30 protein-coding genes and 3 pseudogenes are annotated in these 45,726 nt (G+C 69.3%); 18 read left to right on the top strand and 15 right to left on the bottom strand.

The features are described 5' to 3' along the window. Together ABT112_RS27840 and ABT112_RS27835 are read left to right on the top strand one after the other, a co-directional pair. The coding region (locus tag ABT112_RS27840) for a hypothetical protein (RefSeq protein ID WP_351514147.1) at positions 1-250 on the top strand (250 nt) is incomplete at its 5' end. An 890-nt stretch (positions 251-1,140) separates the two neighbouring features. Beyond that, positions 1,141-1,815 carry a restriction endonuclease gene (locus ABT112_RS27835; protein ID WP_502975470.1) on the top strand — a complete coding sequence of 225 codons (675 nt, stop codon included), beginning with the start codon at positions 1,141-1,143 and terminating at the stop codon, positions 1,813-1,815. A 993-nt stretch (positions 1,816-2,808) separates the two neighbouring features. Here the strand turns inward: ABT112_RS27835 and ABT112_RS27830 are convergent. The 4 genes from ABT112_RS27830 to ABT112_RS27815 all read right to left on the bottom strand — a co-directional run bounded on the left by ABT112_RS27830 (position 2,809) and on the right by ABT112_RS27815 (position 11,664). After that, a complete protein-coding gene (locus ABT112_RS27830; RefSeq protein WP_351514143.1) occupies positions 2,809-4,185 on the bottom strand; it encodes a hypothetical protein in 1,377 nt (458 codons plus the stop codon). A 34-nt stretch (positions 4,186-4,219) separates the two neighbouring features. Continuing rightward, on the bottom strand, positions 4,220-5,059 hold the full coding sequence (locus tag ABT112_RS27825) for a DUF4145 domain-containing protein (protein WP_351514141.1): 840 nt from the start codon (positions 5,057-5,059) through the stop codon (positions 4,220-4,222). Next, positions 5,056-9,705 (bottom strand): PDDEXK-like endonuclease domain-containing protein, encoded by a 4,650-nt coding sequence (locus tag ABT112_RS27820; RefSeq protein WP_351514139.1) that lies wholly within the window; start codon positions 9,703-9,705, stop codon positions 5,056-5,058. Before ABT112_RS27820 ends, ABT112_RS27825 begins: the two co-directional genes overlap by 4 nt. A gap of 429 nt (positions 9,706-10,134) precedes the next feature. Further along, a complete protein-coding gene (locus ABT112_RS27815; protein WP_351514137.1) occupies positions 10,135-11,664 on the bottom strand; it encodes a helix-turn-helix domain-containing protein in 1,530 nt (509 codons plus the stop codon). 530 nt (positions 11,665-12,194) lie between these two features. Between ABT112_RS27815 and ABT112_RS27810 the strand changes: the two genes are divergently transcribed. Both ABT112_RS27810 and ABT112_RS27805 read left to right on the top strand, forming a co-directional pair. Continuing rightward, entirely contained in the window at positions 12,195-12,593 is a 399-nt protein-coding gene (locus tag ABT112_RS27810) for a PH domain-containing protein (RefSeq protein WP_351514135.1), read from the top strand. 331 nt (positions 12,594-12,924) lie between these two features. Further along, positions 12,925-13,824 (top strand): bifunctional helix-turn-helix transcriptional regulator/GNAT family N-acetyltransferase, encoded by a 900-nt coding sequence (locus tag ABT112_RS27805; RefSeq protein ID WP_351514153.1) that lies wholly within the window; start codon positions 12,925-12,927, stop codon positions 13,822-13,824. Positions 13,825-14,099: 275 nt separating this feature from the next. Here ABT112_RS27805 and ABT112_RS27800 read toward each other — a convergent pair whose 3' ends face one another. Continuing rightward, complete coding sequence (locus ABT112_RS27800) at positions 14,100-14,450, bottom strand: hypothetical protein (RefSeq protein ID WP_351514134.1); 351 nt, start codon at positions 14,448-14,450, stop codon at positions 14,100-14,102. 566 nt (positions 14,451-15,016) lie between these two features. On the opposite strand from ABT112_RS27800, the gene acnA reads away from it, so the two are divergent. Then, positions 15,017-17,737, top strand: a complete 2,721-nt coding sequence (acnA, locus tag ABT112_RS27795; RefSeq protein ID WP_351514132.1) for an aconitate hydratase AcnA — start codon at positions 15,017-15,019, stop codon at positions 17,735-17,737. Positions 17,738-17,864: 127 nt separating this feature from the next. On the opposite strand, the pseudogene ABT112_RS27790 reads toward acnA, so the two are convergent. Together ABT112_RS27790 and ABT112_RS27785 are read right to left on the bottom strand one after the other, a co-directional pair. After that, positions 17,865-18,038 (bottom strand): annotated as a pseudogene (locus ABT112_RS27790) (DUF397 domain-containing protein); the annotation flags it as partial. Positions 18,039-18,076: 38 nt separating this feature from the next. After that, positions 18,077-18,368 (bottom strand): annotated as a pseudogene (locus ABT112_RS27785) (Scr1 family TA system antitoxin-like transcriptional regulator); the annotation flags it as partial. A 535-nt stretch (positions 18,369-18,903) separates the two neighbouring features. On the opposite strand from ABT112_RS27785, the gene ABT112_RS27780 reads away from it, so the two are divergent. After that, positions 18,904-19,254 (top strand): SH3 domain-containing protein, encoded by a 351-nt coding sequence (locus tag ABT112_RS27780; RefSeq protein ID WP_351514128.1) that lies wholly within the window; start codon positions 18,904-18,906, stop codon positions 19,252-19,254. A gap of 134 nt (positions 19,255-19,388) precedes the next feature. Here ABT112_RS27780 and ABT112_RS27775 read toward each other — a convergent pair whose 3' ends face one another. Beyond that, entirely contained in the window at positions 19,389-19,739 is a 351-nt protein-coding gene (locus ABT112_RS27775) for a DoxX family protein (RefSeq protein ID WP_351514126.1), read from the bottom strand. A gap of 118 nt (positions 19,740-19,857) precedes the next feature. On the opposite strand from ABT112_RS27775, the gene ABT112_RS27770 reads away from it, so the two are divergent. Both ABT112_RS27770 and ABT112_RS27765 read left to right on the top strand, forming a co-directional pair. Next, positions 19,858-20,769: a LysR family transcriptional regulator gene (locus ABT112_RS27770; protein ID WP_351514124.1), complete on the top strand. Its 912-nt coding sequence runs from the start codon at positions 19,858-19,860 to the stop codon at positions 20,767-20,769. Between the two features lie 100 nt (positions 20,770-20,869). Continuing rightward, a complete protein-coding gene (locus ABT112_RS27765) occupies positions 20,870-21,421 on the top strand; it encodes a GNAT family N-acetyltransferase (RefSeq protein ID WP_351514122.1) in 552 nt (183 codons plus the stop codon). Positions 21,422-21,439: 18 nt separating this feature from the next. On the opposite strand, the gene ABT112_RS27760 is transcribed toward ABT112_RS27765, so the two are convergent. From ABT112_RS27760 to ABT112_RS27750, 3 genes and pseudogenes are all read right to left on the bottom strand, one after another. Continuing rightward, complete coding sequence (locus tag ABT112_RS27760; RefSeq protein ID WP_351514120.1) at positions 21,440-21,958, bottom strand: DUF6879 family protein; 519 nt, start codon at positions 21,956-21,958, stop codon at positions 21,440-21,442. Further along, positions 21,939-22,130, bottom strand: a pseudogene (locus ABT112_RS27755) (hypothetical protein); the annotation flags it as partial. The pseudogene ABT112_RS27755 and the gene ABT112_RS27760, both read right to left, overlap by 20 nt. Before the next feature lie 54 nt (positions 22,131-22,184). Further along, the gene (locus tag ABT112_RS27750; RefSeq protein ID WP_351514118.1) at positions 22,185-26,036 is read right to left on the bottom strand and encodes a GH92 family glycosyl hydrolase; all 3,852 of its coding nucleotides are present in this window, start codon (positions 26,034-26,036) and stop codon (positions 22,185-22,187) included. A gap of 466 nt (positions 26,037-26,502) precedes the next feature. On the opposite strand from ABT112_RS27750, the gene ngcE reads away from it, so the two are divergent. The 10 genes from ngcE to ABT112_RS27700 all read left to right on the top strand — a co-directional run bounded on the left by ngcE (position 26,503) and on the right by ABT112_RS27700 (position 39,746). Continuing rightward, positions 26,503-27,930, top strand: a complete 1,428-nt coding sequence (gene ngcE, locus ABT112_RS27745; protein ID WP_351514116.1) for an N-acetylglucosamine/diacetylchitobiose ABC transporter substrate-binding protein — start codon at positions 26,503-26,505, stop codon at positions 27,928-27,930. 62 nt (positions 27,931-27,992) lie between these two features. Next, the gene (locus tag ABT112_RS27740) at positions 27,993-28,916 is read left to right on the top strand and encodes a carbohydrate ABC transporter permease (protein WP_351514114.1); all 924 of its coding nucleotides are present in this window, start codon (positions 27,993-27,995) and stop codon (positions 28,914-28,916) included. A gap of 250 nt (positions 28,917-29,166) precedes the next feature. After that, the gene (locus ABT112_RS27735) at positions 29,167-30,138 is read left to right on the top strand and encodes a carbohydrate ABC transporter permease (protein WP_502975469.1); all 972 of its coding nucleotides are present in this window, start codon (positions 29,167-29,169) and stop codon (positions 30,136-30,138) included. A 110-nt stretch (positions 30,139-30,248) separates the two neighbouring features. After that, a complete protein-coding gene (locus ABT112_RS27730) occupies positions 30,249-30,851 on the top strand; it encodes a GNAT family N-acetyltransferase (RefSeq protein WP_351514112.1) in 603 nt (200 codons plus the stop codon). A 295-nt stretch (positions 30,852-31,146) separates the two neighbouring features. Further along, the gene (locus tag ABT112_RS27725) at positions 31,147-32,346 is read left to right on the top strand and encodes an ROK family transcriptional regulator (protein WP_351514110.1); all 1,200 of its coding nucleotides are present in this window, start codon (positions 31,147-31,149) and stop codon (positions 32,344-32,346) included. A gap of 120 nt (positions 32,347-32,466) precedes the next feature. Next, positions 32,467-33,552, top strand: a complete 1,086-nt coding sequence (locus ABT112_RS27720; RefSeq protein ID WP_351514108.1) for a sugar ABC transporter substrate-binding protein — start codon at positions 32,467-32,469, stop codon at positions 33,550-33,552. Between the two features lie 288 nt (positions 33,553-33,840). Then, positions 33,841-34,629: an ATP-binding cassette domain-containing protein gene (locus ABT112_RS27715; protein ID WP_351514106.1), complete on the top strand. Its 789-nt coding sequence runs from the start codon at positions 33,841-33,843 to the stop codon at positions 34,627-34,629. Then, positions 34,626-35,939 (top strand): sugar ABC transporter permease, encoded by a 1,314-nt coding sequence (locus tag ABT112_RS27710; protein ID WP_351514104.1) that lies wholly within the window; start codon positions 34,626-34,628, stop codon positions 35,937-35,939. Before ABT112_RS27715 ends, ABT112_RS27710 begins: the two co-directional genes overlap by 4 nt. A 185-nt stretch (positions 35,940-36,124) precedes the next feature. Further along, positions 36,125-38,041, top strand: a complete 1,917-nt coding sequence (dxs, locus tag ABT112_RS27705; protein ID WP_351514102.1) for a 1-deoxy-D-xylulose-5-phosphate synthase — start codon at positions 36,125-36,127, stop codon at positions 38,039-38,041. Between the two features lie 193 nt (positions 38,042-38,234). After that, positions 38,235-39,746, top strand: a complete 1,512-nt coding sequence (locus tag ABT112_RS27700; RefSeq protein ID WP_351514149.1) for an amino acid permease — start codon at positions 38,235-38,237, stop codon at positions 39,744-39,746. Positions 39,747-39,915: 169 nt separating this feature from the next. Here the strand turns inward: ABT112_RS27700 and ABT112_RS27695 are convergent, their stop codons facing one another. The 4 genes from ABT112_RS27695 to ABT112_RS27680 form a co-directional block, all read right to left on the bottom strand. Continuing rightward, positions 39,916-40,338, bottom strand: a complete 423-nt coding sequence (locus tag ABT112_RS27695; RefSeq protein WP_351514100.1) for a PIN domain-containing protein — start codon at positions 40,336-40,338, stop codon at positions 39,916-39,918. A gap of 200 nt (positions 40,339-40,538) precedes the next feature. After that, complete coding sequence (locus tag ABT112_RS27690) at positions 40,539-42,665, bottom strand: 3-hydroxyacyl-CoA dehydrogenase NAD-binding domain-containing protein (RefSeq protein ID WP_351514098.1); 2,127 nt, start codon at positions 42,663-42,665, stop codon at positions 40,539-40,541. Beyond that, complete coding sequence (locus tag ABT112_RS27685) at positions 42,662-43,882, bottom strand: thiolase family protein (RefSeq protein WP_351514096.1); 1,221 nt, start codon at positions 43,880-43,882, stop codon at positions 42,662-42,664. The genes ABT112_RS27690 and ABT112_RS27685 overlap by 4 nt, the downstream gene beginning before the upstream one ends. 416 nt (positions 43,883-44,298) lie before the next feature. Then, entirely contained in the window at positions 44,299-45,594 is a 1,296-nt protein-coding gene (locus ABT112_RS27680) for an HRDC domain-containing protein (RefSeq protein WP_351514094.1), read from the bottom strand. Between the last annotated feature and the right edge of the window lie 132 nt (positions 45,595-45,726).

The raw sequence follows: 45,726 nt of genomic DNA, 5'->3' as shown, positions 1-45,726 counted from the left end.
GTTCCGGGCGTCGTACGTCGCCTGCGGGGTCAGCGCGTTGACCCCCGCGGTCTCCAGCCAGGCCCGCGACCAGGCGGCCATGTCCCGGCCCGAGGCGGGGGACGCACAGCGGCAGCGGGGAGCCGGTCATGCCCGGGAGGGCTCCAGCGAGCCCCGTGGCCCACCGGGGACGGCGGCGGAGACCGAACTGCACCCGGCCTGCAGGCGTTTCACGCTCGTGCCCGGCGATGCGGCCGTGAACTCGGAGTAATGCATGAGTGCGTCCTCGTCAATCGAGAAGCCTAATACGCACATGGGTGCATTAATGCGATGGTACAGGTCCACGAGCACGCCGGGCAATGCCTTCGGGGCCGATGACGGATCAGGCGTCCGCCGGCTGCACGGCCGCAGCAGGGCCCGTCGGATCCGGGCCCGCTGCGGCCGTGCGGGTCGCGGCCTACGGGCGGTGCGTTGCCGAGACCGTTGCCGGGTGCGATGGTGTTGTGTCGACCGGTGTCTTGCTGCCTGTTCCCGGCCCGTTGGCCAGGGCCAGCAGTAACAGGAGCAGCAGGAGACCGCCTCCTCCAGTGCCTGCTGCCACGGCGACGGTGCGAGGTTCGATGGACCGGTGATGTCCGCGTACGCGGGTGCCGTCCGAGCGGTGGTAGGGACGGACGCGGGTCGTCGGGCCGGTGTGGACCGGCCGCGGCCGTGACATGGGAGCGGGACGCGGGGTGGCAGGTCGGGGCGCTGAATAGGGCTGCGCGGCGCGGGGGCGGGTGCGGCGGTTGTGGCCTCTGACGTAGGTGCCGTCACGGCGGTAGTGCGGGCGTACGTAGGTCACGGGCGGTCCTCGGCGATGAAGCGGGGAGTGCCCCGCAGTCGGGGCCGGGTGGTCCTCGGCTCGACATTCGACGCTAGCGACCGGCACTGACAATTCAGGGCGGCCAACTCCACGACTGTGCGGACCCGGTGGGCGGCACGGCGATTTTCGGACGGGTGATCGCGACGCCGGGCCCGCTGTCAGTGCCGGGTGCTGTCATAAGAAGTCGGGGAACTGCGGAAGAGGGGGACCATGCCGGGGAGCAGGGAATACGACGACATCTATCGCACCGACCAGGGCGTGCGAAGGGCGCCGCGCCCCAGGGCGGCGGTGCATTGGTGAGCCCCCGCCGCCGACGGCGCAAGAGCGATGAGAGCTTGCTCGCCGCCCTGGGCGCGCTGGTTCTCGTCGTAGTGGTGCTGGTCAAAGTCGGACAGTGGGTGTGGGTGCACTGGTGGATCCTGCTCGTGCTGGGCCTGCTCGCGCTGTTCGTGTTCGTGGGCTGGGTATACAGGCAGGTTGACCGGATGCGGTCCGCGCAGATACGGGTCGAGGGCCTCACCTACTCGCTCGGCCAGCTGGATGCCATGCACCACAGCACCTTCGAGGTCGCTGTGCGCGACCTGCTCGCCCGGGACGGCTCACGCGACGCGCTGCGTTGCGGCGGTCGGGGCGACCTCGGCGCCGACGTGAAGGGTCACGATCCCGTCGGCCGGTTCTGGGTGATCCAGTGCAAGCATCGCAGGAAGGGGCTGGACGGTTCTGCCATCGGGACTCCGGAGCTGCAGACCCTCAACGGCACCGGCCGGCCGGTGCACGGTGGTGACGTCGTCGTGATGGTGACGAACGGGAAGATCTCCCGGCCCGCTCGCGAGTTCGCCCGGCAGCAGCGCTTACACCTGGTTGACCGGCACCTGCTGGAACAGTGGGCCCGGGGCGGGCGACCGCTGTGGGAGATCCTTCCCGCTGTTCCACCGCCGAGGAAGCCTCCGCGTCTTCGCCGAGCCCCCTGACGCTCATGAACGGTGCAAGCCGACAACGAGGCAGGCGCCCGCAGCCGACTCGAGCGGATACGGGCGTCTGCGGGTCCTCCTCGTGCTGCCGCACCTTCCAGCCGGTAGTTGCTACCCCATGCAATCGACCTGGTGGCCCGGGAGCCGACTGAGGGCGACGGGCCCGATCGCGAGCTACTTCCTGCGATTCCGGAAGTTCTCCCACCGGGCAGGTTGAGCGACTGTCGTTGCGGGTGGCGATTTGACGTTGGTCCCGTTTCTCAGATGTCCCGGAAGAGACCAGGCGGTCCCGTGAGCTGCTGTGATGGGTGGCTGTGGGGTACTGACCTGCGCAGATAGTCGTTCCGCTGTTTCACGGTCATGCTCGTTGATGTGGCCGGAAGTCCCAGAAAAGTCCCAGAGGACTCCCACCGCCGACGGCCACTCTTTCAGCTCTATGCAGGGAAAGGGGGTGGGGTGTGGGCTAGGGCTCGTGCATCGGTGGTCGGCCGTGACTGAACAACAGCGCACGCTTCTGCAGCGGCTCGCAACTGGTGAGAGATCTGGAGCGCCTGGATGCCGGGAGAATGGCGCTCGGCCTATGCCCTGCGGGACCGCGGCCTGTTGACTATCTGCAGGAGTGCTGGGGGTGCCCACGTGGAGGTCACTGAGGCCGGCCCCGTTCCTCCATGCGGCATGGTCGTCATCCCGACGATCCGGCGTTTACAATGAGATTTCGGGAAGGTCCTCGCCAGAACAGACTTGAGTAGAGACCCCTGTCGGATTCGAACCGACGACCTTCGCTTTACAAGTGGGATTGGACCTTTCCGGGTGGTGCCCGCCTTGCTGAGCGGTGACATTCTTGCTGGTCAGCGTCGGGAGGGGTGAGCCGTGGTCCTTGTGTGTGCGGCTCGCGCCGCCCTGTCCGCTCACGCATTGCTCACGCAAGGTTTGGCAGGTCGACTGGTTTGTCTGTGGGCTGTGATGCTGAAGGGCCTTGAGGAGCCAGGCAGCTCAGGAGGTCAGCACCCTCATGGCAAGCACAGATCCGTCAGGATTCACCGAGACTGGCCCGCGCCACCTGCCGTCCCATGTATCAAGGGGCCAGGTATCTCGTCGGGCGTAGACCTCGCGGCGATAGCGCTCCACCCTGCCTCCTTCAAGATGGCGGAAGAGGTCTTCCGCGACGCCGGAGAACGCCTCAACGCGTGTTCTGTTCAGCCGGAAAACGTGGTCTGTGCCGACGAACTGAATGCCGAGGAGCTGCTCACGGGCATCTTGCACGCTGCCTGTGGCTGCGTGCGCGAAGCCGGTGAAGTGACGCCTGCCCTGCCGCCTGGTCAGGTACTGGACAGTTGCCTGACCGTCACCGGCGAAGGCGGTTAGCCCGGCGGCTTCCGTTCGCGCGAGCACGTGCCTGAACCATTCGCGGCGCTCCGGGGTGATGTGGAATCCGGGCTCTTTCTCCGGAGTTCTGTCGCCTTCCGTCGGCCGCTGGATGCCCGGGAAGAAGTTTTCGTCCTCGACGAAATGGTCTACGTTCCTCGTGGTACTTCCCGTTGAGTGGTTCAATCGGCCGTCTCTTCCGGCAGCATGCAGGGCGTGGACGGTGAGGGGGCCGTCCACGGGGAGCTCTGTGCTGAATACCAGGCTCGGCGTCTCGTTCCACGATCCGATGTGCACTGCTTCCACGTGGGCTGAAGCAGAGGCGAGTTGGTCGTGAGACGCCGAGGCGTTGCTGTGATTGCCCTTGGACTCGATCGGGAAGACCCGTGACGGCTCACCGGGCTTCCAGACCTCGGCGAAGAACCGTGGACGGTATCGATAGCCGGCTCGGGGCCCCTTGTCCCTGCTGGTCAGAGCCCAGCCCGCCCGCAGGGCTGTGTCGGCTGGAACGATCGAAATGACGTGCTGCGGGTAGCGACGATTTAAGATCTGCTTGGCCAACGAGAGAGCGAAGCCGATCCCGAGTTCGTCCGACTGGAGCGCCTTGTAGTAGTCCGCTGTCTCCCGGCCCTCGGCCGAGAGCCTCATGTACGCGCCAGAATCCCCGGTCAGGGCTTGATTGTACTTGAGGCTTCCCCAGTGCTCGGCGAGGCCCCGACCTGCTCCCCGCCGGGCGAGAGTGACTGCTCGGGCCAGAGTATGGAGCGCAGTCCAAGGGGCTAGTCGGAAGGAGCTGACTTCCTTCGTGGCTAGGGCCTGGAGCATCGGCTTGCGTCGTAGGGCGTCGAGTTCCTTCTCCTTCCTCTTTCCGTCCTCTTCGGCGCCCGCTGCGTCGACGCTGCCGACGAGCGCGATGCTGGAGTGAGTCGCGACGTTCGACGGCTGCGACAGATCTGTCAGTACGGCTGCTGCGTTCTTCAACTTGCTCCCCCTGATGGATCGCACCAGTGCTACAGGACAAAGTCACAGCTCAGTACGGCTAAGGTGCTTCGGGCTGTGATCCGGCAAGGTCGTTCAGGACCGCGTTCACCACGGGCCAGCACATGTTCAGCGTGTCCCGGTCGGGAGCGTGAGCTTCGCGGATTTCAGCGCGAGGATGAACGAAGTTGCGGTACTTGCGTAGCTCGTGGCAGAAGCGCTCGACGTCGGCGCCGATCCAGCCTGCGTCGTGACAGGTCTTGATCAGGGTATCCAGACTTACCCTGTCCGGAGACATCCGGCCGAGCAGTGAGGCGTCGCGCTCCTGGACCACATGAACGAGGACGCCTTCGAGAAGGCTGCCGAGCATGATGATGGCGGCCACGTGAGCACCGTTGGCGTAGCAGGTCCGGGCCTCGTCCAAGCGGTGCTGGAGGAGACTCGCCATGTCCTTGTCGTTGATGAGATCGGTCATGGCTGCTTTGAGTTCGACCGGCCCTTGGCTACCTGGGTAGTTGAGAGAGGGGTCGCAAGCGACGAGACGGGGCCGGCCACCGGGGTTCTCCAGGCGGGCTCCCTCGTGTACGAGGAAGGCGTTGACGGCGGCGACGACGGCAGGGAGCTGCTCGGGCTCGTCGAAATATTCGCGTGGGTCGGCGAGGCGAAGCAGAACCTTTTCCAGGTCGGACGGGTCCTCCCGACGCTCGGAGAGCCGCGCGAGCGTCCACTCCTTGCGGTACTCGCCGTCGTACTCCGGAACCCTCTGCCAGCCGGCGTGCTCCAGGAAGCGGGCGATCTCGAAGCCCTTCCGGTAATAGAGGTGCTCGTCGCCGCAGATGACGCGGGCCAGTTCCTCCAGGGTGTTGCCGTCCAGGATGCCGATGGGGGACTGCGGGCTCATGCTGCGCCTTCCGTGCTGTCGTTGGTCGCTTCGACTTCTGTCGTTTCGAGGGCGGCGATCGGAGCGGTCGCGTCGTGATGGTCGGGGGATTCCGCGGGGTCCTCAGCCAGCCCTTCGTCGGAGGAGAGGTCGAGCGGAGTCCATTGCATGTCGGAGGAAGCAGGACCCGACGGCGGCTCGTCATCGGCGGTGCGGAAAGCGGCCGGATGAATGCCCAGTCGATTCAGCTTCTCCCACAGGCCGGACAGGGCATGGTCGGGGTCGAAGCGGAACTCGCTCTCTGGAAGACGCCAGAACGTCCACCCCACCCGCTGAAGTTCACGGTCACGCTGCTCGTCGTGCCGGATCTGCTCAGGTGTCGTGTGGTACCGGTCACCGTCACACTCCACGGCCAGACGCCCGCGAGCGCCTACGACCACGAGGTCGATGCGTTTACTTCCAGCCGGGCACTGCGGGATGACGTGATATCCGCGAGCCTTCAGGCGCAAGTAGACGTGCTGCTCGAAGAGCGACTCGAACGGCTTCTGCGGGACCTCGGCGGATACCTCCCCGATGTCGTCGGAGGCGGCAAGTGCGGCCGGAGGGTTTTCCATGTAGGCAAGGAGGTTGAGGCGCAAGTCCCCCTGCTTGAGGCGATCCGGTGGAACTGAGTAGAAGAGTCGCATCTGGTCCTGGGCTCGGGACGCAGCGACGTTATAAGCCTGTCGCTCGCTGCGCGCACCGCCCGCGACGCGTGGCGGATCGCTGGCGACCATCGACAGCAGAATGACGTGCCGCTCCTCTCCCTGGAACGACGCCGGGTTGCCTACACGGATCTTGTGGCGCTCGCGTACTGGGGCCGGAATGCGCGTGTTGATCAGCTGTTCCAGGAGCTTGACCTGCCCGATCGGTCCCTGGAGGGTGATGACCCCCATGGTCTTGTCCCGGTAGGCAGGGTCTTCCACGAGCTGGGCCAGACACTCGACGACGGCCTCGGCTTCCTTCGGGTTGCGGAGCCGGCTGTCGCGCCCCTGGGCTATGGCTCCATCGACGAAGTGGGTCACGAGAGGGTTGAGACGCTCACCGCCGTACTGGCGCAACGGCTGAAGTTTGTCGTTGTAGAAGGTCTGCGACGACCAGCCGATGATCTCGGGCATGCACCGGAAGTGCTCCTCCAGTCGGATCACCTTCGGGAAGAAGGTGGACAGCAACTGGTAGAGGTTGGTCGCGGGGCCGTAGAGCGTGCGCAGCATCGGCGGCATATCCGGCAGGTGGGAGACGAGCCGATCGTGGATCGCCTGTGTGCGGCCCATGCCGCTGACCGGGGGCGCGCACTGCTTGTCGTCCCCGACAACGATCACGCGCGGAGCGAGCCACAGCAGGAACAGGGCGTCCATTCCTGCCTGACTGGCCTCGTCGACGATGACCACGTCGAACGCGTCCCGCTGGGGAAGTACCGTCTCGGCGACTTGTGAGATGGGCATGACCCACGCGGGTACCGCCCCCTGCGCCGTCTTCATGGCGTCGTGGGCTGCAGCACGGTAGCGGCCCGCGTTGCGGCCCTTTCCCTTACCGTACGAGGCCATGTGGTTGCGGTACGCCTGAAGGGCGGACCGCTGCTCCTGAGTCATACGCTCAAGGCAATGCAACCGGCCCCAAGTGGCGGCAAGTTCGCCGGTCAGCGACTCCAGGTTCCCTTCACACTGGGACAGCTCGCCTTCAAGGTGACGTTCGCGCCCATGTGATCGCTGACGACGCACGAAGGCAGAAGCGGCTCCCCAGGCCCACGCCTCGGCCAGTGAGTCCAGCCGAACTTCCCACTCAGGGTTGTCGGGGTTCTGCGCCAGATCGTCGGCGAGCAGAGGGTGCGCCGCACGAACGCTGCCCAGAAGCACATCACATCGGCGCCGGCGATGCTCACGCCGATGCGCTTCCCGCAATGCGTCGAGTTCCTTGGCGTAGCGGTCGGTGTCTCGCTCCCGGACTGCCTGGGCTGCGGCCAGTGCTTCCGCGGCCGGGCGAGAGCCTTCAACCGGGGTGCGGAGTTGCTCTTCCCACCCAGCAAGCCGGGCGGTGGCCTCGTCTGCGGTCCGGCGGCTGGAGAGAGCGGATAGTGCGTTGATGAACTCCTGCCACGCCGTACGTGATGTGAGAGGGATGTGCAGACCGTGACGCACGAGCAGTCCGTCGATGTGTTCACGGGACGCTCCGAACGCGTCGATGTGCGTCAGGCGGGCGTGGGCCTCAGACAGTGCGGCCACACGGAGTTCAGTCCGTCCTTCGGGAATCGGGGCTCCGGCTTGGGCCCAGCGTTCGGCGAGTGTGGCAACCGTGGAGTGGGCGCTCAGGTGGGCGAGGACAGCCTCGACGTCCTCCAGCGTTTCGGGTGAGTGGCCGCTGACGGTGCACGTGTCCAGAAGATCCTGAGCGGCCTTCTGCGCCTTCGCAACGCGGAAGCTGCCGCGAGCGCGCAGCTTGCCGCCCAAGACGAGATGCTCACGCAAGGCGATTCCTCTTGCAAGCATCTCATCGGCTCGGTTGGCGGGGAGCCTCTCAGGCAGGTGGACGCGCTTCATGCCTTGCCCGTCCACCTGCCGCCTGATGGCGTCGAGCTGAGCTTCCGCGTCGGAAACCAGCTGCCATAGCGTGAGGCCGTCGCGGGAGAGCCTGTCGGATAGGGCCTTGGTGATCCACTTGTCCGTATCCCACTGCCTGGCCGACGGTGGCACGCCGAGATGATGAAGAGCCGTGCGGCAGTCACCCGCGAGCGAGGCGAGTTCGTCGGTGACGGAGGCGTCGAGCTGGGCGAGTTCATCGCGGATGGCAGCCTCCTCGGCGGACAGACCGTCATTGGTGACGCAACTGGCCGCGAGTGCATTGGCCAGGTCTTCCGGGGAGGGGAGAGAGGCCGGATCAGGCAGAGTGCCCTCTGCGCGTAGCTCGGCGGCACCGTCGCGTAGCAGACTGAGCAGTTCCACGGCCTGCGCGGGAGACAGTGGCGGAGCAGAGGCGGCCTGCCCTTGGTCCGGAACCAGGCCGATCCAGGAGTAGCGCTCGGTGCCATCGACGACGCGCTGGACGATCGCGGCCAGGGTGCCGGCGTATCCGGGAGCGATTTCCGAGTGCCGATAGACCTCGGCCTCCCGCACCGCAATCACTTGCTCCGTGAGCGCGCTGATCCTGCCCCGCACCTCTTCCCGCCGTGCCGAAAGCCGACGGATCTCGTCTCGTAGCTGTTCGGGGTCGCTCGTGGCAACCTGGTCGGTCAGGGAGTTGATCGTGCGTTCCAGCTCGTCCGCCCCGTCTTGGCGCACCGAGCTGAGCAAGAGCACGCACAGGTCACGCACAGCGGGAGGGAGTTTGTCCCGTAGCACTGTTAGAGCTTGGTCGCGGGCGCTGGTCACCAGAACTCTCTGACCTTGGGCAAGCAAGGCGGAGACCAAATTCGCGATCGTGTGCGTCTTGCCGGTGCCCGGCGGCCCCTGCACCACCACGCCCGTGTCGTGTTCCAGCCGTCGCAGCACACTGCGTTGCCGCTCGTTCGTCTTTCCGGGAAAGAGCGGGTCGTCGCCGAAAAGCGGCGGGATCTCGCGGTCGTTCCAGCTCGCACGTTCCTCGGAGTTCAGGGGCAGCACCAGCTGTGCCAGCCCCAAGGGTGCGTGCCCTTCGGAAGCTACGCTGTCCGCGATCCGGTCGTAGAAGCTCAACAGGGCGTTGCGGTCCCGTGGACGTAGTACGAGGGCGGGAGCGTAGGTGAGGCGCGCGCCTGGCTCGGGCTCGCGTGGCGGCTGCCATTCTGCGCTGAACGAAACTGGACGCTGTAGCGCCCGGTCCTGCCACTGAGTCAGCTGCTCCAGGACCTCCTGACCGAGCAGATGCAGTGACTGGGCGGCGATATCCTCCGCGAGCGCAGCCGAACGCTCGGAGGCCCAACCGTCATCGGTGTCTAGGAACGCTTGGTCCTCAAGCCGCACGGCTCCTTCGGACGTCAACCGGACCACGAGCCGGGCAGTCTTACGGTCTACAGATGTCTCCACCCGGTGGGTGAGTACGTGGCGATGCACGGCGTCACCGCGCGGGTCTCTCCAAGTCAAGAGGCCAGCAGCCAAAACAAGTTCGAGTTGATCGTCCTGCTGGGTCAACTTCTGGTGCCAGTGGTAGACCAGCTCGTAGAGCTCCCGAAGAGCCCGTTCCGCACGCTCCCGATCCGCCCAACGTCGCCACCGTGTGAGCCAAGGACCGTAGGCCCGCAACACTTCAGCCGCTTCCTCCCGGCGGACGGTGCGATCCCCCGCTTCTTCCTCCCGCTGCTGCGGGCTATCGCCGGTGCGCGCGAGCTCCTGCCCCGGACCCTCGATGGCGAGCGCCGGATCACCGCCGTCCGCGTCCTGGCACTGCTCAGCGGACACCCACCCCTCCAATACTTCAGGTGGGGGCGGTGGTGCGGATTGCGGTACGTGGTCGAGGGTGAGCAACAGCCCATCGGCCCGGTCCGACGGACGGTGCACGGAGGCCGGCAGGTCGGCCAGCCACAGGCGCTCCCGTGAACGGCGGTCATCACGTAGGCGGTTATGGCTGCTTTGTACGACCTCTTTGAGGAAACCGATCAGACCAGTGGTCTGTCCAATGACGTCAGGATCGTTAGCGGCACGGCGCGGCACGTTCACCTGTCCCCCTTTGGTGCTGGTGGCGAACGCTCCAGAATGGGGGTGCCGGCCAGGAGGGGCAACGCATTCCGGGAGAATGGCGAGATATACGCGTAGTGCAGGCTTGATGTACACGGTGTAACAGCTTCGGTCCATCAAGCGGCTTCCCAGTGAGTAAGCCGCGGGCCGCTGACCTGGGGCTCCTGCGCGATGCGGGTGACAGGAATCGAACCCGCGCTCTGAGCTTGGGAAGCATCGGTGCTGCCCTCGCGCACTTCCTGCCCCGCGCCGGTGCGCGCGGCGGCCGTCGACGCGGTCTTCGCATGGCCGCAAGTCGACCGGCAGAAGCTCGGTCCTGGTGCAAAGTCCCAGAGAAGTCCCAGACATGCCGCCGCACCCCTCCTGGCCCGTATTCACGCAGGCCGGAAAGGGTGCGGCGGCATCCGTAGTTCAGATGTCCCGGAAGATCTCGATCTGCGCCCCCACCGAGTTCAGCCGCTCCGCCAGGTCCTCGTAACCGCGGTTGATGACATAGACGTTGCGCAGGACCGAGGTGCCCTCCGCCGCCATCATCGCCAGGAGCACCACCACCGCGGGGCGCAGCGCCGGCGGGCACATCATCTCCGAGGCCCGCCAGCGTGTCGGCCCCTCGACCAGCAGCCGGTGCGGGTCGAGGAGTTTGACGCCGGCGCCCAGGCGGTTGAGGTCGGTCAGGTAGATCGCGCGGTTGTCGTAGACCCAGTCGTGGACGAGGGACGAGCCCTGGGCCGTCGCGGCGATGGCCGCGAAGAACGGGACGTTGTCGATGTTGAGTCCCGGGAACGGCATGGGGTGGATCTTGTCGATCGGCGCCCGCAGCTTCGACGGGCGCACGGTCAGGTCGACCAGCCGGGTGCGGCCGTTGTTGGCCGGGTACTCCGGGCTCCGGTCGTGGTCGAGGCCCATCTCCTCCAGGACGGCCAGTTCGATCTCCAGGAACTCCACCGGCACCCGGCGGACCGTCAGCTCCGACTCCGTTATCACCGCCGCGGCGAGCAGGCTCATCGCCTCCACCGGGTCCTCGGAGGGGGCGTAGTCCACATCGCGGTCGATGTGCGCGACGCCGTGCACGGTCAGCGTCGTCGTGCCGACCCCCTCGACCGTGACGCCCAGTTGCTCCAGGAAGAAGCACAGGTCCTGGACCATGTAGTTGGAGCTGGCGTTCCGGATGACGGTGACGCCGTCGTGCCGCGCCGCGGCCAGCAGTGCGTTCTCGGTCACGGTGTCGCCGCGCTCGGTCAGCACGATCGGGCGGCCCGGGGTGACGTTCCGGTCGACCTGTGCGTGGTACGTGCCGTCCGTCGCCGCGACCTCCAGACCGAAGTGGCGCAGCGCGGTCATGTGCGGCTGCACGGTCCGGGTGCCGAGGTCGCAGCCGCCCGCGTAGGGGATCCGGAAGTGGTCCAGCCGGTGCAGCAGCGGTCCCAGGAACATGATCACGCTACGGGTCCGGCGGGCCGCCGCCGTGTCCATGCTCTCCATGTCGAGCTGTGCGGGCGGGACGATCTCCAGGTCGCTGCCGCCGTTGACCCAGCGCGCCCGGACGCCGATGCTCCCCAGCACCTCCAGGATCCGGTAGACCTCCTCGATCCGGGCCACCCGCCGCAGGGTCGTCCGCCCCGAGGTGAGCAGCGAGGCGCAGAGCAGTGCCACACAGGCGTTCTTGCTCGTCTTCACGTCGATGCTGCCGGACAGCGGCCGGCCGCCGACGACGCGGAGGTGCATGGGGCCCGCGTATCCGAGCGAGACGATCTCGCTGTCCAGTGCCTCGCCGATGCGTGCGATCATCTCAAGGCTGATGTTCTGGTTGCCGCGCTCGATACGGTTCACGGCGCTCTGACTCGTCCCGAGAGCCTCGGCCAGCTCGGCTTGAGTCCAGCCTCTGTGCTGGCGGGCGTCTCGGATGAGCTTGCCGATGCGTACGAGGTAATCGTCTGCCATGCGAGTGAGGATATCTCGGATATGAGATGAGGCTCGGGTGGCGAACCGGGCGCGCCACCTGCCGACACCCGCACCAGAAGTGGTGCGGGACGGGATGAACGCGCACCTTCCCACCCACATACTGCACCGGGGTGTGATTCCGGGCCTGTTGGGCGGCGCGGACGGTGGAACGGCCCGGTCCGGCCGGGTGTGCGCGGTTCCCCGGCGCCCTCGCCGTCGTCCCGCGAAAAGCCGGCGGGGGCGGTGCGGCCGATCGGGTGACGCCCCTACGATCTTCAACATCTGTCGTGATCCGTCGCGCGCACGGCCGTCCGGGGGAGGAATCGAGATGTCCACAGCTGCCGCCGCCACACCTGCCGAGCCCGGCGCGGGCGGCACGCTGGTGCTGCCGCCCGAGCGGGGGCGGCGCGTTCTGGGGGTATGTGCCGTCGCCGTCGGTCTGATGGCGGCCCTCCTGCTGCTGGAAACGGTGTCGATCCTGGGGGGCAGCGGTTCTCTCGAAGAGTCGTGCGGTCGGCTTCGCGGAGATCATGGCCGCTCCGGGTGCGGTCGGTTACGCCGCCCTGCCGATGGTGACCGGGGTGCTCGCGCTGCTGGTCTCGCTGGTCCCGGCGTGGCGGCAGCCGGAGCTGCGGATAGACGCCGCCGGCCTCACCACGGTGCGCGGCCGCCGCGCCGCGACCGTCCCCTGGGCCGACGTCGAGGCGACCGGCTTCACCCGGAGCGGCGGCGTCCTGGTGCTCGTTCTCCGCGCGCACGCAACCCTTCCGGGCGGGCGGGAGCTCGGCCGGTCCCGGCCCGTGCCCTACTACGCGCTCGGGGTCGCCGTGCGCGGCGGTCCGCGGCGTGAGCGGCAGTGCCGGATCCGCGCCGCGATCGACCGCTTCGCTCCCGGCCGCCATGCCGAGGGGCCGGTGCGGGCCTCCTGAACGCTCCCGGCCGCCCGCCCCGCACTCCCCGGCATGCGCCCTCCGTATCCGCCTCCGACCGCCGTGGGGCCGCGGCCGTGAGCCACCCGGTCATCGCGCCGTGCCGCCGCCCCGCGCCACGTCATCCCGCGGCGCACCTCCTCAAGGTGGTCGCCTGCCCGGGCTGTCCCTGCAGTGATTCTCTGACTATGGTCAGAGAATGGATGCAGCGCAGACCGCACAGCAGACCGATGGGCAGCAGACCGATGCGGCGCAGGCCGAAGCAGGGCAGGCCGAAGCAGGGCAGACCGACGCGGCACGGATCGACGCGGGGCAGGCCCACGGGGCACGGATCGACGCACGGCAGATCGACCAGGTGCGGCGGTTCAATCGCACCGTCACCGAACGCGTGGGCGTGCTCCACGATCACTATCTGGGCCGTGACCGGCCCATCGGTGAGGCCCGGCTGCTCTGGGAGATCAGTGAAGAGGGGCAGGACGTGCGACGGCTGCGCGAGCGTCTCGGGCTCGACTCCGGCTACGTCAGCCGTCTGCTGCGCTCCCTGGAGGCCGGGGGGCTGGTGACCGTGGAGCCGCACGCCCGGGACCGGCGGGTGCGCACCGTCCGGCTCACCGCGGCGGGCCGCGCCGAGCGCGCCGTGCTCGACGGCCGCAGCGACGAGCTGGCCGGCTCCCTGCTGGAGCCGCTCAACCCCGCCCAGCGTGCCCGGCTGGTCGCCGCCATGGCCGAGGCCGAGCGGCTGCTCACCGCCGGGACCGTCGTCCTGGATCCCGTCGACCCGGACTGCCCTGACGCCCGGACCTGTCTGCACGCCTACTACGCGGAGCTGCAGGAACGCTTCGACACCGGCTTCGACTCCGAGCGGAGTCTGCTGCCGGACGCGGGTGAACTCCGCTCGCCGCGGGGCCTGTTCCTCGTCGCGCGGCTGCACGGCGAGCCGATCGGCTGCGCCGGCCTGAAGCTGCCGCCCGGCGCCCCGGCCGAGATCAAGCGGATGTGGGTCGCTCCGCAGGCCCGGGGGCTCGGGCTCGGGCGGCGGTTTCTGGCCGAGCTGGAGGCGCGGGCCGTCCGGCACGGCCGCGACCGGCTGCGCCTGGACACCAACAAGGCACTCACCGCCGCGATCGGTCTGTACCACTCCGTCGGCTTCGAGGAGGTCGAACCGTTCAATGACGAGCCGTACGCCCACTTCTGGTTCGAGAAGCGGATCACCGCCCGTCCCTCGGAGTGAGCCCACGTCCCTCGGAGTGAGCCCACGCCCCTCGGAGTGAGCCCACGGTCTTCGGAGTGAGCCTTCGGGCGGCGGATCGGCACCCCGAAGGACTCGCGGGCGCTCCGTGGCGGCACTCGCCCCTTGGGCGGTCACCGGGCACTCACATCGGTCAGGCGCGCCATCGTGCGCGGTCGCCGCACTGGCCCATGGCGTGGCCAGTGCGGCGTGCCCGAGGTGACGGCACTCGGCGCAGTCAGCGGGCGAGATGGGAAAGAGAATTCCGCAATGTGCTACTACGCGTAAATGACGCAGACGTTGGGGACGTAGCCCACGGTGCCCCGGTAGTTGACCTTGCGCCAGCCGTTGTACTTGTCGATCCCGCACGCGTTCCTGTACGTGCCGCCGGTGTGGCCGGAGATGTCGCAGCCCTTGGTCCCCTTGGGCCACGTGCCGAGGATGGTGGACGCGGTGGTGGCCGACTTGCGGATGTTGAGGGTGCTGAGCGACTTGAGGCTCTTGCACTTCGCCGCGGCGGTGGTGGCCACGGTGCCGCTCTGTGCGGTGGTCGCGGCGGAGGCCGCCGGTACAAGCCCGGCCAGTGACAGAGCCGCGACGGCCGCGGGGACGATGAAACGCTTCTTCAAAGAGTGCTCCAGTTTCTGGGGTGTCGGTGCTCACGCCCGAGAGTGCGGAACGATCTTATGTGTACCTGTCATCCGCGACAGGATCGGCAGTGGGAGCGCTCACTGCCGGTCGATGCCCCCCGTGCCCCTCTGTGCAGGTGCCGCTCTGTGCGAAGCCGGCGGCGGACGCCGCCGGTGCTCGCGTGCGGCGCCGCTGCGTGGCGGCTCGACATGCGGCCCCCACGGTCCACCTCAGCCGTTTCGGTCGCCCGGCGCCCCGGTGTGATCACCCGTGCGACCGGGTTCGGTGAGACATCCGGGTTCGTGAGACGTGAGGAGAAGGGGGTGCGTTCGCTGAGTGAACGCGTGAATGAGGGCGGTCACCGACGGCCGTCAGGGCATGACCGCGCGGCGGTCATGTACTAGAGTTATCTCGACATCGAGATATCTGCTGGAGGCGTACCACTTGCCCGCTGCTCGCCGAATCCGAGTAAGGGTTACCTAACTTAGCCTTACCTCAGCGGATCGGCAAGAAGCTGCACCGGCAGGATTGCCGTGGTACGCGCACATTGATGAAGGAGACTGTCGTGTCGGCGAACAGCTTCGACGCACGCGCCACGCTGAGCGTGGGCGACGAGTCGTACGAGATCTTCCGGCTGGACAAGGTGGAGGGCTCCGCCCGTCTGCCGTACAGCCTGAAGGTGCTGCTGGAGAACCTGCTCCGCACCGAGGACGGCGCGAACATCACCGCCGACCACATCCGGGCTCTGGGCAACTGGGACTCCAGCGCTCAGCCCAGCCAGGAGATCCAGTTCACGCCGGCCCGCGTGATCATGCAGGACTTCACCGGTGTGCCCTGTGTCGTGGACCTCGCCACCATGCGTGAGGCCGTCAAGGCGCTCGGCGGCGACCCGGCGAAGATCAACCCGCTGGCCCCGGCCGAGCTGGTCATCGACCACTCCGTCATCGCCGACAAGTTCGGCACCAAGGACGCCTTCGGCCAGAACGTCGAGCTGGAGTACGGCCGCAACAAGGAGCGCTACCAGTTCCTGCGCTGGGGCCAGACCGCGTTCGACGAGTTCAAGGTCGTCCCGCCCGGCACCGGCATCGTCCACCAGGTCAACATCGAGCACCTGGCGCGCACGGTCATGGTCCGGAACGGCCAGGCCTACCCCGACACCCTCGTCGGCACCGACTCGCACACCACCATGGTCAACGGCCTCGGTGTGCTGGGCTGGGGCGTCGGCGGCATCGAGGCCGAGGCCGCGATGCTCGGCCAGCCGGTCTCGATGCTCATCCCGCGCGTCGTCGGCTTCAAGCTGACCGGTGAGCTCAAGCCCGGCACCACCGCCACCGACCTCGTGCTGACCATCACCGAGATGCTGCGCAAGCACGGTGTCGTCGGCAAGTTCGTCGAGTTCTACGGTGAGGGCGTCGCCGCCACCTCGCTCGCCAACCGCGCCACCATCGGCAACATGTCGCCGGAGTTCGGCTCCACCGCCGCGATCTTCCCGATCGACGACGAGACCCTGAACTACCTCAAGCTCACCGGCCGCTCCGAGCAGCAGGTCGCGCTCGTCGAGGCCTACGCCAAGGAGCAGGGCCTCTGGCTCGACCCGGCCGCCGAGCCCGACTTCTCCGAGAAGCTGGAGCTCGACCTCTCCACGGTCGTCCCGTCGATCGCCGGACCGAAGCGCCCGCAGGACCGCATCGTCCTCGCCGAGGCCGCCGAGAAGTTCGCCCAGGACGTGCGCAACTACGTGCCGGTCGCCGACCTGGACGAGGCGGGCATCGAGTCCTTCCCGGCCTCCGACGCCCCGGCCGTCACCAACGGCGTGCCGACCAAGCCGACCCTGGTCACCGCCCCCGACGGTTCGACGTACGAGATCGACCACGGCGCCGTCACCGTGGCCGCGATCACGTCCTGCACCAACACCTCGAACCCGTACGTCATGGTCGCCGCCGCCCTGGTGGCCAAGAAGGCGGTCGAGAAGGGCCTGACCCGCAAGCCGTGGGTCAAGACCACCCTCGCCCCGGGCTCGAAGGTCGTCACCGACTACTTCGACAAGGCGGGCCTGACCCCGTACCTCGACAAGGTCGGCTTCAACCTCGTCGGCTACGGCTGCACCACCTGCATCGGCAACTCCGGCCCGCTGCCGGACGAGGTCTCCAAGGCCGTCAACGACGCCGACCTCGCCGTCACCTCGGTGCTCTCCGGCAACCGGAACTTCGAGGGCCGGATCAACCCCGACGTCAAGATGAACTACCTGGCATCCCCGCCGCTGGTCGTCGCGTACGCCCTCGCCGGTTCGATGAAGGTGAACATCACCACCGACGCGCTCGGCATCGACCAGGACGGCAAGCCCGTCTACCTCGAGGACATCTGGCCGACCGAGGCCGAGGTCAACGACGTCGTGGCCAACGCCATCGGCGAGGACATGTTCAACAAGTCCTACCAGGACGTCTTCGCGGGCGACGCCCAGTGGCAGGCCCTGCCGATCCCGACCGGCAACACCTTCGAGTGGGACGCCGAGTCCACCTACGTGCGCAAGCCCCCGTACTTCGAGGGCATGACCATGGAGACGACCCCGGTCCAGGACATCGCGGGCGCCCGCGTGCTGGCCAAGCTCGGCGACTCGGTCACCACCGACCACATCTCCCCGGCGGGTGCGATCAAGGCCGACACCCCGGCCGGCAAGTACCTCACCGAGCACGGCGTCGAGCGTCGTGACTTCAACAGCTACGGCTCCCGCCGCGGCAACCACGAGGTCATGATCCGCGGCACCTTCGCCAACATCCGCCTGCGCAACCAGATCGCGCCGGGCACCGAGGGCGGCTACACCCGCGACTTCACGCAGGACGGCGGCCCCGTCTCCTTCATCTACGACGCCTCCCAGAACTACCAGGCCGCCGGCACCCCGCTGGTCGTCCTGGCGGGCAAGGAGTACGGCTCCGGTTCGTCCCGTGACTGGGCCGCCAAGGGCACCGCGCTCCTCGGCGTCAAGGCCGTCATCGCCGAGTCCTACGAGCGCATCCACCGCTCGAACCTCATCGGCATGGGCGTCCTCCCGCTCCAGTTCCCGGAGGGCGCCACCGCGGAGGGCCTCGGCCTCACCGGCGAGGAGACCTTCTCCTTCACCGGCGTGACCGAGCTCAACAACGGCACCACCCCGCGCACGGTCAAGGTCACCACCGACACCGGCGTGGAGTTCGACGCGGTCGTCCGCATCGACACCCCGGGTGAGGCGGACTACTACCGCAACGGCGGCATCATGCAGTACGTGCTGCGCTCGCTGATCCGCAACTAAGGATCACCGCCGGGCCCCATGGGCTCACGGGCCCTCGGGCTCACGGATCCAACTGAGGGCCGCACTCCGGTTTCGGAGTGCGGCCCTCAGTCTTGTCCCGTGGGGGGAGTTGTCAGGGATGCTGCTGCTACGGGCTCAGAGCCGGCAGCCCGACCGCATAGGAGACGAACGCTTCCCACTCGCGCCGGGTGAAGGCGAGCCGCGGTCCGTTCTTGTCCTTGGAGTCGCGGACGAGGACCGTGTCAGGGACAGCGGCGACCTCTACGCAGTCAGGGCCGTCGTTGCTGCTGTGGCTGCTCTTGGTCCACGTCAGCTCTGACAGGCCAGAAGGCTTGATCGTCATGCCTCTCCCCGCAACTTCTCGATGAAGGCCAGTGACTCCCGTGGCCTGAGAGCCTGCGCCCGGATGATCCAATACCGCCGGCGTGGTCCTCGCGGTCGGAGGCATCACTTGGATCTCTACGTTACGCAACTTGCCCAATTCCAGTAGGTGTTCGAGTTGGCGCCGCAGTACCATCCTTCCCCCGATGGGGCGGCAGAGCGTCACCTCTTCCTGGACAAAACTCAGAACGGGAGCAGGCGACCGATTGACGATCTGTTGTCGGGCCGGCGTCGTGCGCACCACCTGCTCATGCCTCTCCCGGTCGGGCGGGAGCTTGCTCAGGCCGACACACCGGGCTCCGGCCCACGATCGAGGGGTAACTCCCGGGTATGCATTGCCCCACCACCGGTGCGGCGTGGGGGCGACTCAGCGGCTGTCGGTGAGGGATCGACTGGATGAGAAGTGCGTGCATGGGCTTGGTGGAGTGAGGGCGCATGACCTCCAGCCAGCTCAGACCCTCATCCAGCAGGCGTCCCATGCGCGAAGCTCCTCCAGTCCAGGCGGACATGGGCCCGTGCGCTGGGAAAGGCTCAAGGTGAGTGGCAGGCCCGAGCTCTTTCGTGCTCATTTCTTCGCCTGGCGGGTGCGGGTGTGTCGGCGGGCGGGTTCGGCGGAATCTCACCCGGCACGGGCTCGGAGCCCTTCCATGTGGAGGGGAGGTGAAGTGCGCCCACTGGCGACAGTCGGCCGATGCCGCACGGATATGGTCGAGCTGACCAGCACGAACTGTGTGGTGCGGAACGAAAGTTGATGCGCCGCGCTCTGTACCCGAAAGGGAATCGTCTTGCGACAGTCTCTGCTCCGGCGAGGGTTGACCACCCTCGCCGCGACCGCCGTCCTGGCCGGTGGCGCGATGGCCATGGCGCCGACTGCCGGGGCCGTCGGCTCCTCACAGTGCAACTCGAACTACAGCAACATCGACTTCGATGTACTCAAGAGCAACGCCAACCTGCGCACCGGCCCCAGCAGCAACTACTCCTCGAAGGAGCACCTGGCCAAGTACACGAAGTTCTACTACTACTGCGAATACACCACCAAGAGCACCAGCTGGTACTACGGCAAGATCCTCACCGGAGCTCACAAGGGCACCAAGGGCTGGGTCTACGCCGACTACATAGGCATCAAGAAGCCGTAACCGCTGCGGCGACTGCCTGAACGAGGGGGCCGACGACCATGGGGCGTCGGCCCCCTCATCTCCCAAGGCCTGTACCACTGCGGACACGACGGTGATTGCCTGCCGTGGATGGTCCCCACGCGGCGTTCCGATGCCTATCGCACCACGCCGAGGACGAGAGCTGCCGTGGCCAGCCCCAGGTAGGCGCCGGGAAACGCGATGGTGTCGTATCGACGGGCGCGGACGTGTGCGGCGATGGCACCGATGAAGAACAGGACGAGCCCTGTCGCGGCGGCAACGCCGATGACGGGGACACGCATCAGCCCGAGGACGAGACCGGCGGCTCCCGCGGCCTTGAGCGCGGCGAGCCACGGGAGCCAGGTCCGCGGGAGCCCCACTGCGGCCGAGTTGGTGAGGACGAACTCGGCTCTCAGGAAGTCCGCGACGGCCATTCCGGCGTTGGCCAGGATGGCGATGACGGTGATGATCAGGTAGGCGGTGAACACGTGCCCTGCCTCTCAGCCGAGTGCGTCGTGAGGTCGGCGAGCTCTGCGTGCTCACCGTCAAAAAGCCTTCCCGAGCCCCCGGAGCGGCGTCCAATACCTGCGTCCATAACCTGACCGCATGGATGTGGACACTCGGCTGCTGCGCTACTTCGTCGCCGTGGCGGAGGAGGGGACCCTCACCCGCGCCGCGGAGCGATTGTTCGTGTCGCAGCCCGCGCTCACCAAGCAGATCAAGCAGCTGGAGACCCGGCTGGGAATGCGACTGTTCACGCGGTCGCGCACCGGCATGACCCTCACGGAACCGGGCCGGGCACTGGCAGAGCGGGTGCCCGCCCTGCTGGCCGACTGGGACCGGATGCTGCGGGAGACCAGGAGCGCGGCCGGCCGCGCAGCCCGCACGCTGCGGGTCGGCTCCATGGCCAGTGCCGCCAATGAGAGGACTCCGCACATCGTCGCGGAGTTCACCCGGCGCCGGCCGGGCTGGCGGGTGGACATGCGGCAGGCATCCTGGGGCGATCCGAGCGCCGGGCTCGCAGCCGGGGACGTCGACGTCGCCATCCTGCGCCTGCCCTTCCCCGGCCAGGACTCTCTGCGAACGGCGGTGCTGTTCTCCGAGCCCCGCTGGGTCGCCCTCCCCGAGGGGCACCCTTGCGCCGCGTCCGAGGTGATCCCCTTCCGGGAGCTGTGGGATGAGCCGTTCGTGGCCGCTCCCCGTGCATCGGGCCGGTGGCGGGATTACTGGCTGGCCACTGACGATCGCGAGGGTCACCCGGTCCGTATCGGGGCCGTCACCGACCAGCCGGACGACTGGCTCAGTGCCATCGCCCATGGCTATGGCATTGCTCTCGCCCCGGCCTCCGCCGCCCGCTTCTACGCCCGCCCCGGCATCACCTATCGCCCTGTCAGCGGCGTCGGCCCCAGTCGGGTCGGTGTCGCGTGGGCCCGTGCCGACGACACCGATCCCGTGGTTCAGGACTTCGTCCGCTGCTGCTTGGAGAACGGACCCCGGCCGGAGGAGACCATCGCGTGATCCACTGGCGGGGCAGACGGCACCCTGGACTGTCCGCATGGATCCGCAGGAAGTCCTAATCCATTTGTCGACCGGCCCCGCCCTGCGGAATCATCCGTCCATGGGACAGCCCTCCGAAAGTCTCTCGTTCGAGCAGGTCGAGCTGCGCCGGTGGAGTGTCGATGACCTCGACACCCTGTACCGGGCGGTCGGCGAGTCGCTCGACCATCTCCGCCCGTGGATGCCCTGGGCGGCCGAACACAGCCGGGAGCACTCCGCGGAGTTCCTGGTCCGTTCCCAGGTGGAGTGGATGTCGGGGGAGGCCCACAACTACGCGATCGTCGCCGACGGCACCGTGATCGGGAGCTGCGGACTGATGCGCCGGATCGGGCCCGGCGGGCTGGAGATCGGGTACTGGATCCACCCCGGCTGGACGGGACGGGGGCTCGCCACCATGGCCGCCGCGGCCCTGGTCCGGGAGGGCCGGTCGCTGCCGGGGATCGACCATCTGGAGATCCAGCACGACGAGGCCAACCACGCGAGCGCCGCCGTCCCCCGCCGTCTGGGCTTCACCCACGTCGAGCGGCGGGTACTCCCCGACGGGCCGCAGACGCCGGGTGAGGTGGGCATTCACTGGGTGTGGCGGCTCAACACCTCGGGCGAAACGAGCTGAACGTGCCCGGTACCTTCGTCAGCTCGGCCAGTACTCCGCGTGAGGGATCGCGCGTTCCCATGCTGCCTCGTACGCCCTTGCGTACTGCGCAGCCAATTCCGGGTCGTGCAGGACTTCCATGCGCGGATCGGTCCACTGGCCCTCACCGCTGAAGTGGTGCAGGATCACGGTTTCCTCGTCCATGACCCAGCCGTCGAGTGCGGGAAGGAGCAGATCACCCGCGCGCGATCGTGGCAGCCAACGGACGTCTTCACCCGCTGCGACGTTCGTGAACGTGCCGTCGTACTCGTACCGCACGTACTCACTCAGTGGCTCGGAGACGACACGCAGCCGCCGCATGACCACGCCCCGGCTGGTCGTCTCGGTCACCACGTCCAGCCATGAGCGCCACCAGGAATCCCGGTCTGCCGGGTCGTAACGGTGCCCTCCCTGCCAGCGGATGAACTCCGGATCATCGCGCATGTAGCTGTCCCGCATCTCAAGGTGCATCGCCGAGCGCTGCGCCTTTGCGAGGCATTCACGTACCGCTGTTGCCACCGTTGTCCTCACTGTCCGGGCGGGGGATGAACTGAAGCATGTTGGCGGGCAATCGGATCACAGTTTCGTGCTCCGGAACGTCTGTGGAGTGGCCCGGGACCGAACCGACCGTCTGCGCCTGCCGGATGGTCCCCTCATCGGCCTTCCACGATTGCATGATCAGGTCTCCGGCCGCTCCCGGACAGCCCGATCCGGGAGCAGCCGGGAGCGCGAGCGTCCAGCCGGCTCAGCCCAGCAGCTCCACCTCCGCCAGCGTCCCCCGGCCCCCCACCGCCTCCAGCCGGTAGTGCCGGTACGTGCCCGGGTGCGCGACCGCGAAGGCGCGGGTCTGCCGGTCCCAGGTGAACGACTCGTCCGGCCGCCGGTCCAGGACGGTCCACTTCTCGCCGTCGTCCGACCCCTTCAGGACCCACCCCGCCGGTGCCTCCGCCCTCTGCGACGAGGTGAGCGTGTAGTACACCACCCGTGCCGCCGACCGCGGCTCCACCGTGACCGAGGAGAGCGGGCCGTCCGTGCTCGATGTGTCGTCGAACAGGGCGGAGCCGTCGTTCACCGTCACATCGTCCATCGGCTTCGGCGGCTCGTCGCCCCGGGTGAGGGAGCCCGGCCCCGCGTCCTTCCCGGTGCCCCACGACGACGGCTTCGGGCCCATCGTGAACTCCAGCGTGCCGCCGCGCGCGATCTCCGCGTGCGGGAGCGCGGTCGAGGTCCAGGTCTTCCCGTTGACCTTCAGGCCCTGGACATAGACGTTCCGGGCGCTGTTCCGCGGGGCGGAGATCACCAGGTCACGGCCGCCCGCCAGGTGCACGGTCGCCTTGGTGAACAGCGGTGAGCCCACCGCGTACTCCGGGCTGCCCATCACCAGCGGATAGAAGCCCAGCGCGCTGAACAGGTACCAGGCTGACATCTCGCCGTTGTCCTCGTCGCCCGGGTAGCCCTGGCCGATCTCGCTGCCGAGGTAGAGCCGGGACAGCACCTCGCGCACGTGCTTCTGCGTCTTCCAGGGCTGGCCCGCCGCGTCGTACATGTACGGGATGTGGTGCGACACCTGGTTGCTGTGCCCGTACATGCCCATGCGCACATCCCGGGCCTCGGTCATCTCGTGGATGACGCCGCCGTACGAGCCCGCGTACTTCGGCTCGGCCGTCTCCGGAGTGGCGAAGAAGGTGTCGAGCTTCTCGGCGAAGGCGCGCTTCCCGCCGTACAGCGCGGCCAGGCCGCGGGTGTCCTGCGGGGCGGTGAAGGCGAAGTTCCAGCCGTTGGTCTCGGTGTAGTCGTGCCCCCAGACGCGCGGGTCGTAGGACGAGGGCGGCAGCCGCCAGTCGCCGGCCGGGTCCTTGCCCTGGAAGAAGTCGACCGCCGGGTCGAAGTGCTTGACGTAGTTCAGGGCGCGGTTGCGGAAGTACTCCGACTCCTCGCGGTACCGCGCCTTTCCGGTCTTCGCGTAGAGGGCCCTGCCCATCCGGGAGACGCCGAAGTCGTTGAGGTAGCCCTCCAGCGCCCAGGACATGCCCTCGCGGGTCGCGGTGCTGGTGTAGCCCTGGAAGACGGAGGTCTCCATGCCCTTGCGGCCGACGCCGGGGATGGGCGGGGCGACGGTGGCGTTCTTCAGCGCGGCCTCGTACGCGGTCCCGGCGTCGAGGTCCACGCCCTTGAGGTAGGCGTCGGCGAACGCCACGTCCGAGCTGGTGCCGGTCATCAGGTCGGCGTAGCCGGGGGAGGACCAGCGGGAGATCCAGCCGCCGTCCCGGTACTGCTGGACGAAACCGTCGGCCATCCGCCCGGCCCGCTCCGGGGTGAGCAGGGAGTACGCGGGCCAGGTGGTCCGGTAGGTGTCCCAGAAGCCGTTGTTGACGTAGACCTCGCCGTCCACGATCTTCGCGCCGGTCCGGGTCGGGGTGTTCGCGCCCGCCGGCGCGGAGAACGGACTGGCGTAGCGGTGCACCGGGTTCAGCGGTGTCCCGGTGTTCTCGAAGCCGGAGTTCGGATAGAGGTACAGCCGGTAGAGGTTGGAGTAGAGGGTGGTGAGCTGGTCCCGGGTGGCGCCCTCCACCTCGACCCGGCCGAGCAGTTCGTCCCACTGGTCCCGCGCCTGTTCCCGGACCGAGGCCAGGGTGGCCGTCTCCGGGATCTCGTGGGCGAGGTTGGCGCGCGCCTGGTCGACACCGATCAGCGAGGTGGCGATGCGCAGGGTCACGGTGCGGTCCGCGCCGGGCCGGAAGCGGAAGAAGCCGCCGACGTCGTTGCCCCCGCCGCCGCTGAGCCGGCCGCTGTCGCTGACCGGCGCGTCGAACACGCCGTACACGAAGAGCCGCGTGGCCCCGGTGGACAGCCCGCTGCGGACGTCGGAGAAGCCGGTCACCACACCGCGCGCGGGGTCGAGCGTGAGCCCGCCCTTGTTGTTCACGTTGTCGAATATCACGCTGGCGTCGTCCCGGGGGAAGGTGAAGCGCATCAGCGCCGCGTGGTCGCTCGGCGCGATCTCGGTGCGCAGCCCGTTGTCGAACGTGACGCCGTAGTAGTGCGGGCGGGCGGTCTCGTTCTCGTGGTGGAAGGGGAGGGCGCGGGCGGTGCGCCCGGCGTCCGGGGTGCCCGCCGCGGCGGACGGCATCACCTGGAACGTCTGCCGGTCGCCCATCCAGGGGCTGGGCTCGTGGCTGGCGGCGAAGGCCTGCACGGTGGGCAGGTTGGCGTCGTTGTTGGCCCGCGCGTACTCGTAGAGCCAGCTGGACGAACCGGCGTTGGTGACCGGCGTCCAGAAGTTGAAGCCGTTCGGGACGGCGGTGGCCGGGAAGGTGTTGCCGCGGGAGAAGGTGCCGCTGGAGTTGGTGCCGCGGGTGGTCACCGCGTGGTCCGCCGCATGGGCCGGGGGCGGTGCGGGCGGCTCGGGGGCGATCGCGATGTCGTCCACCCAGCCGCGGAACTTCGCCGGTCCCTTCGGGGCGTCGTAGGCGACGAGGATCCGGTCGATCGTCCTGCCCGCGGCGACCCGGCCGATCGCGGACTCCTTGTGGTTCCACTGGTTGACGTACAGGGTCTTCGACGCGGCCTGGCCCTGCGGGGTCAGCGGGGCGCCGTGCTGGTCGACGGCGCCGAGCTCGCTCAGATAGCTGCCGTCGGTGAACGCCAGGTCCACCGCGACCCGGGTGGCCGGATAGGTCAGGTCGCCCTCGGTGAGCGAGGGGTGGATCCGGTAGGAGAGCCGGGTCGTCGGGGTGACGGCCGTGTCGACGTCGAAGACCTTGTTGTACGAGTAGGCGCGGCCCGCGGCCTGGTGGACCCCCGCGTAGCGCAGCGCCCGGACGCCGGTGAACCCGGCGTTGGCCTTCCCGGTGGGGGAGCCGGCCGGGCCCCGGTCGGGATAGCTGCGCATGTCGGAGGCGGACGGTGTGGTGTCGTCGCCGTTGGAGAACTGCACCTCGGCGAGCTGGGTGAGCTGCTCACCGGCGTTCCGGGTGATGTCCAGCCGGTAGTGCCGGTACGCGTGGGTGTTCCGGGCCGGGAACGTGCGGGTCTGCTGGCGCTCCTCGAAGACCTCGGACTCGCGGGTGTCCAGCGGCGTCCAGTTCTCGCCGTCGTCGGAGCCCAGGAAGGTCCAGTCCCGCGGGTCGCGCCCGGCCGCGTCGTTGGCGGAGGTGAGGGCGTAGCGCACCACGGCCACCGGCTCCGCGAGGTCGAACTCCAGCCAGGCGGAGTCGTCGAACACCAGCCATTTGCTGCCGGTCTCGCCGTCGACGAGGTTCTCCTTGATCTCCCCGGCGGCGGTGTTCTCGGCGCTGGCCCGCACCTCCGTCACCCGGTCCGTCACATCGCCCGGCAGCCCCGGGGAGTAGCCGCCGTCGACCCCGGACGCCTTCTTCCGGCCGTCCGGACCGGTCTCCACAGTGTTGCTCCAGGTGGGCTGGGGATCGCCGGTCTCGAAGGAGGTGGTGAACTCCTCGGTGACCTCCACGGGTTGGCGGGGGAGCGCCGCCCGGGCCGCTTCCGCTGCCGCTCCCGGTAGTGCCGAGGCCAGGACGACGACGGCCGCCACCAGGGCGGCCGTACGTCCGTGACCTCGCCATCGCCTGCGCTGCATGTCCAGCCCCTCCAACGAATTCGACAACGTTGTCACACCGGTTGCGCAGAGCTTAGTAATGGTGGATGGGGCGGACGGTGTCAAGGCGGCGGGTGGTACCACTCTGACGGGTCATCGGCGGATTGCCGGGTGGGGCACGCCGTGCGTTCCGCTTTTGTCCGGGCGCCGGAGACCCGCATGCGGCCGAGGTCTCAACTCGGGAAATCTGTTGTCCAAACTTGTATTCGATCTTGCCCAGTTGACCGCGAATGGACTATACCTGTCGGCGTCCGAGGGCCGTAGGGCAGACAGGCCCCAGGCGGTCACGGACCCGGAGGGACGGGTGCGGCGGGGCGCGAGGAGCGCCGGTCGCCGCGGTACTCCAGTCATCCCGGCGCACACCCTGCACGACCCGAGCTTCAACGACCGCGGTGCCGGGCAGGCTCCCGTACACCGCCTGAGTCCTGGAGAAGGCGAGGACTTGAGCATGGGATCCACCTCTGAGTACGGGCGTCGTGACGTGATCAGGAGGGCGGCGGCGCTCGGCCTGATCGCGGTGCCGTCGATGAGCGCGCTCAGCGCGTGTGCGACCAGCGAGAGCGACGGCGACAAGCCGGTCGACAAGGGCGAGAAGTCGGAGAAGAACCCGCTCGGCGTCAACGCCGGAGCCCCCCTGGACGTTGTCATCTTCGACGGCGGCTTCGGAGAGCAGTACGCCAAGGACGCGGAGGCGGAGTACCGGAAGGCGTATCCCAAGGCCAAGGTCGCGCACGCCTCCACCCAGAAGATCCAGTCCACGCTCCAGCCCCGGTTCAACGGCGGGACCCCGCCGGACCTCATCGACAACTCCGGTGCCGAACAGATGGACTTCGGCACCCTGGTGTCGAAGAACCAGCTCACCGACCTGACCGAACTGCTCGACGCCCCGTCCGTGGACGACCCGTCCAAGAAGGTCCGCGACACCCTGCGGCCGGGCGTCGTGGAGATGGGGCAGTTCGACGGCAAGCCCGTCTGGATCCTCTACTACGCCTACACGGTCTACGGCGTCTGGTACTCGCGCTCCACCCTGGAGAAGAACGACTGGGAGTACCCCGAGACCTGGGACGACATGCTCAAGGTCTGTGCCGCGGCCAAGAAGAAGGGCATCGCCGGCTGGACCTACCCCGGCAAGTACCCCTACTACCTGCCGTTCAGCCTCTACCCGTTCATCGCCAAGATCGGCGGCGCCGACGTCCTGAAGGCGATCGACAACCTGGAGCCGAACGCCTGGAAGCACCCCGCGGTCAAGGCGGCCTTCGAGGCGTACTACGAACTCCACCAGAAGGGCTACATCCTCAAGGGGACGCCCGGCCTGACGCACATCGAGGCGCAGACGGCATGGACCGGCGGCAAGGCCCTGTTCATACCGAACGGTTCCTGGGTGGAGAACGAGGCCAAGAAGACCACGCCCAAGGGGTTCGGGATGACCGTCGGCGCGCCGTCGGGCCTGGACTCCTCCGACCGGATGCCGTTCGGCACCCTGTGGGCGTCCGGCGGCGAGCCGTTCGTCGTGCCCCGGTCGGCGAAGAACCCGCAGGGCGGCATGGAGCTGCTGCGCATCATGCTCGGCGAGAAGTCGTCGAAGAACTTCACCCGGCAGGTCTCCTCGCTCACCTCCCTCAACGGCGGCACCGAGGGACTCACCCTCCCGCCGGGGCTGAAGTCCGCCACCGAGGCCCTGGACAAGGCCGGGGAGAACATCGTCAACCCGCGGATCCAGGACTGGTACGTCGCCCTGCAGAAGGAGAAGATCGGCGTCGCCGCGCTCGGCGAGATGATGGCCGGCCGGATGACCCCGGTGGAGTGCGTCGCGAAGTGCCAGAAGTTCGCCGACGAGACCGCCAAGGACGACGCCGTCAAGAAGTACCGGCACTGACGTTGCGGACCAACGCGTCACCAGCGGCGGCGCCCTCAGGGGAGGATCGGGGTCGGTAGGGAATGCAGCACGGCAAGTACCGCTTCGTCGCGGGGTTTCTGGCCCTGCCTCTGGCGATCTACGCAGTCTTCGTGATCTCGCCCTTCGTCCAGGCCATCTACTACTCGTTCACGGACTGGACCGGGCTGAGCCCCGACTTCTCCATGGTCGGCCTCCGCAACTACCAGCGGATGCTGCTCGACGACATCTTCTGGACGGCGCTGGGCAACAACCTGCTGCTGCTCCTCGTGCTGCCGCTGGTGACGCTCGGGCTGGGGCTGTTCCTCGCCTTCATGCTGAACGTCGGCGGCCGGCGCCGGAAGAACGCGGCGATCGGCGGAGTGCGCGGCTCCGGCCTCTACAAGATCGTCTACTTCTTTCCGCAGGTCCTCTCGATCGCCATCGTCGCGCTGCTGTTCCAGTTCGCGTACAACCCCAACAGCGGTGCGCTGAACTCGTTCCTCCAGGCCGTCGGGCTGGACTCGGTGCAGCCCGACTGGCTGGGCGATCCCGATCTGGCGCTGTGGTGCGTCATGGCGGTGATGGTCTGGAGCAATGTCGGCTTCTACGTGGTGCTCTTCTCCGCCGGGATGAGTTCGATCCCGAAGGACTTCTACGAGGCGGCGCTGCTCGACGGGGCCAACCGCTTTCACACCTTCTGGCGGATCACGCTGCCGCTGTTGTGGGACACCGTGCAGACCGGCTGGATCTACATGGGGATCCTCTCGCTCGACGCGTTCTCCTTCGCCGTCGTGCAGATCATGACGGTGGGGCCGGGCGGACCGGCCTACTCCACCGAGGTCCTGTCCTTCTTCCTCTACACCAAGGCGTTCCGGGACGGACAGGCCGGCTACGCGACCTCGCTCGGCGTGGCCCTGCTGATCGTCACCCTGCTGTTCGCGTTCGTCGTCATGAAGCTCGGCCGGCGCGAGCGGCTGGAGTACTGATGGCGGGGACGACGACGGGGACGACGGTGGCGGGGACGGCCGTACCGAGGGCCGGGACGGCGGCACCGATGATCACGACGGCAGGACCGAGAGCCGGGACGGCCGTACCGAGGGCCGCAGCGGCAGGACTGACGACCGGGACGGCCGTACCGATGGCCTTAACGGCCGCACCGATGGCTGTGACGGCGTTACCGATCGCGAGGACGCCGCACCGGACCCACCGCCCGAACGCCGACCTGGGGGTAGCACCGTGACCGCGCAAGCAGAACCCTCGGACCTCCCGGGCGTGACGAAGGCGGACGGGCGGCCCGTCCCCGGTGCCCCCGCGCCGGCCCTGCCGCGGCAGCGGGGGGTGCTCGGGGCCGGCGGTGGCCGCCCGGACCGCGGGTCGGACGGCGAGGGCCGCGTCCTCAACGTGTTCTCGCACGGTGTGCTGGTGGTCTGGGGGCTGCTGGTCACCATGCCGCTGATCTGGGCGGTGATGAGCTCGGTCAAGGACGACCGGGAGATCTTCACCTCGCCCTGGGCGCTGCCGTCCGCCCTGCATCTGGACAACTGGACGCGCGCCTGGACCAAGGCGCACATGGGGGACTACTTCTTCAACACCGCGGTGGTCGTGGGCGGCGGGCTGATCGGCACCATGCTGCTCGGCTCGATGGCCGCCTATGTGCTGGCCCGCTTCGAGTTCCCGGGCAGCCGCTTCCTGTACTACCTGTTCGTCGGCGGGATGAGCTTCCCCGTCATCCTCGCGCTGGTGCCGCTGTTCTTCGTCATGAAGAACATGGGGCTGCTGAACACCTACCACGGCCTGATCCTGGCCTACATCGCCTACTCGTTGCCGTTCACCGTCTTCTTCCTGACCGCCTTCTTCCGCACCCTGCCCACCTCGGTGGCGGAGGCGGCGCTGATCGACGGGGCCTCGCACACCCGGACGTTCTTCCAGGTCATGCTGCCGATGGCGAAGCCCGGCCTGATCAGCGTCGGAATCTTCAACTTCCTGGGGCAGTGGAACCAGTACCTGCTGCCGACGGTGCTCAACACCGGACCGGACCGGAAGCTGCTCACCCAGGGCCTGGTCCAGCTCGCCGTCAGCCAGGGGTACAAGGGGGACTGGTCGGGGCTCTTCGCCGGTCTGGTCATGGCCATGCTGCCGGTGCTCGCCGTGTACATCGTCTTCCAGCGACAGGTACAGGCCGGCCTCACCGCGGGGGCGCTCAAGTAGCGGGAGCGGCGAGGGAGGTCGGGCCGGACGGGGAAGGCCCCGGCGGTCGGTGGAGTGGGCCCGCCGGGGCCTTCTGGGGTCGCCCGGGACAGCAGTTGAGGAGGAGACCGGTGACCGCACCGAGCACCAGCGACGAGACGGTGATCCGCATCTACGGGCCCGGGCAGGTTTCGCCCCTGCTGGACGTCGTCGCCGACATCTGGGCCGACGCTCACCCCGAGTTGGTGGACCACCCTTCCGACGAGTTCGCCGGCCTGTCCGTCCCGGCGCTGCGCCGCCAGATAACCGGCCACCTCAAGCACGAAGGCTTCACGATGGTCCTGGGCTACGCATCCGGTACGCCGGTGGGGTTCGGCTACGCCTTCCCCTGCACCGCCGCCTACTGGTTCGGGCACGATCTCGCCGAGCGGGTCCCGGCAGGGGCCCGGACCGAGCGGCTGATGGGACTCTGCGAGCTCGCGGTCCGGCCGCCGTGGCAGTCCCGGGGCATCGGCACAGGCCTGCACGATGCGCTCCTGACCGCCATCAACCCCCGCTGGTCCTCCCTGCTGGCACTGCCGTCCAACCGCCGTGGACATGACCTCTACGCCCGCCTCGGATACACCTGCGCAGGCCCCTACCTGAACACGGCCGACGGCCCGACATTCGATCTGCTGCTCCTCCGGGTCGACGGTGCTGCCGACGCCGCACACGGACGGGTCGGGCCGCCGTGAGGGCCACGGGCACGGACGCGGGCACGCGCGACGTGGCTGATCCGCACCGTCCGGTGCCCTCGGGCGGGGTCCGTTTCCGGCCATTCGGCCGGGAGCGGGCTCCTACCCGTTCCCTTTCCTGCTCCGGGCGAGCAGGTCCCGACAGGCTGCATAGCATGGCGCTCATCCGATGCCTGGACCGCTCAAGGCCTTGACGGGAAACAACGTCTGGGGCTCTGCTTAGAGTTCATATGTTGTATACGACGGGGTCTCATCGGCGCGGCTCCGTCCTGCCCCAGGTGGGAGTGATCAGAGCGTGGAGACTCCGGGATCGCAGTCGTCGCTGCACCGGGCCAATCTGGAGCGCGTCGTCCGCGCGGTGCGGCTGGCCGGCTCGCTCACCCAGGCGGAGATCGCCCGGAGCACCGGGCTGTCCGCCGCCACGGTCTCCAACATCGTCCGGGAGCTGAAGGACGGCGGAACGGTCCAGGTCACCCCCACGTCGGCGGGGGGCCGGCGGGCCCGCAGCGTCTCGCTGAGCGGGGACGCCGGCGTCGTGGTGGGTGTGGACTTCGGCCACACCCACCTGCGGGTCGCGATCGGCAACCTGGCCCATGAGGTGCTCGCCGAGGAGTCCGAGCCGCTGGATGTCGACGCCTCGGCCGCCCAGGGCTTCGACCGGGCGGAACTGCTGGTCAACCGCCTGATCGCGGGCACGGACATCCGTCCGGACAAGGTCATCGGGGTGGGCCTCGGCGTGCCCGGCCCGATCGACGTGGAGACCGGGACCCTCGGCTCCACCGCGATCCTCCCGGGCTGGGTGGGCATCAACCCGCGCGAGGAGCTCTCGGAGCGCCTCGGGGTGCCGGTGCACGTCGACAACGACGCCAACCTGGGCGCCCTCGGCGAGCTGGTCTGGGGCGGCGGGCGCGGGGTGAAGGACCTGGCGTACATCAAGGTGGCCAGCGGCGTCGGCGCCGGTCTGGTGATCAACGGACAGATCTACCGCGGGCCCGGCGGCACGGCCGGGGAGATCGGGCACATCACGCTCGACGAGTCCGGGCCGGTGTGCCGCTGCGGCAACCGCGGCTGCCTGGAGACCTTCACCGCGGCCCGCTACATCCTGGGGCTGCTGCACTCCAGCCACGGCCCCGACCTGACCGTGGAGCGCATGGTGCAGCTCGCCCGGGAGGGCGACCCCGGCTGCCGCCGGGTGATCGGCGACGTGGGCCGGCACATCGGCAGCGGCGTGGCGAACCTCTGCAACCTGCTCAACCCCAGCCGGGTGGTGCTCGGCGGGGACCTCGCGGAGGCCGGCGAGCTGGTCCTGGCGCCCATCCGGGAGTCGGTCGCGCGGTACGCGATCCCCAGCGCGGCGCGGCGGCTGTCGGTCGTCCCGGGGGCCCTCGGCGGCCGCGCCGAGGTGCTCGGCGCGCTGGCGCTCGTCCTCAACGAGATGGGCGATTCCACCCTTTTGGACGGTTCTGTACCCGCTGCGGCGCCTGCCTTCACTTAGATAACGAATGGCACCGTTGCCATCTCGTTAAGAATTTACTTCTTGACGCCCGACGGGCGGCCGAGTTGACTTCCAGCCACCTCGGCCGCCCACGTCGCGGCCTCGTCAGGGAGGTTCCACATGAACGCAACGATGCGTCGCGTCGTGATCGGTACGGCCGCTGTCTCCATGGCGCTGTCCATGGCCGCGTGCGGCAAGGCGGGAAGCGCAGGCGGGGACGGCGACAACAAGACCATCGGTCTGCTGCTGCCGGAGAACAAGACGACCCGGTACGAGACCTTCGACCGGCCGCTCATCAAGGCGAAGATCAAGTCCCTCTGCAAGGACTGCGACGTCGCCTACAACAACGCCAACCAGGACACCGAGACCCAGAAGAAGCAGTTCGACGCCCTGATCACCAAGGGCGTGAAGGTCATCATCCTGGACCCGGTCGACGCCACCGCCACCCGGTCCTGGGTGGACGCCGCCGCCAGGAAGGGCGTGAAGGTCGTGGCCTACGACCGGCTCGCCGAGGGCGACATTTCGGCATACGTGTCCTACGACAACGAGAAGATCGGCCAGCTCCAGGGCGAGGGCGTGCTCAACGCGCTCGGCGACGACGCCGAGGACAGCCGGGTCGTGATGATCAACGGCTCGCCGACCGACCCCAACGCCGCCCTCTTCAAGGCCGGCGCCCACAAGGTGCTCGACGGCAAGGTGAAGAAGGTCGTCTACGAGCAGGACATCCCCGACTGGTCCCCGGACGAGGCCAACCGCAAGATGGCCGCCGCCATCACCTCCCTCGGCAAGGACGGCTTCGACGCGGTCTACTCCGCCAACGACGGCATGGCCGGCGGCATCACCACCGCCCTGAAGTCCTCCGGCATCAAGGACGTCCCGGTGGGCGGCCAGGACTCCGAGCTCGCCGGTCTCCAGCGGATCCTCGGCGGCTCGCAGACCTTCACCATCTACAAGGGCATCAAGCCCGAGGCCGAGACCACCGCCGAGATCGCGGTGAAGCTCCTCAAGGGCGAGAAGATCGACTCCGTGGCCCCGGAGACGGCCGCCAGCAAGAGCAAGAAGGGCATCCCCACCAAGCTCTACGACGCCACGATCGTGACCAAGGACAACATCAAGGACACGATCCTCAAGGACGAGGTGTACACGGCCGACCAGATCTGCACGGCCGACTTCGCCAAGGCCTGCAAGGCAGCCGGCATCAAGTAGCGGCCCGGCCGCCCGCGCCCGCCTCCCGCGCCGCGCGGCCGGCCGGTCCGCCTCCCGCGCCGCGCGGCCGCCCGCCTCCCGCCGGCCGGTCCGCCACGGACCCGCCGCCCGTTGGGCCGACAGGCGTACGGCCCCCGGCCGTACGCCGGAAGCCCGTCCCGGCGCCCGCCCCGCCTCCACGCCACCGGCGGGGCGGCTGCCGGACAATCCCCGCGGTCCCCCTTCCTCCCCCGTCCACCGCGCACCGTTCCCCTGCGCGGCACCCCCGCCCTCCCGGCGGCGAAGGAGATGATTCACGTGTCCGCTACGCCCGTGCTGGCGTTGCGCGGGGTCTCCAAGCGGTTCGGCGCCGTCCAGGCGCTCACCGACGTCCATCTGGAGATCCACCCCGGCGAGGTGGTCGCCCTCGTCGGCGACAACGGCGCCGGAAAGTCCACCCTCGTCAAGACGATCGCGGGCGTGCACCCGATCGACGAGGGCGTCATCGAGTGGGAAGCCCGGCCGGTCCGCATCGACCGCCCGCACGACGCCCAGGAGCTGGGCGTCGCCACCGTCTACCAGGACCTCGCGCTCTGCGACAACCTCGACGTCGTCGCCAACCTCTTCCTCGGCCGCGAACTGCGCCGCGCCGGCGTCATCGACGAGGTGGCGATGGAGAAGCGGGCCAAGGAGCTGCTGGACACGCTCTCCATCCGCATCCCCAGCGTGCGCATCCCGATCGCGTCCCTCTCCGGCGGTCAGCGCCAGGTCGTCGCCATCGCCCGCGCGCTGATCGGCGAGCCCAAGGTCGTCATCCTCGACGAGCCCACCGCGGCCCTTGGCGTCGAACAGACCGCGCAGGTCCTCGACCTGGTCGAACGGCTCCGCGAGCGCGGTCTCGGCGTCATCCTCATCAGCCACAACATGGCCGATGTGAAGGCCGTGGCCGACCGCGTCGCGGTGCTGCGCCTCGGACGCAACAACGGTGTCTTCCCGGTCAAGGACACCTCCCACGAAGAGATCATCGCGGCGATCACGGGTGCCACGGACAACGCCGTGACCCGCCGTCAGGCGCGGACCGCGGAGGCGGCGACATGAGCGACACCGTCAAGGACCCGCTGCAGGACGACGGCAGCACCCCGGAGGACGGCGGCGCCGTCACCGTCGTCGACGACAGCGCGGCGCCCATCCCCGCCGTCGACCCCCGGCTGCTGGTCCGCGAAGAGGGCCTCAAGGGCTATCTGACCGAGTTCAAGCGGAAGGTGCGCGGCGGCGAGCTCGGCTCGATCCCCGTCGTCCTCGGCCTGATCGCCATCGGGATCATCTTCCAGTCGCTCGACGCGAGCTTCCTCGCCGCCGACAGCCTCAGCAACATCAGCATCTACATCGCCGGCCAGGGCATCATGGCCGTCGGCATCGTCTTCGTCCTGCTGCTGGGCGAGATCGACCTGTCGGTGGGCTCGGTCGCCGGTGTCGGCGCCGCCATCTGGGCGGTGCTCAGCGTCTCGCACGGCATGAACGACGGAGTCGCCGTCCTCGCCGCGATCGCCGCGGGCGCCCTGATCGGCGCCTTCCACGGCTTCTTCTTCGCCCGGATCGGCGTCCCGGCGTTCGTGGTGACGCTGGCCGGCTTCCTCGGCTGGAGCGGTCTGCAGATCTGGCTGATGGGCAGCGAGGGCAGCATCAACACGCCCAGCGGCAGCATCGTGGAGAACCTCACCAACTACTTCTTCGAGGACATCGCCGCCGCCTACGGGCTGGCCCTGGTGGCCGTGCTCGCCTACCTCGCCTCCATGCTGCTGGACACCCGCCGGCGGCGGGCCGCGCAGCTGCCCGCCCGCCCGACCAGCGAGATCGTGCTGCGGACGACCGTCCTGGCGGTGGTCGTGTTCGCCGCCGCCTACGAGCTCAACCAGTCGCGCGGCCTGCCGCTCGCCCTGGTGATCTTCCTGGCGGTCCTGGTCCTCACCGACTTCGTGGTCCGCCGCACCACCTACGGCCGGCAGATCTTCGCGGTCGGCGGCAGCACCGAGGCCGCCCGCCGCGCCGGTATCAACGTCGAGTGGATCCGGATCTCGGTCTTCACCATCGCCGGCACGCTCGCGGTGGTCGGCGGACTGTTCATCGCCAGCCAGTCCGGCGGCGCCACCAAGAGCCTGGGCGCCGGCAACGTCCTGATGAACGTGATCGCCGCGGCCGTCATCGGCGGCACCAGCCTCTTCGGCGGACGCGGCAAGATCTGGTCCGCGCTGCTGGGCATGCTGGTCATCCAGTCGATCCAGCAGGGTCTGAACCTGCTCGGCATGGCCAGCGAGATCCAGTACATGATCACCGGCGCGGTGCTGCTGGCCGCCGTCGTGATCGACTCGGTCTCCCGGCGGACCCAGAAATCGGCGGGCCGCACCTGACCGGCCGGCCCCGCCCCCGCACGTGCCCGGCGCCTCCTCGGCGCCGGGCACGTGCGCTTTATCACGTCTGCGCCATTCGCGTGACGTAGATCGCCACGGCCCCTCCCACGCCGCCACGGGCGGAAGATTAGACTCGTCGGACCGGCAAGGATCGACAGGCGAAACTCGACAGCAAGGAGGCACGGGTGGCGCTGCTGACCCGCATTACGGGACCGCGCGATCTGGACCGGCTCGGTCCGGAGCAGCTGGACCAGCTGGCGGGAGAGATCCGGACCTTCCTCGTCGACGCCGTCTCCAAGACCGGTGGACACCTGGGGCCCAACCTCGGTGTCGTCGAGCTGACCATCGCCCTGCACCGGGTGTTCGACTCCCCGCGGGACAAGGTGCTGTTCGACACCGGGCACCAGTCCTACGTGCACAAGCTGCTCACCGGCCGCCAGGACTTCTCCAAGCTCAAGAGCAAGGGCGGGCTGTCCGGCTACCCCTCGCGCGCCGAGTCCGAGCACGACGTCATCGAGAACAGCCACGCCTCCACCGTCCTGGGCTGGGCGGAGGGCATCGCCAAGGCCAACCAGCTGCGCAAGAAGGACGACCACGTCGTCGCGGTCATCGGCGACGGCGCCCTGACCGGCGGCATGGCCTGGGAGGCGCTCAACAACATCGCCGCCGCCAAGGACCGCCCGCTCGTCATCGTCGTCAACGACAACGAGCGCTCCTACGCGCCCACCATCGGCGGCCTCGCCAACCACCTGGCCACGCTGCGCACCACCGACGGCTACGAGCGCTTCCTCGCCCGCGGCAAGGAGGTGCTCAACCGCACCCCGGTCGTCGGCAGGCCCCTCTACGAGACGCTGCACGGCGCCAAGAAGGGCCTGAAGGACTTCATCGCCCCGCAGGGCATGTTCGAGGACCTGGGCCTGAAGTACGTCGGCCCGATCGACGGCCACGACCTGGAGGCCCTGGAGTCCGCCCTGCAGCGCGCCAAGCGCTTCGGCGGCCCGGTCATCGTGCACTGCCTCACCGAGAAGGGCCGCGGCTACCAGCCCGCCCTCCAGGACGAGGCCGACCGCTTCCACGCCGTCGGCAAGATCCACCCCGACACCGGTCTGCCGATCGCCGCCTCCGGCGCCGACTGGACCTCGGTCTTCGGCGAGGAGATGGTCAAGCTCGGCCACGAGCGCGAGGACATCGTCGCCATCACCGCGGCCATGCTCCAGCCGGTCGGCCTGGACAAGTTCGCCAAGGCGTTCCCGGACCGCGTCTACGACGTCGGCATCGCCGAGCAGCACGGGGCCGTCTCGGCCGCGGGCCTGGCCACCGGCGGCGTGCACCCGGTCTTCGCCGTCTACGCCACCTTCCTCAACCGCGCCTTCGACCAGGTCCTCATGGACGTCGCCCTGCACCAGTGCGGAGTGACGTTCGTGCTGGACCGCGCCGGGGTCACCGGCACGGACGGCGCGTCGCACAACGGCATGTGGGACATGTCGATCCTCCAGGTCGTCCCCGGCCTGCGGATCGCCGCCCCGCGCGACGCCGACCAGGTCCGCGCCCAGCTGCGCGAGGCCGTCGAGGTCGACGACGCCCCCACCGTGGTGCGCTACTCCAAGGGCGCGGTCGGCCCGGCGGTCCAGGCCGTGGGCCGGGTCGGCGGCATGGACGTGCTGCACAAGCCGGAGGACGCCTCCTCCGCCGACGTCCTCCTGGTCTCGGTCGGCGCCCTCGCCCCGATGTGCCTGGAGATCGCCGGTCTCCTCGACAAGCAGGGCATCTCCACGACCGTGGTCGACCCCCGCTGGGTCAAGCCGGTCGACGAGCAGCTGCCCGCCCTCGCCGAGCAGCACCGGGTCGTCGTCACCGTGGAGGACAACTGCCGCGCCGGAGGCGTCGGTTCCGCCGTCTCCCAGGCCCTGCGCGACGCGGGGGTCGACGTACCGCTGCGCGACTTCGGCATCCCGGCCCGCTTCCTCGACCACGCCTCCCGCAAGGAGGTCATGGCGGAGATCGGCCTGACCGCGCCGGACATCGCCCGCCAGGTCACCGGTCTCGTCGCCAAGCTCGACGGCCGCTACGAGGACGAGCCGGCCGAGGCCACCCGCGACTGACCTCGAACCGACGCACACCGGCACCGGGCCGGTCGGAGCACCTGACGGGTACTCCGACCGGCCCATTGCATGTGTCGCCCGCCGACTCCCTCGGGTGAATCCCCTTCTCCCTCCGGGTGTGGCCCCGGCCCTGCCGCCCGGGTGCGAGAACGTATCGCGGACGGCCAAGCGTGGAGGTGCGCCGGTGAGCAGCATGCAGGAACCCAGGAGCCGCGATGTGGGAGGCGGCGTTTTCCGGACCAAGACGGTCGAGCAGTCCATCCAGGACACCGAGGAGCCAGAGCACCAGCTACGCAAGTCCCTCTCCGCCTTCGACCTCATGGTCTTCGGCGTCGGTGTCATCATCGGCACCGGCATCTTCGTCCTCACCGGAGCGGTGGCGAAGGAGAACGCCGGACCCGCCACCGCCCTCGCCTTCGTGGCCGCGGGCATCGTGTGCGCCCTGGCGGCCCTCTGCTACGCCGAGTTCGCCTCGACGGTGCCGGTGGCCGGGTCCGCGTACACCTTCAGCTACGCCTCCATCGGCGAACTCCCGGCCTGGATCATCGGCTGGGACCTGGTGCTGGAGTTCGCCCTGGGCACCGCGGTGGTCGCCGTCGGCTGGTCGGGCTATGTGCGGTCGCTGATGGACAACGCGGGCTGGCACCTGCCCGACTACCTGTCCGGTCCCGACGTGGTGACGGAGGGCGTCGGCTTCGACCTGCTGGCGTTCCTGCTGGTGCTGCTGCTGACGGTGATCCTGGTCGTCGGGGTGAAGCTGTCCGCCCGGCTCACCGCCCTCGTGGTGGGCATCAAGGTGACGGTGGTGCTGATCGTCATCATCGCCGGGGCCTTCTTCATCGACGGCGCCAACTACGACCCGTTCATCCCGCCCGCCTCGGGGGAGGTCGCCGGCTCCGGCCTGGACGCGCCCCTGGTCCAGCTGATGTTCGGCTACGAGCCGACGACCTTCGGCTGGCAGGGCATCTTCACCGCGGCCTCGGTGGTCTTCTTCGCCTTCATCGGCTTCGACGTCGTCGCCACCACGGCCGAGGAGACCCGGAACCCGCAGCGGGACATGCCGCGCGGCATCCTCGGCTCGCTCCTCATCTGCACCGTGCTCTACGTCGCGGTCTCGATCGTGGTCACCGGCATGCAGAAATACACGGAGCTGTCGGTGGACGCGCCACTCGCGGACGCCTTCAAGGCGACCGGCCATCCCTGGTACGCGGGCGCCATCAGCTTCGGGGCGGCCGTCGGACTCACCACGGTCTGCATGATTCTGCTGCTGGGTCAGACCCGGGTGTTCTTCGCGATGAGCCGGGACGGGCTGCTGCCGCGGTTCTTCTCCAAGACCCACCCGCACTTCGGCACCCCGTACCGGCCGACGATCCTGCTCGGCTGCGTCATCGCCGTCATCGCGGGCTTCACCAGCATCTCCGAGCTGGCGACCCTGGTGAACATCGGCACCCTGTTCGCCTTCGTCGTGGTGGCCATCGGCGTGATCGTCCTGCGCCGCACCCGCCCCGACCTGCCCCGCGCCTTCCGCACCCCGTGGGTTCCGGTCCTGCCGATCCTGTCGGTCTGCGCCTCGCTCTGGCTGATGATCAACCTGCCGGCCGAGACCTGGGTGCGGTTCGGCGGCTGGATGATCCTCGGCGTCATCGTGTACTTCCTCTACGGGCGGAAGCACAGCCGGATGAACCCGACGTCGACGCGGCGCTGACGGCACCGCACCGCACACACCGCACGCGTGGGGCCCCGGGCAGCCGCCCGGGGCCCCACGCGCATGCCGGCATTGCTTCCGAGCCCTCCGAGCCCTCTCCGAGCCCTCCGACGGCCTCACGGGCCTCCTGACATCCCTCAGGAGGCGCCGCCCCGGACCTCCCCGGCGCTCAGTCCTTCTCCCGGGCCTCCGGGCGCACGGCACGCGGACCGGCGTACGCGGCCCCGTGTTCGGCCACCCGCCGGCGCAGCTCCCGGTCGGAGGTGATGACGAGCGTCCGCCGCCCCGAGGCCTCTTGGGCCACCTCCACGATCCGGTCGTCGCCGCTCCCGGACGCCGGCTCCACCCGGATCCCCGGTACCGACTCCACGTTCCGTGCCGCGCCCTCGACCACGAGCACCACGTCCACCGGAGTGTTCACGGCCCACTCGGGCACGTTCCGCGCCGGTGGCAGCCCCTCGGCCGCCACCCGGACCAGCCGGTCCCGCAGGCGTTCGGCGGCACCGTGCCGGTCCCGCCACCAGCCGTCCGGGACGGATCCCACCGTGTTGGCCGCGTCCACGATCACCAGGGGCCGTTCTGCCGTCTCCACGGAGCCAGCCTGTCACGGCCGTCCGCCGCCGCGCCCGCCCTTCGGCGTTCCCGGTGCGGCACAGCACGAAGGCGGCACAGAACGAATGCGACACAGCAGAACAGCAGACATGCCGCACAGCACGAAGCGCCGGGCCCGGCCCCCGCGAAAGGAGGGCGCGGGCCCGGCGCTTCAGCCGGACCGTGGGGTTCCCGCGGTCGTTACGCCGGGACGCTCGCGACGCCGAGCTCGAGGAACCGCTTGCCGTTCACCCGCTCCGAGACACCCTCGCGGTCCAGGTACGGCGTGATGCCGCCCAGGTGGAAGGGCCAGCCGGCGCCGGTGATCAGGCACAGGTCGATGTCCTGGGCCTCCGCCACGACGCCCTCGTCCAGCATCAGGCCGATCTCCTGAGCCACGGCGTCCAGCACGCGGGCGCGCACCTGCTCCTCGGTCAGGACGGTGTCGCCCTGCACCAGGAGGGCGGCGACCTCGGGGTCCAGCTCCGGCTTGCCGGAGTCGTAGACGTAGAAGCCGCGCTTGCCGGCCTTGACCACCGCGGCCAGGTTCTTGGAGACGGTGAACCGCTCCGGGAACGCGCCGTGCAGGGTCTCCGACACGTGCAGACCGATGGCCGGGCCGACCAGCTCCAGCAGCACCAGCGGGGACATCGGCAGGCCGAGCGGCTCGATGGCCTTCTCCGCGGTCACCACCGGGGTGCCCTCGTCGATGACGTTCTGGATCTCGCCCATGAAGCGGGTGAGGATCCGGTTGACCACGAAGGCCGGGGCGTCCTTGCACAGGACCGCGGTCTTCTTCAGCTTCTTCGCGACACCGAAGGCGGTGGCCAGCGACGCGTCGTCGGTCTGCGCACCGCGGACGATCTCCAGCAGCGGCAGGACCGCGACCGGGTTGAAGAAGTGGAAGCCGACGACCCGCTCCGGGTGCTGGAGCTTCGACGCCATCTCGGTGACCGACAGCGAGGAGGTGTTGGTGGCGAGGATCGCGTGGGCCGGAACGACCGCCTCGACCTCCGCGAACACCTTCTGCTTGACGCCCATCTCCTCGAAGACGGCCTCGATGACGAAGTCCGCGTCGCCGAAGGCGGCGGCCTTGTCGAGCGAGCCGGTGACCAGGGCCTTGAGGCGGTTCGCCTTGTCCTGGTTGACCCGGCCCTTGAGCAGCAGCTTGTCGATCTCGGCGTGGACGTAGCCCACGCCCTTGTCGACGCGCTCCTGGTCGATGTCGGTCAGCACGACCGGCACCTCGAGGCGGCGCAGGAAGAGCAGCGCCAGCTGGGAGGCCATCAGACCGGCGCCCACGACGCCGACCTTGCTGACCGGGCGGGCCAGGTTCTTGTCCGGCGCGCCGGCCGGGCGCTTGCCGCGCTTCTGCACCAGGTTGAAGGCGTAGATGCCGCTGCGCAGCTCGCCGCCCATGATCAGGTCCGCGAGGGCCTGGTCCTCGGCGTCGAAGCCCTGCTGGAGGTCGCCGTTCCTGGCGGCCTCGATGATGTCCAGCGCGCGGTAGGCGGCCGGGGCGGCGCCGTGCACCTTGCCGTCGGCGACGGCGCGGCCACGGGCGACGGCCTGGTCCCAGCCCTCACCGCGGTCGATCTCGGGGCGCTCGACGGCGAGTTCGCCGCGCAGCACCGAGGCGGTCCAGATCAGCGACTGCTCCAGGAAGTCGGCGCCCTCGAAGATCGCGTCGGCGATCCCGAGCTCGTGCACCTGAGCACCCTTGAGCTGCTTGTTCTGGTTGAGCGAGTTCTCGATGACGACCTTGACGGCACGGTCGGCGCCGATCAGGTTCGGCAGGATCGTGCAGCCGCCCCAGCCGGGCACCAGGCCGAGGAAGACCTCGGGCAGCGAGAACGCCGGCAGCGCCGCGGACACCGTGCGGTAGCTGCAGTGCAGACCGACCTCGACGCCACCGCCCATGGCGGCACCGTTGTAGTACGCGAAGGTCGGCACCGCGAGCGACGACAGCCGCTTGAAGACGTCGTGGCCGCCCTTGCCGATGGCCAGCGCGTCCTCGTGCCGCTTCAGCAGCTCGACGCCCTTGAGGTCGGCGCCGACGGCGAAGATGAACGGCTTGCCGGTGATCCCGACGCCGACGATCTCACCGTTCGCGGCCTCCGCCTCGACCTGGTCGATCGCGACATTGAGGTTGGCCAGCGACTGCGGGCCGAAGGTGGTCGGCTTGGTGTGGTCCAGGCCGTTGTCCAGGGTGATGAGGGCGAAACGGCCCGCACCCTGGGGGAGGTCGAGGTGGCGTACGTGCGCCTGGGTCACGACCTCGTCGGGGAACAGCTCGGCAGCTCCCTTGAGAAGTTCTGCGGTGCTCACTTGCCTGCCCCCTCGAAGTGCGGGTTCTCCCAGATCACGGTGCCGCCCATGCCGAAGCCGACGCACATGGACGTCAGGCCGTAGCGCACGTGCGGCTGCTCCTCGAACTGCCGGGCCAGCTGCGTCATCAGCCGGACACCGGAGGAGGCGAGCGGGTGGCCGAAGGCGATCGCGCCGCCGTACTGGTTGACGCGCGGGTCGTCGTCGGCGATGCCGTAGTGGTCGAGCAGGGCCAGCACCTGGACGGCGAAGGCCTCGTTGATCTCGAACAGGCCGATGTCGTCGATCGAGAGGCCGGCCTTGGCGAGGGCCTTCTCGGTCGAGGGGACCGGGCCGATGCCCATGACCTCGGGCTCCACGCCGGCGAAGGCGTAGGAGACCAGGCGCATCTTGACCGGCAGGCCGAGCTCCCGGGCCACGTCCTCGGCGGCGAGCAGCGAGGAGGTGGCGCCGTCGTTCAGGCCCGCGGCGTTGCCCGCGGTGACACGGCCGTGCGGACGGAACGGCGTCTTCAGACCGGCCAGGCTCTCCAGGGTGGTGCCCGGGCGCATCGGCTCGTCGGCGGTGGCCAGGCCCCAGCCGGTCTCGCCCGCCTCGGCGTTGGTGCGGCGGACGGACACCGGCACCAGGTCGGCCTGGATCTTGCCGTCGGCGTACGCCTTGGCGGCCTTCTCCTGGCTGCGCACCGCGTACTCGTCGGCGCGCTGCTTGGTGAGGTGCGGGAACCGGTCGTGCAGGTTCTCGGCGGTCATGCCCATGAACATCGCCGACTGGTCGACGAGCTTCTCGGACACGAAGCGCGGGTTGGGGTCCACACCCTCACCCATCGGGTGACGGCCCATGTGCTCGACACCGCCGGCCACGACGACGTCGTAGGCGCCGAAGGCGATGGAGCCCGCGGTGGCGGTGACGGCGGTCATCGCACCGGCACACATGCGGTCGATGGAGTAGCCGGGCACGGACTGCGGCAGACCGGCGAGGATGCCCGCGGTGCGGCCGAGGGTCAGGCCCTGGTCACCGATCTGGGTGGTGGCGGCGAGCGCCACCTCGTCGATGCGCTCGGCGGGCAGGTCCGGGTTCCGGCGCAGCAGTTCGCGGATGCACTTGACGACGAGGTCGTCGGCCCGGGTCTCGTGATAGATGCCCTTCGGGCCCGCCTTGCCGAACGGGGTGCGGACGCCGTCGACGAAGACGACGTCCCTAGCGGTACGAGGCACTTGGCTCTCCTCCTGATGCGGAACGGGCACGGTGCTGCCTGCGGCGGCTCTCACCGCCATGCTACTTGCGGGTAACCAGCCTGCCCAGTCCTGCCGCCCGGAGCGGTACAGATCACAGTCGACGCGCCGTCGGAGCCGCTCGTCCGGACCCCTCGGAGCGGCGGAAACGGAATCCCGCGCCCCGGCCCTTGGGGCGCCCCGGAAGGCCGGACGGCCGGAGGGGTGAAGAGTCGGCGGGGCCCGGATTGCCGGAGGGGGAGTGGCCGGCGGGGCCCGGACGGCCGGAGCGATGAACGGCGGCGGACGCGCGGACGGCCGGAGCGATGACGGGCGGCGGGCGCCTGGACGGCCCGAGGGGGCGACGCCGTCCGCGTCGCCCCCTCCGGGACATTCCTGCGCCGCGCCGGGCGGCTCGATCAGACCGCGGTGATCGACAGCGCTCCCGCCAGCAGCGGAGCCGTCTGCTCGATCTGCCAGGGCCGGGCGCCGTGCGCGGTGAGGAAGGCCGAGACCGCCTCCACCGTCGGCTCCGCAGGGGGCTCCCAGCACAGCCGGCGCACGGTGTCCGGGGTGATCAGGTTCTCCTGCGGCAGGTCGAGGCTCTCCGCGAGCGCCGTCACCGCGGCCCGCGCGGCCGAGAGCCGGGAGGCCGCCGCCGGGTCCTTGTCGGCCCAGGCACGGGGCGGCGGCGGTCCGGCGACCGGCTGCCCCGGCTGGGGGAGCTCCGCGTCGGGCAGCGCCCGGGCCCGCTCCACCGCCGCATGCCACTGGTCGAGCTGCTTGCGCCCGATCCGGTTGCCGAAGCCGGGCAGCGCCGCGAGGGCCTGGGCGTCGGCGGGCAGCGCGAGGGCGGCCTCCACGATCGCCGCGTCGCCCAGCACCTTGCCGGGCGAGACGTCCCGCCGCTGGGCGATCCGGTCCCGGGCGGTCCACAGCTCCCGGACCACGGCCATCTGCCGGCGGCGGCGCACCCGGTGCATGCCCGAGGTGCGGCGCCAGGGATCCTTGCGGGGCGGGGCCGGGGGCGCGGCGGCGATGGCCGCGAACTCCTGACGGGCCCACTCCAGCTTGCCCTGCTCCTCCAGCTCCTCCTCGAGGGCGTTCCGCAGGTCCACCAGCAGCTCCACGTCGAGCGCGGCGTAGCGCAGCCAGGGCTCGGGGAGCGGGCGGGTGGACCAGTCGACGGCGGAGTGGCCCTTCTCCAGCGCGTAACCGAGCACGTTCTCGACCATCGCGCCCAGACCGACGCGGGCGAAGCCGGCGAGCCGGCCGGCCAGCTCGGTGTCGAACAGCCGGCTCGGGCTCATGCCTATTTCGCGGAGGCACGGCAGGTCCTGGGTGGCGGCGTGCAGCACCCACTCGGCGTCGCCGATCGCCTCGCCCAGCACCGACAGCTCGGGGCAGCCGACCGGGTCGACCAGGGCGCTGCCCGCGCCCTCCCGGCGGAGTTGGATGAGATACGCGCGCTGCCCGTAGCGGTAGCCGGAGGCGCGCTCCGCGTCGACGGCCACGGGGCCGGAGCCGGCCGCGAAGGCCGCGACCACCTCGGCCAGCGCCTCGGGGGTCGCGGTGACCGGGGGAATGCCCTCTCGGGGCTCCAGCAAGGGGACCGGCGCGGGGAGGTCCGGACGGGATGTGGCAGCTGCTGGTGTCGCAGCGCCGCCGGGGATGCGCAGTGTGCGGTCTGCTGCGGTCTCTTGGGCGTCGGTCACCGGTCAAGGGTATCCGTGGATGCGAGGCGCCCGCCGACGGAACGTTCCGTCGGCGGGGGGCCGGGGGGGGGGGGGGAGGGTATTATTGCGGTGCGGCTGGGGGACCCCCCCCAGCCGGCCCCGGCCCCCGGG

The organism is Streptomyces sp. NPDC002055 (assembly GCF_040296705.1).
Lineage (GTDB): Bacteria > Actinomycetota > Actinomycetes > Streptomycetales > Streptomycetaceae > Streptomyces.
The sequence above is the reverse complement of the archived record's forward strand: the minus strand, read 5'-3'. Positions and strand labels throughout refer to the sequence as shown.

Excerpts from the sequence above, each read along its gene's own strand:
- ABT112_RS27825 (WP_351514141.1), bottom strand. The coding sequence starts at position 5,059 with ATGAGCCCGCAGTCCCCCATCGGCATCCTGGACGGCAACACCCTGGAG.
- ABT112_RS27815 (WP_351514137.1), bottom strand. The coding sequence starts at position 11,664 with ATGGCAGACGATTACCTCGTACGCATCGGCAAGCTCATCCGAGACGCC.
- ABT112_RS27810 (WP_351514135.1), top strand. The coding sequence starts at position 12,195 with ATGGCCGCTCCGGGTGCGGTCGGTTACGCCGCCCTGCCGATGGTGACC.
- ABT112_RS27770 (WP_351514124.1), top strand. The coding sequence starts at position 19,858 with ATGGATGTGGACACTCGGCTGCTGCGCTACTTCGTCGCCGTGGCGGAG.
- ABT112_RS27765 (WP_351514122.1), top strand. The coding sequence starts at position 20,870 with ATGGGACAGCCCTCCGAAAGTCTCTCGTTCGAGCAGGTCGAGCTGCGC.
- ABT112_RS27750 (WP_351514118.1), bottom strand. The coding sequence starts at position 26,036 with ATGCAGCGCAGGCGATGGCGAGGTCACGGACGTACGGCCGCCCTGGTG.
- ngcE (WP_351514116.1), top strand. The coding sequence starts at position 26,503 with ATGGGATCCACCTCTGAGTACGGGCGTCGTGACGTGATCAGGAGGGCG.
- ABT112_RS27740 (WP_351514114.1), top strand. The coding sequence starts at position 27,993 with ATGCAGCACGGCAAGTACCGCTTCGTCGCGGGGTTTCTGGCCCTGCCT.
- ABT112_RS27720 (WP_351514108.1), top strand. The coding sequence starts at position 32,467 with ATGAACGCAACGATGCGTCGCGTCGTGATCGGTACGGCCGCTGTCTCC.
- ABT112_RS27715 (WP_351514106.1), top strand. The coding sequence starts at position 33,841 with ATGATTCACGTGTCCGCTACGCCCGTGCTGGCGTTGCGCGGGGTCTCC.
- ABT112_RS27710 (WP_351514104.1), top strand. The coding sequence starts at position 34,626 with ATGAGCGACACCGTCAAGGACCCGCTGCAGGACGACGGCAGCACCCCG.
- ABT112_RS27700 (WP_351514149.1), top strand. The coding sequence starts at position 38,235 with ATGCAGGAACCCAGGAGCCGCGATGTGGGAGGCGGCGTTTTCCGGACC.